The following is a 57,671-nucleotide window of genomic DNA, read 5'->3' as shown; positions in this document are numbered from 1 at the left end:
TTCCTGACATTCACACGTTGTCAGGGCCGACGCCTTCGCGGGCAAGCCCGGCTCCTACAGGGTTGTGTTCACACCACGACCGGGGGCGCGCCCCAACCACCAGGCACCACCATGAACCAGAAACTCTACCTCGGCATCGACTGCGGCACCCAAGGCACCAAGGCCCTTGTCCTCGACAGCGTCAGCGGCCAGGTGCTGGGCCAGGGCTCGGCCCCCCACGACCTGATCAGCGGCGCCAACGGCCGCCGCGAGCAGGACACCGGGCAATGGCTGGAGGCGTTCATCCAAGCCACCCACCAGGCCCTGCAAGCCGCACAAATCGATGGCCACGCCATCCGTGGCCTCGGCGTTTCCGGGCAGCAGCACGGGCTGGTGCTGCTCGACGAACAGGGCCAGGCCCTGCGCCCGGCGAAACTCTGGTGTGACACCGAAAGCACCCCGCAAAACCAGCGCCTGCTCGACTACCTGGGCGGCGAAGCGGGCTCGCTGGCGCGCCTGGGCCTGGTGATCGCCCCCGGCTACACCGTGTCCAAGCTGCTCTGGACCCGGGAGCAGCACCCGGACCTGTTCGCCCGCATCGCCCACGTCCTGCTGCCCCACGACTACCTCAACCACTGGCTCACCGGCCGGGCCTGCGCCGAGTATGGCGATGCCTCCGGCAGCGGCTATTTCGACGTGCGCCGACGTGACTGGGACCGGCCGCTGCTCCAGCACATCGACCCCAGCGGCCGCCTGCAGGCGGCCCTGCCGGAACTGATCGAGGCCCACCAGCCAGTCGGCCGGATACAGCCCGCCATCGCCCGGCGGCTGGGCATCAACCCCCGGGCCGTGGTCGCCAGCGGTGGTGGCGACAACATGATGGGCGCCATCGGCACCGGCAATATCCAGCCCGGCGTGATCACCATGAGCCTGGGCTCCTCCGGCACGGTCTACGCCTATGCCGAGCAGCCGCTGATCAGCCCGGATGCCGCAGTGGCGGCGTTCTGCTCCTCCAGCGGCGGCTGGCTGCCGCTGATCTGCACCATGAACCTGACCAACGCCACCGGCGCGGTGCGCGAACTGTTCAGGCTCGGGCTCGACGAGTTCAACGCCCTGGTGGCCCAGGCCCCCATCGGCGCCGAGGGCGTCAGCATGCTGCCGTTCCTCAACGGCGAGCGGGTGCCGGCCCTGCCCCGGGCCAGCGGCAGCCTGCTGGGCCTGACCCTGACCAACCTGAACCCGGCCAACCTGTGCCGCGCCGTGGTCGAGGGCACAACCTTCGGCCTGCGCTATGGCCTCGACCTGCTGCGCGGCAACGGCCTGCAGGGCCAGAGCATCCGCCTGATCGGCGGCGGCGCGAAAAGCCCGGTCTGGCGGCAGATGGTCGCCGACATCATGAATACTCCGGTCATCTGCACCGAACAGAGCGAGGCCGCCGCCCTCGGTGCGGCGATCCAGGCGGCCTGGTGCGAGTCCGGAGCGCTTCACGGCCTCGCCGAACTGTGCGAGCGTTGCGTCAGCCTCGATACCGGCAGCGAGACCCGGCCGATCCCGGCCCATGTCAGCGCCTATCAACCGATTTATCACCGCTACCGCCAACAGGTCGCGGCCCTTCAAGAGCAAGAGTGAGCATCCATGTATCTGGTCTGTGGTGAAGCGCTGTTCGATTTCTTCAGCGAGCCCGACGCGAGCGGGCAAACCTCGAAAGTGAATTTCAAGGCGATTGCCGGCGGTTCGCCGTTCAACGTCGCGGTGGGCCTGCGCCGCCTGGGCGTGGAGGCGGCGCTGCTGGCCGGGCTGTCCAACGACTACCTGGGGCGCCGCCTGCAACAGGTTCTCCAGGAGGAAGGCGTGCGAGCCGACTACCTGCGGGATTTCGACGCGCCCACCACCCTGGCGATGGTTGCCGTCGGTGCCGATGGCTCGCCCCAGTACAGCTTTCGTGGCGAGGGCTGTGCCGACCGCCAGTTGCTGCCGGAACACCTGCCGCCCCTGGACGACGCGGTGCGCGGCCTGCATATCGGCTCCTACTCGTTGGTGGTGCAGCCGATCGCCGATACCCTGCTGACGCTGGTCCGCCGGGAAAGCGGACGCCGGCTGATCACCCTCGACCCCAACGTACGCCTCAACCCGCAGCCGGACATCGGGCTGTGGCGCCAACGCATCGCCGTCCTGGCGGCCCACGCCGACCTGATCAAGGTCAGTGACGAGGACCTGCACCTGCTCTACCCCGATCGCGAACCGCAGGACGTCGCCCGGGAATGGCTGGAGCAGCGCTGCCAACTGCTATTCCTGACCCGTGGCCGCCAGGGTGCCAGCGTCTACAGTCGCCGCCACGGGCACTGGTCGGTGCCGGCCCGACAAGTCACCACGGCCGATACCGTGGGGGCTGGCGACACCTTCCAGGCGGCGCTGATCGCCTGGCTGACCGAGCAGCAACTGGATTCGGTGCAGGGCCTGGAACGCCTGGAAAAGACCCAGATCGAAGCCATGCTCGACTTCGCCGTCCGCGCGGCCGCGATCACCTGCAGCCGCATCGGGCCGGACCTGCCCTATCGCCACCAGGTGGTCTGACGGCAGGAAAACGACGGATGGTGCCTCGAACTGTCATTTCTGACAGGTGGCAAACGAGAGTCCGTAGCGTTAACTAGGCTGTGTACGAAATTGTTTGAAACGCAGGTTAGGCAAGGCAAAAACCGGCGAGGAAGCGCAGTTGACTGGTTGTCAATGAGCATTCCGAGCCGGTTTTTAACGCCGCATAACCAAGTTTCAAGCGATTTCGTACATAGCCTAAGCCCGTCACTTGTAGAAGGCCGTCACAGGTGAGCCAGAGAAACGTCTCATCAAGGATGGATCAAACATGGCAAGCCTTCTGAAAGCTCATGCAACCACGCTCATGACCTGTGGCGTCCTGTCCGTCGGACTCATCGCACCGCTCGCGCACGCCGCCACCTTTCAGCCCGTGGGGCCCACCAGCGCTACCGCCAGCAGCATCGCTCAATCGGTGAACAGCACCGGCAAGGTCGTCGGAGCCATCGGCTCCGATACACCGGGCGGCCCCGATCGGGCCTGGGTCGATCCGGGTGTCGCGCTGACCCCGCTGAACAGCGGTGACTCATGTCGCGCCAACAGCATCAGCAACGAACCATCGACGGGAAGTCCCAATCGCATACTCGGTGTCTGCACGGCACCCAGTGGCCTGGCACGTGTAACAACCTGGTCATCCGGACTCAACAACCCCACCGAGGACAAACCGCTGTCGCTGCTCGGCACCGGGCTGCTGCCCGACACCAGCGCCAAAGCCACCTCCCGCAGCCGCGTCACGGGGTTCACCGCCGGCCAGAGCCTGAACAGTGCCGGACAGGCCACCTCCGTTGTCTGGAACCAGGGCAACGCCGTCGCTCTGGCCCTGCTCGACGTACCGCTGGTGCGCGACAACTGCCTGCCTGTCGGGGTCAATAACCAGGCATTCAACAATCTCGCCATCGCGCTCAACTGCCCCGGCCCCGGTGGCACGGTAACGCCAAAGCTTGCCACCAACGGGCTGCTGGGCTTTACCGTGGTCAATCTGCAGGTGCCCACCAACAGCCATTGCGAACTCGTTGCCGTCAACACACAGCGCCAGGTTTTCGGTACCTGCCTGGACCCGGCAACCTCCAAGCCGACAGCCGCCTACTGGGAAACCCCGTCCAGTGCGCCGAAGTTGCTCAATATGTCCGGGCACCCGGCCAACCAGGCCAAATTCGCCAATGAACTCGGTTATGTGGCGGTCACCTATCAGCTGACATCGGGTGGCTTCGGGGCGGCGCTCTGGCAACCGGCAGCCAGCCGCATATGGTTCGTCACCCCACCGGCGAACATCACATCCCTCGCGATCGTCGCGCTGGCGAGCAGCAATCGCCTGCTGTTGGACCAGACCAATACGGCACAGATCGTCAACGGTGCCACCTGGACAGTTGAAAACGGTCTGCAGGCCTGGGGCAGCTATCAGGGGCAGCCGGTCCAGGGTATCGACATGGATAGCAGCGGCAGCTATGCCGCTGCCACAGCCACGGTCGCGGGGAAAGTCGTAGCGCTCAGAGCGATCCTGCCCTGAACCGATCCTCGGGAGCGCCGGGCAGCCCGCTCAACCCGGGCCGTCTTCGCCGTCCTCCACCAGGCCCCAGTCCTTCACATCCAGCTCCCGAGCCGCCACCGGCGGCGCGGGTGGTGTGCTCTGCGGGGCCAGAGCCCCGCCGTCCTGATGCAATTTCAGGCGCAGGCGCAGGTTGTTCACCGAGTCGGCGTTCTTCAGCGCCTCCTCCTCGTCGATCGCCCCCTCCACCACCAGGTTGAACAGCGCCGTGTCGAAGGTCAGCATGCCGCTGACCTCGGATTTCTCCATGATGCCCTTGAGTTCGGAGAACTCGTTGCGCTTGATGAAATCGCGGATCGTCGGCGTCCCCAGCATCACCTCGACCGCGGCCCGGCGCTTGCCATCGGTAGTGCGCACCAGACGCTGGGAGACGAAGGCCTGCAGGTTGTTGCCCAGGTCGTTGAGCAACTGCGGGCGACGGTCCTCGGGGAAGAAGTTGATGATCCGGTCCAGCGCCTGGTTGGCATTGTTGGCATGCAGGGTGGAAATCGCCAGGTGCCCGGTGTCGGCAAAGGCCAGGGCGTGCTCCATGGTTTCACGGTCGCGGATCTCGCCGATGAGGATCACGTCCGGGGCCTGGCGCAGGGTGTTTTTCAGCGCGGCATGGAAACTGCGGGTGTCGACCCCCACCTCGCGCTGGTTGATGATCGACTTCTTGTGCCGGTGAATATACTCCACCGGGTCCTCGATGGTGATGATGTGCCCGCTGCTATGCCGGTTGCGGTAGTCGATCAGCGCCGCCAGGGAGGTGGACTTGCCCGAGCCGGTGGCACCGACGAACAGCACCAGGCCACGCTTTTCCATGATGGTTTCAAGCAGGATCGGCGGCAGCTTGAGGTCTTCGAAACGGGGTATTTCCAGCTTGATGTTGCGGGCTACGATGGAAACCTCGTTGCGCTGCTTGAAGATATTGACCCGGAAGCGCCCGACACCCGGCAACGACAACGCCAGGTTCATTTCCAACTCCCGTTCGAACTGCTGGCGCTGTTCGGCGTCCATGATACCGTCGGCAATCAGCGCCACCTCGCCGGTCTTGAGCGCTTCGGTGCCCAGCGGCTTGAGTACGCCATTGAACTTGGCGCAGGGCGGCGCCCCGGTCGACAGGTACAGGTCCGAACCGTCCTGGGCGGCAAGGAGTTTCAACAAGGCGTGGATTTCCATGGCAACGATGTCCGCAATACATTCGAATGAGGTTGAAATGCTCAACCAGGCGTCATTTCAGATTGGCAACGCGCTACAGCTTGGCGGGATAATGGCCCGCCACGCAACCCAAAGCTTCATCTTCAAGGCAGGTTTATGAACGGATTGCCCCACGACAACGATGTCGCCACCCTGCTCGCTTGCCTGGACTGGTCGCAAACCGCCCTCGGCCCGCGTCAGGACTGGCCGCAGAGCCTGCGCACCGCTGTCGATATCGTCGTCCATTCCCCCATGCCGATGCTGCTGTTGTGGGGCACGGAGCGAGTGCAGATCTATAACGACCGTTTTTCCCGGCTCTGCGGCAACCAGCATCCCCAGGCCTTCGGGCAAGCGTTTGCACTGACCTGGCCGCAATACCTGGAGTTTAGCGCACCGCTGTTACAGGCCGTGGCCCAGGGCCGCAGCGTCGAGCTGGCGGAACAGCAGTTCATCCTGCAGCGCCCCGAAGGTGACACCGACCTCTGGCTGGACCTGACCTACAGCCCGGTGCGCGACGAGTCCGGCGAGGTGGCCGGCGTGCTGGCCACCGCCATCGAAGTCAACGAACGACGGCTGCGCGCCCAGGAACTGGAGCAACGCTCCGAGGCCAGCATCAAGGCCCAGCGCGACAGCGAGGAACGCCTGCAACTGGCGATGGCCGCCACCGGCACCCTCGGCACCTGGGACTGGGATATCGACCAGGACCGTTTCGTCACCGATGCCCGGTTTGCCCGGCTGCATGGCGTCGACCCGGCACTGGCGGCACAGACGCCCCTCAGCGTGTACATGGAAAGCGTGCACCCGGAAGACCGGGGCCTGGTCGCTCGCGGCATCAAGCACTGCCTGGAGAACAACACCGAGCACGCCGAGGAATACCGGGTACAGACCGACGGCCAGATCCGCTGGGTGTTCGCCCGCGGCCGCTGCTATCAGGGGCCCCATGGTCGCGCCCAACGCTTCGTCGGCGCCGCCCTCGACATCACCGAACGCAAGCAGAACGAACAGGCCCTGCGCCAGAGCCAGACCGAGCTGCAACTGGTGATCAACGCGGTGCCGGCGCTGATCGCCTACGTCGACCGCGAGGAGCGCTTTCGCCTGAACAACAGCGCCTATCTCGACTGGTTCGGCAAGACCCCACAGGAACTCTACGGCAAGACCCTGCGCGAAGTGCTCGGCGAACAGGCCTATGCCATGCGCGCCGAACATGTCGCCGGGGCCCTGGCGGGCAAGGCCTGCAGCTTCAGCCTCGACACGCCCTATCGCGACGGCAGCACGCGGCACGCCAACATGCGCTACCTGCCGCGCCACGGCCAGGATGGCGCGGTGAACGGCTTCTACATCTTCGTCAGCGATGAAACCGAGCGCAAACGCACCGAGGAAGCCTTGCGCAACCTCAACGAAACCCTTGAGGAGCGCGTCGCCCAGCGCACCCAGGCGCTGGCCGAGTCCAACCAGCGCCTGCAGAACGAGATGTTCGAGCGCGAGCGCGCCGAAGACGCCCTGCGCCATGCGCAGAAGATGGAGGCGGTCGGCCAGCTCACCGGTGGCATCGCCCATGACTTCAACAACATGCTCACCGGCATCATCGGCAGCCTGGACCTGATGCAACGCTACATCGCCGCCGGGCGCAGCGCCGAGATCGGCCGCTTTGCCGATGCCGCGGTCAACTCCGCCCAGCGCGCAGCCGCCCTGACCCACCGCCTGCTGGCATTCTCCCGCCGCCAGTCGCTGGACCGCCGACGCATCGAGCCGAACCAGCTGGTGCAATCGCTGGAGGACCTGTTCAGCCGCACCAAGGGCGCCCATATCGAGCTGCAGGTGCGCCTCGGCCAGGACGTCTGGCCGGTCAATACCGACACCGGACAACTGGAAAGCGCCCTGCTCAACCTGGTCATCAACGCCCGCGACGCCATGCCCCATGGCGGCACGCTGCTGATCGAGACGGCCAACAGCTACCTCGACGGCAGCGACATCAGCACGGTGGAACCGGTCAAGGCCGGCGACTACGTGATGATCGGCGTCAGCGACAACGGTACCGGCATGAGCCCGTCGGTGATGTCCAAGGCCTTCGACCCGTTCTTCACCACCAAGCCGATCGGCCAGGGCACGGGCCTGGGCCTGTCGATGATCTATGGTTTCGCCCAGCAATCCGGCGGCCATGTCACCCTGCACAGCAAACCCGGCGAAGGCACCTGCGTGCGTCTGTACCTGCCACGCTTTCACGCCCAGGCCGTCGAGGACGAGCCACCTGCGGACTGCCCGCAATCGCCGACCGCATCAGTCGATGAGTCGGTGATGGTGGTCGAGGACGACCCGGCGGTGCGCATGCTGGTGCTCAGCCTGCTGGACGAGCTCGGCTACACCGTTCATCCGGCCGCCGATGCCAGGACCGCCCTGCCGCTGCTGGAATCGGCGCTGCGCATCGACCTGCTGGTCACCGACGTGGGCCTGCCGGGCATGAACGGCCGGCAGTTGGCCGAGATCGCCCGCCAGCACCGCCCCGGGCTCAAGGTGCTGTTCATGACCGGTTATGCGGAGAAAGCCGCCGAACGCCAGGGTTTCCTCGAGGAAGGCATGGACCTGATCGCCAAACCCTTCACCCTGGACCTGCTGGCCAACCGGGTGCGCGACATGCTCGGCCATTGCAGCTGATTTCAGGCATAATCGCGCGCCCCAGCGTTTCAAGGTACCCGTCAATGAAAGCCCAAGCCCGTCATATCCTGGTCAGGACCGCCGAGGAGGCCGAACAGCTCAAGCAGCGCATCGCCAAGGGCGAGGCCTTCGACGTGCTGGCCAGGAAGCATTCCACCTGCCCCTCGGGCAAGCGCGGCGGCGACCTCGGCGAAATCCGCCCGGGGCAGATGGTGGGGGCCATCGACCAGGTGATCTTCAAGAAACCGCTGCGCACCGTGCACGGGCCGATCAAGAGCAAGTTCGGCTATCACCTGGTGCAGGTTTTTTACCGCGACTGAAGGCAGACCGCGTTATCGTGCTTCGCGGATAAATCCTGCTCCCAGGGTTCACTGGGCTGCACAAAACAGGTGGCCGACACCCCACTGCCGTGGGAGCAGGGTTCATTCGCGAAGAGGCCGGCAAGCCCCCTGAGGTCCGGATCAGTCCCGTGGGATCAGCGCACCACGCACCTGAATCACCCGGCTCGCCAGTCGATGCCCGGCCAGTGCCGCCGCCTGCGGATCGCCCCCCGTCAGCCGACTGGCCAGGTAGCCGGCACTGAACGAGTCCCCCGCCGCCGTGGTATCGACCACCGTCTCGACCTGCTGCGCCGGCACCTCGAACGCCTGGTCCGCGCAACGGATCAGGCAGCTTTCGGCTCCACGCTTGATCACCACCTCGGCAATACCGAACGCCTCGCCAGCACTGAACACCGCGCCGGCATCGGCATGCCCGAACAACGCCTGCTCGTCCTCCAGGGTCAGCAGCGCCGTGTCGACGTAGGGCAGCACCGAGCGATAGGCCGCCCGGGCCTGCTCGACACCTGTCCACAGCCGTGGCCGGTAGTTGTTGTCGAAGACCACCCGGGTATCGCCCTCACGCGCCTGACGCAGCACCGCGAGCAGCTTATCCCGGCCGGTTTCGCCGAGCACCGCCAGGGTGATGCCGCTGAAATACAGCACGTCGTAGTCCGGCAGCGCCGCCAGGACCGGCGCGGCCGTGGCGGCGGTGAAGCAATCGCGGACCGCCGCCTCGTTGCGCCAGTAGAGGAAGCGCCGCTCGCCGCGCTCATCGGTCTGGATGCAGTACAGCCCGGGCAAACGACCGGGCAGGCGCTGGACCAGGCCCAGGCCGATGCCCTCCTCGGCCCAGATCCGACACATGGCGTCGCTGAAGCTGTCGTCGCCCAGGGCCGTGACGTAATCCACCGAGCCGCGCCCGGCCAGTTCGCGGGAGAGGTACACCGCGGTGTTCAGGGTGTCGCCGCCGAAGCTTTGCCGCAGGCTGCCATCGGCGTGTTGTTGCAGTTCGATCATGCATTCGCCGATCAGGGCGATGCGCGGAGGAGGCAGGGTCAGGGTGCTCATGCTGGGAATCTCGTGGTGGTGTGTCGGGCCTGTTCGCGGGCAAGCCCGCGAAAGCGATCTCAGGCTAGAAACAGGTCTCGAAGGTTTCGATCACCCGCAACTGCTCATCGACAATGCACCCCACCCGCCACTTGTCGAAGGTCAGGCACGGGTGGGAGGTCCCGAAGGAGATGATGTCCCCCAGCCGCAACTCACAGCCCGGCGCCACGCTCATGAAAGCGTGCTGGTCCATCACCGCCGTGACCTTGCAGGCACTGACATCCTCGCCCAGCGCCGGCACCACCCCGGCCTGGTAGCGCCGCAACGGCATCGGCAACCCGGCATCGAACGCCACGTCGCGCTTGCCCAGGGCGATCACCGCAAAGCCCGGTTCCGGCATCGACTGCACATGGGCCCAGACCTCCATCGCCGGGCGCAGGCCTTCATCCAGATCGGCGCGGCGATGCAGTACGCAGCACTGCGCCTCCTTGTAGATGCCATGGTCATGGGCCACATAACTGCCGGGGCGCAGCACACTGAGAAAACGCCCATCGGCATTCTGCGCCTTGAACTCTTCGGCGATCAGGTCATACCAGGCCGAGCCCGAAGCGGTGATGATCGGCTTGGTGATGGCGAAGGCGCCGCTGTCCTGCAACTGCACCGCCAGGCGCACCAGGGAACCGGCAAAGGCACGGATGCCGCTGACGGCCTGGTCGCCGTGGATCACCCCTTCATAGCCTTCGATCCCGGTCAACGCCAGCGCCGGCTGGGCCCGGATCGCCCGGGCGAGGTCGAGCACCTCCTGCTCGCTGCGGCAGCCACAGCGGCCGCCGACCACGCCGTACTCGATCATCACGTTGAGTTTCAGGCCACGGCCGGCGAAGAACCCGCCCAGGGCGGCGACGTTGTCCGGGTGGTCGACCATGCAATGGAACTCGAACGCCGGGTCCGCCAGCAGCTCGGCGATCAGCGCCATGTTCGCCGTGCCCACCAGCTGGTTCGCCATCAATACCCGTCGTACGCCGGCGGCATAGCCGGCCCGGGTCTGCACCGCAGTGGCCAGGGTCAGGCCCCAGGCACCCTCGGCCAGTTGGCGCCGGAACAGCGCCGGAACCATGCTGGTCTTGCCGTGGGGGGCCAGTTCGGCGCCGCTGCGCTGCACGAAGTCCTGCATCCAGCGGATATTGTGTTCCAGCGCCTCACGGTGCAGCACCAGCGCCGGCAGGCTGACATCACTGACCAGTTGGGCGCCGATGGCGGCCGCGCCCTTTTCCACCGGGGGAAGGTTCACAGGCATGTCTCTGACTCCTCGAAACGCGGCCGCAGGCAGCCGCTGCTAATCGTTGATCCGACGCGCCAGGTTGTTCGCGCTGTCGATCAGCACCCGGCGATAGTCGTGGTAGTTGTTCTTCGCATCGGCCCTTGGGGCGACGATGCACAGGGTCGCAATGCAGATGCCGCGTTCATCCTTGACCGGCGCGGCGAAACAGTGGGTGAAAGTGTCGGCAACGCTGTCGAAGGAGAAGAACCCGTCGATTCCGGCCTGGCGGATTTCCTTGAGGAACACCTCCAGGGGCAGGCGCTGGCCGTCGGGCAGGATGAAGTCGTCGGGATCGATCAGGTCGACGATTTCCTGATCGCTCAGGTGCGCCAGCAGCAGACGACCGGAAGCGGTCCAGGGAATCGGCGCGTTCTCGCCGATATCCGAGGAGATGCGGAAATGCCGCTCGCCCTCCTTCATCAGCGCCACCGTGTACTTGCGCCCGTTGAGCAGGCACATCTGCGCGGTCTCGCGGGTCTGGCTGACGATCTCCTGCAAGGCGTGATCGGCCTCGCGGCTCAGGTCGAAGTGGCGCAGGTGGGCCTGGCCGAGAAAGTACAGCTGGCGACCGAGGTAGACATGCCCTTCCTTGCCGACCGGCTCCAGGATCCGACGCTCCAGCAACGACGCCACCAGCTCGTAGACCGTCGACTTGGGGCTGCCGATGCCACCGGCGATGTCGTTGGGACGCAATGGCTGGCCGACCTCCTTGAGGTAATCGAGGATATCGAACGCCCGGTCCAGTCCCTTTGCGCGGCGCTTGATGGTGTCTTCGGTCATGATCAGTGCAATCCCATTGAAAAATTGCCGGGGAGTTTACCCAGAGAGCCACGGTGATCGTTAGGACCTCTTCACGGGCAAGCCACGCTCCTACAGATCTGTGCTGTCTGTAGGAGCGCGGCTTGCCCGCGAACGGCGCCCCAGGCTCACTTCTTCCGGTAGGCGATACAGTCGATCTCGACCTTGCAGTCGACCATCATGCTCGCCTGCACGCAGGCCCGCGCCGGCGCATGCTCGGGCTTGAAGTACTCGGCGAACACCTTGTTGAAACTCCAGAAATCCCGCGGGTCCTCCAGCCAGACACCGGCCCGCACCACATCCTCCAGACCGTAGCCGGCCTCCTCGAGAATCGCGATCAGGTTCTTCATGGTCTGGTGCGTCTGTTCGACGATCCCGCCGCTGATGATCTCACCATCCACCGCCGGCACCTGGCCGGACACGTGCAGCCAGCCATCGGCTTCGACGGCCCGGGCGAAGGGACGCGGCTGCCCGCCACCCGCGGTGCTGCCAGTGCCGTAACGAGTAATGCTCATGATGTGCTCCTTGAGTGAAAGTTAAAAACGGGTGTTCCTGAGGAATTCCGCCAGACGCGGCGACTGCGGGCGCTCGAACAGTTCCTTGGGTGGTCCCTGTTCCTCTATGCGCCCCTGGTTCATGAAAACGATCTTGTCCGACACCTCGAAGGCGAAACGCATCTCGTGGGTGACCAGCAACATGGTCATGCCCTCCTCGGCCAACCCCTTGATCACCGCCAGCACTTCGCCGACCAGTTCCGGGTCCAGCGCCGAGGTCACTTCATCGAACAGCATCAGGCTCGGGTTCATGGCGATGGCCCGGGCGATCGCCACCCGCTGCTGCTGGCCGCCGGACAGTTGCCCCGGATAGTGATCGCGGCGCTGCAGCAGGCCGACCCGCTCCAGCCATTTCTCCGCCAGGGCCACCGCCTGGTCCCGGGGCAGCTTCTTGACCTTGAGCAGGCCCAGGGTGACGTTCTGCAACGCGGTCAGGTGCGGGAACAGGTTGAACTGCTGGAACGCCATCCCGGTCATGGCCCGGTGCTGGGCGATCACCTTCTCCGGATGACGGACGCGCTTGCCATCGACCTCGCTGTAGCCGATCGACTCGCCATCGAGGGTGATCTGCCCGCCCTGGAACTCTTCCAGCAGGTTCACGCAGCGCAGCAGCGTGGTCTTGCCCGATCCGCTGGAGCCGATCAGCGTGACCACGTTGCCGCGGTGCATGTCCAGGTCGACACCCTTGAGCACTTCGAGCTGACCGTATTGCTTGTGCAGCCCGCGAATGCTGAGCAGTGCTTGCTTGTCGTTTGTCGCAATCATGGCAACGCCACCCGCTTTTCAATATGCCGACCGAGCAGTTCGATGGCGTAGTTGATGATGAAGAACAAGAACCCGGCGAACAGGTAGAACTCCAGGGTCATGAAGGTCCGGGCGATCACCTGCTGGGTGCTGAGCAACAGCTCGGCAACGCCGATCACCGACAACAGGGTCGAGGCCTTGACGATCTCGGTGGACGAGTTGACCCAGGTCGGCAGGATCTGCCGCAGGGCCTGGGGCAACAGCACGTATCCGAGCGCCTGGAAGAAGGTCAGGCCGATGGCCTGGCTGGCTTCCATCTGCCCGCGGGGAATGGCCTGCAGCGAACCGCGGACGATTTCCGCGACATGGGAGCCGCAGAACAGCGTCAGGCCCAGGGCACCGGCCTGGAACGCACTGATCTGCCAGCCCAGGGCCGGGGCCATGTAGAAGCAGGCCAGCACCAGGACGAACACCGGCGTACCGCGGATCAGGTCGACGTACAGGCGAAATGGCAGGCGCATCCAGACATTGCCGTAGGTCAGCACCAGGCCGGCGACGATGCCGATCAGCGTGCCGCAGACAATCGCCAGGGCCGAACACTGCACGCTGGTCAGGAAGCCCTGCCACAACGGCTCGCGGGCGATCCACAACTCATGCAGCCAATGGGGGGATTCGTACATGACAGGCTCCTAGCGGCGGATCGCCAGACGCTGTTCGAGCTGACGCAGCATCAGGGCAATGAGGTAACAGGCGGCCACGTAGAGCGCGGTGGTGACCAGCCAGGTCTCGATCACCCGGTAGCTCTCCACGTTGATCTTGCGGGCGTAATAGGTCAGCTCCGGCACGGCGATGGCCGCCGCCAGGGAGGTGTCCTTGAACAGCGAGATGAAGTTGTTGGACAACGCCGGCAGCACGTTGCGCAGCATCACCGGCACCGTAATGTAGGCACGCACCTGCCATTCGCCCAGGCCGATCGCCAGCCCGGCCTCGCGCTGGCCCTTGGGGATGCTCAGCAGCCCGGCGCGGAACACCTCGGTCAGGTAGGCGCCGGCATACAGCGACAGGGTGATGATGAACGAAGGGATCTTGTCCAGCCGGATGCCCAGGCTCGGCATGGCGAAGTAGATCAACAGGATCAGCACCAGGATCGGCGTATTACGGATCACCGTGACGTACACCGAGGCCAGCGTGCGCAAGGTGCGGTGCTGGCTGAGCAGGGCGAACGCCATCATCAGGCCGATCGCGCAGCCGATGGCGATCGACACCAGTGCCAGCTCCAGGCCCAGGCCGAGCCCCGCCAGCAAGCTGGGGAAGTCGCGCCACACGGCAGCAAAATTCAACTGATAGTTCATGGTTCACAGTACCTTCGACAGGGCACCGCGCGCGGCGCCCTGCTCTGGAGAGATCACTTGAATTCGACGGGGAAACCGATTTCCGGAGTGGGCAGGTCGACACCGAACCACTTCTTGAAGGAGGCGGCGTAGGTCGGGAACTCGACCCCGGTCATCGACTCGTGCAGGGCGGTGTTGACGAAGTTCAGCCAGTCCTGGTCGCCGCGCTTGACCGCACAGGCATAGGTCTGCGGGCTCCAGGCGTAGGCCGGGCTGCGGTAGCGGCCGGGGTTCTGCACCATCAGGTACTTGACCGAGGACTGGTCGGTGGCGGCGGCGTCGGCGCGACCGGAGTTCACGGCCTGGTACATCAGGTCGACGCTGTCGTACTGGTCGACCTTGGCCTGGGGCAGCGCCTGGTGCACCAGCTCCTCGGCGTAGACGTTCTGCAGCACGGCCACGGTGACCTTGTCGCCGGCAGCCTTGAGATCGTCGATCTCCTTGTACTTGCTGTTGTTCGGCAGCAGCAGGCCGACCCCTTCGCGGTAATACGGCAGGGTGAACGCCACCTGCTGGGCACGACTGGCGGTGACGGTGATGAACTGGCAACTGATGTCGACCTTGTCGGTCAGCAGGTTGGGAATCCGCGCATCCGACGACTGCACCACGTATTCGACTTTGCTCGGATCATTGAACAGGCCCTTGGCGATCATGGCGCCGATGTCGATATCGAAGCCCTGCAACTTGCCGTCCGCCCCCTGGAAGTGCCAGGGCGCGTTGGTGCTACCGGTGCCGACGATCAGGTGACCGCGCTTGAGCACGCTGTCGAGCTTGCTGTCGGCGGCCTGGGCCGTCCCTACCGCAGCCGCCGTAGCGGCCAGAATGAAAGCACAGGCTTTGAACAAGGAAGGTACGCGTTGCATGACGTTGCACTCCGATGATGTGTATTCCGCTATAGCGGAACTTGGTATGTAACAACGGAATAGACAGCAGAAAGTGTGCCACAGGAAATCGCGGTCGTTAACCGGCTCGGTAAAGTTCAGGAAAATCAGAGAGATAGGTTTTTCTGCAGGAAACCGGTTACACAAGGTGCGCGTGGGCAAATGCTACGGAAGGCAACGATGGTGGGTGCCAAGGCCCCAAGGCGGTGCAGGAGCGAAGATCAGGCGCTTCGCGGACAAGCCCTGCTCCCATCGTTTTTTGCCGCATGCAAATCTTGTGTACGACATCACCCTGTAGGAGCAGGGCTTGCCCGCGAATGGGCCGCCAGGAGCAGCACGAAATCCGGACCAGCGCAGCGGCTTCTGCTTTGCGGCACCCAAGCAAACAGCTAGTATCCCGCCCTCTCTTCCCACCGCCCTTGCGGGCCTACATGGATGTCGCGATGCGTTCCCTGCTTCTGCTCTGTTTAGTTACCCTGATCACCGGCTGCAGCATCAGGCAGCAGGTCACCCCAGTCGATTTCGCCGCCAACCCCGCCGCACGGATCTGCGTGATCCCGGCTGATGGCGTGCGTGAGTCGTTTACCGAAGCCTATGGTAATGCCCTGAAGGCCAAGGGTTTTACCGTGGAAGTGCTGCCCAGCGTCAGCAACCCGCAGAACTGCCCCCTGAGCAGCACCCTGCTGGGGCGCTGGAGCTGGGACATGGCGCTGTATCTGTCGGAAGTGGATATCAGGGTCTACCAGTTCGGCCGGGAAGTCGGCTCGGCAACCTATAACTCAAGAAGCGGCTCATTGCGCATGGACAAGTTCATCAACGCCGAAAGCAAGATCAAGGAACTGACCGACCAGTTGTTCCCGATCGGCGTGCGCCCCCTGAGCGCCCAGCGCTGAGATCGCAACAGCCCAGGCAGGCGCGAGTGCCAGGCATCACCCTGGGGCTCGCGTGCGGGAACGCAACGGCACCCTGTTCGAGCTGTCTGGAAAGTGTCGCGGCCGCGCTCAGTGCAGCAGCATCACCACCGCCACGGCGAACGTCGCCATCACTGCCGTCATGCCGGTCATGTACAGTGCAAACCCCTTGGCCATGCTGATCCCCCGAAATAGGCTGTAGAAATCACCGTCGTTTTTTTGACCCTTCCAACAAACGGTCAAGGATTCTAGCAGCGAGTGATGTGTTTTTGACATTAACTTTCGCATGAATACTTTCGCCTCCCGATCGGTGGCGGCTGAACCATTTAATTAGCAGCCTAATAAAAAGCTCCGCACTTAATTCAGCGTTAATCGTGTGCAGGGAAAGTGAAGTCGACCGCGTCAGCGCAGATCTCCCCTGCCGCCTTGCGCGGCATGTCCAATGCCCTGGCGATTGGACCCTTGTTCAGCCTGATTCGGAGAAAGATCATGAAGTTTCGTACCTTACTGATGAGCGGTGCCCTGGCCCTGAGCGCCTTCGCCGGCGTGGCCCAGGCCGACACGGCTGCCACCGCCCAGGCCGTGCCCTATCACTACGGCATGCCCCTGAATATCGACAAGGTCATCTCGATGACCGAACAGCCCACCGCGGAGTGCAAGGTGGTCAAGGCCGACATGAAGTTCATCGACAAGGCCGGCAAGACCGAGGACGTCAGCTATCGCAAGCTGTCGGATGCCTGCAACTTCAACAACTGAGGCAGGGTTTCGAAGGCCCATTCGCGGGCAAGCCCGGCTCCTACAATTTTGTGTCGTTCACAATCTGGCGTACTCCCTCGAACCGTAGGAGCCGGGCTTGCCCGCGAATGGGCCCCAGAGCCCTGCCTACCCTAATGAAATCCCCCGCAAGCAGGCGCTGCCCCAGGCTCAGCGGCTGTCGAAAGCCTTGAGCATGGCCTTCTGCGTTGCCTGCAGCCGCTCCTTCACCGCCTCCCGAGCCCCTTCCAGGCGCGCCGACGGCGCCACCACGCACAACGCGTAGGCACTTTGCCCGGCCAACAGCTCGACGCCCATGGCGCTCACCCCCGGCATATGCCCGTCGGCATCGAAAGCCACCCCCGTGCGCCGCACCTCCGCCAGCTCCGCCAGCAGGTCCGGCCAATGGGTCTTGGTCATGGGCGTCAGGCTCTTGAGCTGCTTGCCCAGCAGTTGTACCACCGCCTCGTCGCTCATCCGCGCCAACAGCACCTTGCCGCCCGAAGTCGCATGCATGGTCAGGAACGAACTGGCATCCGGCACCACCCGCAACGGCTGGTTCGACACCGCCATCTGCAGAATCAGCAACTCGGCACCGCTGGCATGCAGCAGCACCGCGGTTTCACCGGTCTCGCGCGACAGCTGTTCCAGGTAGGGCCTGGCCTTTTGCGTCACATCGATATGGCTGTGGGACGCCAGGCGCATCAGCGCCGGCCCCAGGCGCACCCCGGCCGGCCCCTGGATTTCCAGTAACTGTTCCTGGGCCAGGGCATCCACCAGCCGCTGGACCGTCGAGCGCGGCAGATCGATGCGCTTGGCGATCGCCCCCAGGCTCAAGCCCCCCGGTTCGTCCTCCAGGCAGCGCAGAATGGCAGCCGCCCGGCTGATCACCTGGATACCCCCACGTTCGGTTTCAGGGACTGACATCGACATTGCTCCTTTGTACCGCTCACTGATACAGTGTACCGAAATATTGTTAGCGGTGACGTTTTCGCGCAACCGCCTTCCACAGGATTTGCGTGCATGCTGTCCCCACCCCCCGGGCCACCCGTGGCCGTTCCCTTCGACCGGCGGCTGATCATCGGACTGGTCGGCGTACTGATCGCCGCCCTGACCTCGGGCATCAACGACCGCGTCACCGAACTGGCACTGGCGGATGTGCTGGGGGCGTTCGGCATCGGCCATGACGAAGGCACCTGGATCAGCGCATTGTATGCAGCGGCGGAAGTCTCGGCGATGCTGATCGCACCCTGGCTGGCGGTGACCTTCTCGCTGCGGCGCTTCGCCATGGCCATGACCCTGGCCTTCGGCCTTTTCGGCGTGCTCTGCCCCCTGGCGCCGAACCTTGAGGCGCTGTTGCTGCTGCGGGTGTTGCAGGGCCTGGCCGGCGGCGCCCTGCCGCCTTTGCTGATGACCGTAGCCCTGCGTTTCCTGCCCTGGCACTACAAGCTCTACGGTTTGTCGGCCTATGCGCTCACCGCCACCTTCGGCCCGAACATTTCCCTGCCCCTGGCCGCCACCTGGACCGAAAACCTCGACTGGCGCCTGGTGTTCTGGCAGATCGCACCCTGCTGCCTGCTCGCCACCGCCTTCATCGCCTACGGCATCCCGCAGGATCCGCTGCGCCTGGAGCGTTTCAGGCAGGCCGACTGGCGCGGCGCGCTGCTCGGTTGCGGCGGCCTGGCCATGCTGGTGATCGGCCTGCTGCAGGGCGAACGCCTGGACTGGTTCGCCTCGCCGCTGATCGGCCTGCTGCTGGGTGGCGCGGCCCTCTGCCTGCCGCTGTTCCTGCTCAACGAGTGGTTCCACCCGCTGCCGCTGTTCAAGGTGCAACTGCTGGAACGGCGCAACTTCGCCTATGGCATCGCCACCCTGGCGCTGTTCGTCATGGTCTCGATGTCCGGCGTCGCCCTGCCCGCCAACTACCTGGCCCATATCCAGGGCTACCGCGCCGAGCAAAGCATGCCGCTGGCCCTGCTGATCGCCCTGCCGCAACTGCTGCTGGCGCCCCTGGTCGCCACGGTGATCAACCGCAACTGGGTCGACTCGCGCTACGTGATCGCCTGCGGCCTGCTGCTGATGACCCTGGCCTGCCTCGGTGGCTCGCAGTTGACCAGCGCCTGGGTCCGCGAAGATTTCTACCCGCTGCAACTGCTGCAGACCCTCGGCCAGCCGATGATCGTCGTACCGCTGCTGATGGTCGCCACCGGCGTGATCCAGCCCATCGAGGGCCCCTTCGCCTCGGCCATGGTCAATTCGCTGCGTGGCCTGTCCTCGGTGATCGGCGCGGTCCTGCTGGAGAATTTCATCACCACCCGCCAGCACCTGCATTCCAACACCCTGGTTGACCAATGGGCCGCCAACCAGCAGGCCCTGATTCCGCTGCTCGATGAACAGCCGCTGGCCGGCATGGCCGCGCGCCTGCGCGAACAGGCCTTCGTATTGAGTTTCAGCGATGCCTTCCTGGCCATGATCGGGCTGATGGCGATCCTGACGATTCTCCTGTTGACCCTGCCGACCCGCCCTTTCCCTCCCCAAGCGCCGAAAATGCCATGAAACCGAAACTCTCTCTCAGCCTGGTCGGGGGTGCCGTACTCCTGATCGTCGCTTACAGCGGCTATCACCTGCTGCGCAACGACGGCACGCAGAGCACCGACGACGCCCGCATCACCGCCGATTCGGTACTGATTGCCCCGCAGATCGCCGGCGTGGTGAGCAAGGTCGCGGTGGCCGACAATCAACCGGTCAAGGCCGGCCAACTGCTGCTGGAAATCGATGCCCGCGACTATCAGGCCGCGCAGGCGGCTGCCATCGCCGCGGTCAACGCGGCCCAGGCCCAGGTGAAGGACCTTGCGGCGGAGGTCGAACGCCAGGCGACGCTGATCACCCAGGCCGACGCCACCCTGCGCTCGACGGCGGCCTCACTGAAATTCGCCCAGGCCAATGCCCAGCGCTATCGCAACCTGTCCAGTTCCGGTGCCGGCACCCGCGAAGAACAGCAGAAAGCCGATGCCGAACTGGCCCGCTGGCAGGCCGTGCACGACCACGACGCGGCGGCCAGGCTGGAACAGCAGAAGAACCGGGAAGTGCTCAAGGCCCGCCTGGAGATGGCCCACGCAGCAGTGGAACAGGCCCGCGCCGCGCTGCTCAAGGCCGATCTGGAGGTGTCCTATACCCGGATCGTCGCGCCCCACGATGGCGTGGTCGGCCAACGCAGCGTCCGCGTCGGCGCCTATGTCGCGCCGGGCAAGGCAGTCATGGCCGTGGTCCCGGTCAGCGATGCCTACGTCGTCGCCAACTTCCGCGAGACCCAACTGGCCCACATGCAGCCGAACCAGGCCGTCGACATCAGCATCGACAGCTTCCCCGACCGCACCTACAACGGCCATGTCGACAGTCTCGCTCCCGCCACCGGCCTGAGCTTCTCCGCGATTGCCCCGGACAACGCCACCGGCAACTTCACCAAGGTGGTACAACGGATTCCGGTGAAAATCGTCTTCGACCATGACCAGCCCGGCCTGAACGACCTGCGGGTCGGCATGTCGGTGATTGCCCGGGTCATCACCCTGGAGAATCGATAGGATGCGTGGCTATTTTTACCTGCTGGCCTTTTTCGGACTCGGCGCCTGCAGCGTTGGCCCCGACTTCTCCAGGCCTGCCGCTCGACTGCCCGCCACCTGGGCCGCAGAACCCCGGGAGGTGCGCAGCAATGCCGCCACCCGGACCATCGACGCCCACTGGTGGCGGCAATTCAACGATCCGTTGCTGAGCGAACTGGTCGAACGCGCCGCCCAGGCCAACTTCGATGTGCGCACCGCCAATGAACGTCTGCTGCAGAGCCGGGCGGCCCGCCAGATCGCCGGTGCGGAGCAACTGCCCGGGGTGGCGGCCGACGGCAGCTACCAGCGCCAGCGCAACAGCGCCGTCGGTCTGATGGACGCCTCGGGCCACAGCGGCAAATCGCCTTTCGAGCTGTGGAACCTGGGCCTCGATGCCAGTTGGGAAGTCGACCTGTGGGGCCATGTACGACGCGGCCTGGAAGGCGCCGGGGCCGCGGTCGAGCTCAGCCGCGCCCAGCGCGACGGCGTGCTGCTCAGCGTCGCGGCGGAAACCGCCACTGACTACCTGCGCCTGCGTGGTACCCAGGCGCGCCTGGAAGTGGCGCGGCAGAACCTCGACATCGCCCGGCAGAGTCGAGACCTCACCCAGACCCGCTACGACAACGGCGTGACCACCCAGCTGGACACCGCCAATGCCGCCGCCCAGGTTGCCGATATCGAAGCCCGCCTGCCCTTGCTCGAGGCGCAGCAGGCCCATCTGATCAATGCCCTGAGCTATCTCCTCGGCGAACAGCCGGGCAGCCTGAGCGCACGGCTGTTGCCTCCGGCAGCGATTCCCCTGCCCCCGCTCCGGGTGCCGGTCGGCCTGCCTTCGGAACTGGCGCAACGGCGCCCTGACATCCAGCAGGCCGAAGCCGCCCTGCACCGCGCCACCGCCGCCATCGGCGTGGCCGAGGCCGACTTCTATCCACGGGTCAGCCTAGGCGGCGGCTTTGGTTTCCAGGCGCTGCAGGGTTCGGACATCGGCAGTTGGGGTTCGCGGCAATGGAGTTTCGGTCCCAGCCTGTACCTGCCGATCTTCCAGGGCGGCCGGTTGACCGGAACGCTCGAACTGCGCGAGCACCAGCAGCAGGAAGCGGCGTTGAACTACCAGCGTACGGTGCTCGCTGCCTGGCATGAGGTGGACAATGCGCTGACCGACTACAGCGCCGAACAGCGTCACCATGCGGCCCTGGAAGAAGCGGTGAAGCAGAACCGGATCGCCCTGGCCAATGCCCGGCAGCGCTACAAGGAGGGTGCGGTCGACTTCATCAACGTGCTGGGCGTACAGCGAGCGCTGATCGCCAACCAGAGCGAACTGGCCGACAGCGCGACCCGCGTGTCGACCAACCTGGTGCAGCTCTACAAGGCACTGGGCGGGGGCTGGCCACAGCCTGCCAAGGACAGTTGAAAACTCCCACAGGGTCTACCGCCCAACGCGCCCCAGGCGAAGCCGCGCCATGTTCAGCGTATCGGTCAACACCCCATCGCGAATCGCATAGGCGCGCATCACCCCCTCCTCCTCGAACCCGAACTTGCGGTACAGGGCCTGGGCCGCCTGGTTGTCGACATAGACGCTCAACTCGACCCGTTGCAGGTTCATCCAGTTGTCCGCCACCTCCAGCACCGCCGCCAGCAACTGCGAACCAATGCCCTTGCCCTGCCAGGCCGTCGCCACGCCCATGCCGATACTCCCGGCATGACTGCGCCGCACCCGCGCATACTGCTCCAGCGAGCAACTGCCGATCACCACGCCCTGATGCAACGCCACCAGCGACAGCTGGCGCTCGTTGCCCTGGTTCTGCAGCAACCGCTGACGCCACACCTCGGCTGACTGGAACGGCATCTGCAGGACCTGACGGCAGACCGCAGGCTCGTTGTACAGCGCGGTGACGCCGTCGATATGGGCTTCGCGGAAACGTTCGAGGGTGATGGCGGGAGTGTCGGCGGGCATCGTCTTTTTAATCCATGAAAAATGACAAGGCCGCCCAGTGTAGCGGCCTGTACGGTTACAGGCGAATCAGCCACACAGGCCGCCAGACCTACTCAAACCACTCCCGCCGCTCCCTGAAGGTGTTCAATATCAGCTCGACGATCATCTGCACCTCTTCCCTGCCCTCGGCCCCACGCCGGCTGGCCAGCCAGGCACGCCGCTGCATGCCCTCGTGGAACAGGCCGGGCAAGGCCGCCAGGCCACGGTCGAAGCGGGTGATGTAGCGCGGCAGCAGACCGATGCAGGCACCGCAGCGGATCATTTCCAGCATCAGCTCGTAGGAATGCACCTGCACCACGCCGGCCAGGCGCTGCTCCAGCACGTTGTTCCACGGCTGGAAACCTTCGACCTGGCGATCCTGCTGCCACTGCACCAGCATGTAGTCCTCCAGGTCCTGCAGCGAGTCCGGACGCACCGCCACCCGCGAGTAGCGCTTGGCGATGTGCGGCAGGTAATCCAGCCGCGCCAGGGGCTGCGGTGGGGTCGTGTCGAAACTCGGCCCGGGCAGTGGCGAGTCGCCATCCGACAGCCAGACCACCACCTCGGCACTCAACGCCTGCAACGACAGGACGCTGTCCACCGGGATGATTTCCAGGCGCACGCTGGCGTTGCGACGCAACAGGGCGATCAGGTCGCGACCGAGGATGTCGTGCAGGATCGACTCGGCAATCGCCAGCCTGACCAGTGGCTGCTCCATGACCGGCAGCCGCCGTTCGTGGGCCAGGGCCAACAGTTGCGCCTGCAGGTGCTGGCCTTCACGGCTCAGGGTCAGGGCGCTGCCCTGGTAAACGAACAATGGCCGATTGAGCTGGTCTTCAAGCGCCGCCAACTGCTTGCGCAACTGGGTCGACTTGATATTCAGGCTGCGCGCCGCCTGCATGAAGCAGCCACAGCGCGCACTGGCGAGAAAAAACTGTGCGGTTTCCGGCTCGATCCGTTCGGCCAGCGCCAACCAGCCCCCGTGCGTCTCGACGGGACCGTGATACTCCATGTCGCCCGTACGCTGGGCGGGTTCATTCAACGACATCATTCAGACTCCCTGTCGACGCCTCACGGCGCCCAACCATCCAATGGCAAGTTTCCCGTCAGTGTTTGTCTTCCAGTACCTGGTTGAGCACCGCGCCATCGATGCTCAGGGTCGCGGTGTTCAGCATGCCTTCCAGATAGGCCTTGGCAATCTGCTGCTGACGCTGGGCCCGCAGGGCTTCACGCAAGCGATCGCGCAACTCGTCGAGAGTGGCCGTGCGGGCCGGCTGCAGCTCGGTGAGCCTGACGATATGAAAGCCGGCCGGGCTCTGCACCGGATCGGCCACCTGGCCGACCTTCAGCCGCGACAATGCCCCGCGCACTTGCGGCATCAGTTGCTCCAGCGGTTGCAGTCCGGTATCGCCACCGCGGCTGGCGGTTTCGCGGTCCTGGGAATACTGGGTCGCCAGGGCGGCGAACTCGCCCGGTGCGGCCTGGGCCTTGCGGCTCAGGTCCACGGCCTGCCTGCGCACGCTTTCCAGCGATTGCTGATCGGGCACCGCCAGGAAGATCTGGCTGACCCGGTACAGCGCCGGCGTCTGCCACTGCGACTTGCCGCTGTCGTAGGCCTGCTGCAGCTCCTCGTCACTCGGGTAGTCGGCCGGCACCTGGCTGACCGAGGCCATGTAGTTGCGAAAGACGATCTGCTCGGTGGCCGCCCGGGTCTGCTGCTCGATTTCCGGGCGCTGGCGCCAGCCCTGGGCATCGGCCTGTTCGAGCACCGCCTTCTCCGCCAGGCGGGTGCGCAGCCAGCTTTCCAGGGCGCCGCGGTTGCTGCGCAACTGCTCGCGCGACGCCTGCGGCAACGCCGCGAACAGCGCCTTCAGCTCTTGCGGGGACACTTGCTGGTTGCCCAGCCGGGCCACCGCCGGCGCACTCGCGGTGGCTGGTACGGCGGCCGGTGCCGGCTGCACCGCCGCCACCGGATCGTTACCCGGACGCATGGCCAGGGCAACGGCCCCGACCAGCACGGCCAGCGCGCCCGCGCCGGCCAGCAGGTTGCCTCTGTTCACAGGGCGGCCTCCTCCTCACGGGTTTGCTCCGGCTCGGCCGCAGCCTGGGCCTTGGCCTGCAACTGCGCGGCCTGCTGGCTGTATTCGCGCAGGTAGACGATGAACTCCTGCAACAGGCGATCCCACAGCTCCAGGTTGGCCCGCAGGTAGTTGACGCTGACGCCCGCGGCGACCACCACGTCCATTTCCATCACCAGGAACTCGCCCTGCACCGACAAGCGGGCGAAACGCCGCGAAGCGTTCCACAACTCGGCCAGGCCGGCCGGCAGCTCGCCCTGCACACGCAGGGCGCAGCTGTAGGTGAAGTCGACATAACCGCCCTCCTGCGTGCCCGGGTTGCCGAAACGCACGGCATAGCCGATGCCCTGGCTGGCGCTGAGCAGTTGCACGATACCGTTCTGCTCGGTGCGGTTGACCCGGTAGCCGGCGCCTTGCAGCAGCTCGGTCAGGCTGTCGGGGGTAACTTGTTCGATCAGTTGCTCGCTCATGGAGGTTCTTCCTTGTGTCATGGGTTCAGGGATGCGTGGGTCGCATCGAACTGGTTCTTGTAGAGGTCATCGCCAAAGGCCTGGGCCATTTCCTCGAACTTGACCCGGGCGCTGCCGGCAAACGGCTGGCGGATCTTCATCACTTCGGCCACGTCGATCTTCTCGTAGGCGGCGAGGATGTCCTTGGCGATGCCGTACATCTGCTGATTCTTGGCTGAACATTGCTGCACTTGTGTGTCACGCTCGGTCAACTGGCCCTGCAACCTGGCCCGTTCGGCTTCCTTGGCCTTGGCCATCACCAGCAGGTCGTCATAGGCCTTCTTGTACTTGCCCAACTGCTCGTTGGCCGCCACGGAGAAGGCCTGGGCCTGGTTTTGCAGGGCCTGCTGCTGGCCAGCCAGTTGCTCGCTCAGGCCCTTGGCCCTGGCCAGCTCGGCCGTCAACTGCCGGATCTGATCCTGGGCCGCCCTGGCCTGGTTCTCGGCGGCAATCCGTGCCGCACTGGCCTGGGCCTGCTCGCTTTGCAGCGCCTGCAACTGCTGGGTGGTGCTGCGCAGCTGGGTCCGCAGGCGCTCTTCCATGCCTTCGGCGCTGGCGCCGTGGGCAGTGAAGAGACCAACGGTCAGCAGGCACAACGCTGCCGGGATTCGCCTGTTCATGGGGATTCTCCTTCGGGCTTAGAAGCGCGTGTTCAGCTCAAGTTGGAAGACATCGACCTGGAACGGGTCGCCGTAGACTTCCTCGGCGCTCAACCAGCGGGCCGAGGCGATGATGTTCTTGTCCAGGCTGTAATTGCCGCCGATGAAGTAACCCTTGGCGTTGGTGCCGCCCAGGTGGTAGGAGGAGTCGTTGAAACCGTCAGGCAAGGCGTCCGGCTGGATGTACTTGTAGCCGGCGTAGAGGTTCCAGTCGCCCTTCTTTTTCAGCTCGAGCGCGTTGCCGAGGGTGAATTGCATCATCAACGCGCTGCCACCGCTTTCGAACTCGCCGTTGCTGTTGATGTTGTTGACGATCTGGCCCTCGGAACGCTTGAGCATCTCGCCCTTGTCGTACGCCAGGTTATGAATGAAGTTGGCCTGGCTGCGCAGCTTGAAGTCTTCCGGCAGTTGCGTATCCCAGGCCAGGTTCAGGTCGAGCACGTTGAATTCCGAGGCCAGGCCCAGGTACTGCGGCTGCGGCGTCAGGTTCGGGTTGGTTGGGTTCGGCGTGATGTTGCGCAACAGAAACACGCTGTTGCCGTGCTGCATGAAGGCCAGGCGGGTGCCATCCGTGTCGCAACCCGGCTGGCCGTCCCACGGCTTACAAGGGCTGGAACGCTTGCCCTCGATATCGTTGAAGCTGTAGTAGGCCGCCGAGCCCTTGAGGCTGTTGTCGGCGTTGATCTTCCAGTTGGCGCCGATCTGCCCGCCGATCAGCCATTTGTTCTGGCTGTCGGCCTTGTCGATGCCGTTGCTGGTTTCCGAGTCCGAGGTGTATTCGACCGGGAATGCCCCGAGGGTACCGAACAGGCCCCATTCGCTGTTGAGCGTGTGATTGAACACCGCCGCCACGCCGTCGAAGTTCAGGTCGTTGGAGTACATCATGTCGGTGGAATAGAACGGGTTGGCGAAGCGCCCGCCGGTTACCGTCAGGTCCTGCGAAGGTTTCCAGCTGATATACCCCTGGTCGAGCCAGATGTCCTTCTTGGCAAAGCCGCCGCCGAGGGTCTGGGTGGTCGAGACCGGGTTGTTGTCGGAGCCGGTGCCGATGCGCACGCCGGCGACCCACTCGGGCGTCAGGACCGCCTTCATGCCCAGGCGGGCACGCAGGCGGAACAGGTTCTCGCGGTCCTCGCGGCTGTTGAGCAGCGGCGGATACTGGGTGTTGGTGCTCCGGTTCACGTCATAGGGCGAGCCGCTGTTGATCCTGGCGTAGTCGATCAGGGTGTTGCCGTTGCCACCTGAAAAGTAGCGGGACTCATTGCGCACGCGCAGGTCACCGTCGAAGCTGATGCGCGAGACCCAGTCCGGGAAAGTGTTGGGTTGCGCCCAGTTCTCCTGCCTGGCGGTCGCCATGACTTCGGCCTTGACCTGGTCGCGGATCTGCTCGCGAACAATCGCCGGCACGTACTGCACCCGCACCTCTCCCGGCGTGGCCGAAGGGGTCGCAGCTGCCACGGCGTTGGCCTGACGTGCCTGTACCGCCTCCTTCTCGGCCTGGGCGATCAGGCCCTCGGCCTGTTCCTGCTTGAGCACACCCTGCTGCACCAGCAGGCGGATCAGATTGATCGTGGCGTTCTGCGAAGGCGCGGCGGGCTGCGCCGCCACCGCCTGGCCGACCAAGGTCGCGATGACCATGCCGACCGCCAGGGTCAATCGATTCACGTTGGAAATCATTTGCACACAACTCCTGTTGAAAAGCGTGAAAGTGTTCGATCAGTCCGGGCGTCGGCCCTTGAGCGATACGCGAATGGGCAAGGTCAATGAAGCCGGTGTGCGCTCCCTGAAACGCGGTGCGTTCTGCAGGGACGCGATGATCCGCTCGTCAATCTTCGGCTCGCCGGTCCCCTTGACCATAGCCACCTTGAGCACATCGCCGTCCGCCGAAAGCCAGAAATCGACCTGCACCGAAAACGCCAGCCGACGCAGGTCCGGATCGTCACGCAGCAGCCGTTGCAGGGTCGCGGCCAGGTACTGCTTGTAGGTACCGGTGCCCAGCCCGCCCCCGCCGGAACCGGCCATGCCACCGCCCTTGCCCGCGCCGATGTTGAACGCGTCGCCGCCGGCCTGGGCGTCGCCGTCGATCTGCATCGGGTTGGCCAGGTCGTCCGCCGGTGACGGCGGTGCCTCTTCCTGAGGCTTGATGTCCTCGGGCTCGGGCGTCGGTTCGGGCACCTTCTCCTCCACCGGCGGTTCCGGCTCCTTGGGTTTCTCCGGCTCCGGAGGCGGCGGTGGTGGTGGAGGCGGCAACGGGATGATCATCGGCACCTTCGGCGCCTCACGCCGTACCCCGCTCATGTCATGCGCCCACTGCCACAGGAACCAGGCGGCAGCCGCCCCCAGCAGCAGCCCGGCGCCCCACTTGAACAGGCGCAGCGGCGACGGCTTCACGGGCTCGGGGCTGATCGGTAATTTCGCGGTCATGGTCAGCCCTGATTCGGTTTGCCGGTGACCAGCCCGACCTGGGACAGCTCCAGGCGCCGCAGCAGGTCGAGCACTTCGATGACTTTCTGGTACTGCACCGTGGCGTCGCCGCGCACGATGATCGGAAAGTCCGGGTTCTGCGCCTTCTCGATACGCAGGCGTTCCTCCAGCTCCGGCAGGGTCACCGGATAGGCATCGAGGAAGACCTGGCCACCGTCGTTGACCGAAATGGCCTTGGTCTTGGCCTCGGACAGCGACACCGAGGCACTGGCCTTGGGCAGGTGGATCTGGATCCCCGAGACCTGGGCCGTGGCGGTCAGGATGAACATCACCAGCACCACCATCAGCACGTCCACCAGGGGCGTGATGTTGATACTGTCGACGGCGGCATCGTCATCGTCGTCATGGGAGGCGTTTACGGAAGCCATGGCAGTTCCCTCCCCTCAGACCGACAGCAGGTCGACGGCATGCTGGCCGGCCTGGGCGGGCCTGGCACGATTGGCGTCATGGCTCTGCCCCTCACCGTGCATTTCCGCCAGGCGGGTGATGAACTCGTCGACGAACACCCGCATGTCGGCACTGACTTCCTTGTTGCGGGTGATCAGCCGGTTGTAGCCGAACAGCGCCGGGATCGCGACGAACAGGCCCATGGCGGTGGCCAGCAGGGCTGCGGCCATGCCCGGAGCGATGGCGTTGATGTTCACGTCACCGGCCATGGCCGTGCCGAGGAACACCACCATGATCCCCAGCACCGTACCGAGCAGGCCGATGTACGGGCCGCCGGCGATGGCGTTGGACAGCGTCGAGAGTTTCGAACCCAGTTGCTGGTTCTCCCGGGTGCGCACACCGTCCATGGAGCAGCGGATGGCCTCGATGGTGGCCGCCGAAACCGACGAGGTATCGGCGCCCTGGGCGCGACGGGTGCGAATCTCCTTGACCGCCACCAGATACAGGCGCCACAGCGAGGAATGCTCCAGGCGGCGGGCCAGGTCCTGGTCGTCGGCGAACATTTCCAGGCGCGTACCGACCTGGGCGAACTGCTCGCGGAACGCCTCGTTGGCGCGGCTGACACGGCTCAGGGCGCGGTTCTTGCGGACCATGATGACCCACGACTGCAGCATCATCAGCACCAGGATGGCGATGATCACCCAGGCATCCGCCGGCACCGACTTGAGCAGGAAGCCCAGGCTGCCGAAGCCGAAACCGGACTGTTCCTCATCGGCGCCATAGGCCACCAGCTTCGACTCGGCGCCTTGCGCGCCGGCATCGGCCAGCAGCACGGCGGCCGGCCGCACGACCTTGGACAAACGCAGCTCATCGATGGCGCCATGGAAGCCGGCGAAGGGGCTCGCCGCCGCCGCGGGGTCGGCAGCCGGCAGGTCGCCGCCCAGGGCGATCGGCGAATTGAACGCCGCGACTTCCTGGGCCAGGCTGGCACTCTCACGGCCGTTGACGAACATCGAGACCTTGCTGCCCTGGGCGGTCAGCGCCAGGTGCTGCCACTGGCCAGGGTTGAGCGGCTGGGTCGATACCGCGCGCTGACCGTTGACCTCCACAAAGGGCGTACCCTGGCTGGCCCCCAGCAGCAAGGCATGGCCACCTTCGCGCCGGGCCATCAGCAACTGCTCGCCCGAAGCCTGGTCCAGACGCACCCAGGCGCTCAGGGTGAAGGCCCCCCCGGGGTTGTATTGCAGCGACGGACTGGCCGGCAACAGCAGCGGCTGGCCACTGAACTGCAAGGCCGCGCCGATCACCCCGTCGATACGGCTGCCGGTGGCGTTCTGCGCGTGGTTGGAGAAGGCCGTGGCATCCTTCGCCGGCGTCCCCGGCGCGCCATCGAAGTGATAGACCGCGGTGTAGTTCGGTTCGAAGGCCAGTTGCCCATTGCTGGTGGCCGGGGCCTTCGGGTTGCCGTAATACATCCAGATGTCCTGGCGCTGGCCGCCTTCGACCTTGGGCACATCGACCCAGATCAGCGCCATGCCCATCAGCGGGTCGAAGCTTTCGATCTGATAATTGAGCACGGTCTTGTCGTCGGCCGCGATGAAGCGCAGGTCCGAACCGTCTTCCTTGACCCCGTCGAAGGTGAAGTTGCCGGTGTGCAGGCGCACCAGCAGGCTGGTGCGACCCAGGGCCTCGCTGATGGCCGCGCCCTGGGGCGTGGTGTCGACGCTGATCTGCTTGCGGTAATGCCAGTCGTCCTGCCACCAGGCCTGGGCGGTGGCCGGGAGCACGAAGCCCAGGCAGATCAACAGGGACACGATTAAGCGTGACATGCGGTGGTTCTCCGTCAGTAAAAGGGTCAGAAAGTCGCCTGCACACTGAAGTGCAGACGTGAGTCGTATTTGCGGGTGTTCGGGCCGTCGAGCAGCGGGTAGCCCCAATCCAGGCTGCCGGACAGCCATTTGCTCAGGCTGGCGCGTGTCCCCAGGCCGACGCTGGCCAGGCTGTATTCGTCTTCCTGCTCGGGCAGGGCCTTTTCCAGGGTCAGCCGCGCGCCTTCGGCGAAGGCGTAGAAGCGCCACTCCTTGACGTAGCTGCCGACAAACCTGGCCAGCGATGGCGTGCGCAGTTCCTGGGAGAACAGCATCCCGCTGTCACCCGAGCGCTCGGCCGCCAGGTAGCCACGCACCGAAGTGGCGCCCCCGGCGGAAAACTGTTCGTTGGACACCAGCGGGCCGGACGCCAGCTGGAAGGCTGCCTTGGACGCCGACTGCCAGTCGCGGGTGAAGGTGTAGGTGTAATTCAGGTCGCCCTTGAGCACGGTGAAGCTGGGGCTGGCACGGTAGCGCTTGTAGTCGAACTCGTCGGAATCGCTGCCATAGCCGAAGAAGCTGCGGGTCGCCGCCACCAGGTTCAGGCCCAGGCCGAGCTGGGCGCTTTCGGTATAGCGGTAGCCGTTGTAGCCAAAGGTCAGCGGGGCGTACTTGAGCGGAATCTGGTCGCTGCTGCTGCCGAACTTCAGCTCTTCCTCGAAATCCTTGAAGTCCACGCCGATGGAGAACGAGTTGGCCCAGGCCCCGCTGGAAGGCAAGGTGTAGATACCCGAGACGCCATAGGAATGGCCCTTGCCCAGTACGTTGCTGCCGCCGATGGTGGCGACATTGCTGTCGGACTGGTAACCGGAGAACTGCAGGGTCCAGCGCTCGCTCAGCGGTGCGCTGTAGGAACCGGACCAGACCTTGGCGTTGCTCTGGTCCTCGGGGGCGGTGAAGTAGGTCAGCGAGACGCTGTGCCCCAGTTGCCAGAGGTTGTCGTAACCCAGGGAGGCGACTGCTCGCAGCTCCTTGGTGTCGGCACTGTAGTCGTTGTTCAGCCCAAGGCTGGCGTGCCACGGATTCTGGTCCTCGACCTGCAGGTCAACGTCCATGGTCCCGGGCCGTTGGCCTTCGCGCACCAGCGGCATGACCTGGCGACCGGCACCCTTGTTGAGCGCCGCCAACTCGCTCTGGACCTTGGCAAAATCCGGTACCTCGCCCTCTTTCAGGGCCGGCACGTCTTCGCGGATCTCCACCGGCGAATAGTGTTTGGCACCCACCACGCGCACCCGGCCAACCTTGGTTTCGCTGACCTGCAGGAAGACGATGCCACCCTCGACCTTTTGCTCGGGCAGTTCGACGAACACCGACTGATACCCCTTGGCCTGGTAGACCTTCTGCAGGGCATCGCGGGCGCCTTCGATATCGGCCAGGGCCTTCTGCGGACCGAGGAACGGGTAGACCGCTTCCTCGATGTCCCGGGCCTGCAACACGGTGTTGCCGCGCACGACGTACTCGTTGACGTCCACCAGACGGGCCACCGGAGCCTCCTCGGCGACCGATGGCCCGGCCAGCAGGGCCAGCACCAGGCCCGCGCCGGCCGGCCAGGCGCGTCGTGCCCCTGTCGGTCGCGCCGTCTCTTTGAAGAACAGATGCTCCACACCGCCCCCTTGATTCAAGAAATGGCCCCGAGCGTTGTCGAGGCCGCATGGCCGGGGCTGTCGCCCCTGGCGCCTCATTGGTTGTTCGTGATCGCCAGCGATGGATGCCGTGCCAGCCAGGTGTGCAACAAGGCGAAGTTCAGCGAGAACTCCGGCATCTGCAGCAGGGCGCCACAGAACAGTTCACCGACGATTTTCTGGATCAGCAGCACGGCCTGCGGGTTGTCCAGCAGCGTGGCGATGTCCTTGCTCAGGACGTTGAAGCTCCAGACCTTCTGGTTCAGGTCCAGGCCGACGAACCAGCGGAACAGCAGGTTGTAGTTGAGCTGCTCGTACAACTGCTGTTCGCCGGGCACCGAATACAGCAGTTGCAGCAGAAGGATGTGCATCACCGTCTGCGGGGCGATCAGCATCTTCGCGTTGGCCCCCGCCGCCAGCAGGACGTCGCGATGCTCGTCGAGCAGGTCGTCGATCTGTGGCCGCAGCAGCACCAGCGAGTGACCGGGCGGGATGTAGCTGGAGACCTCCTTCAAGGCGCCCTGCCAATCTTCCTGGGACACGATCCAGACCCACGGTGCACCGTAGCGATAGACCGACACCGGCTTCTTGCGCGCCGCCTCGACGATCTTCGACAGGCGCTGGTCCAGCTCCTGCATGCCCACTTTCGAGTAGCGTTCCATAGTCCCCATACCCTCCCCTCCAGCGTTCCCTGCAACCTTGGAAAACGGGGCCTGACGCCTCCGTGCCCGTTCTACATATCCAAGACGGGGCTGGCCTTGTGCTACCGAACTTTTGTCACAAAAGCTTCATTCCTGGCGCTTTCCGGCCAGCAAATGCGGCCTGAAAAATCCATGCCCGTAGGCGCCGGTGGGGCCCATGGAAGTGGGATTGCCCGCCACAGGACGGCTGGGCAAAAAAAGGCGGCCATCAAGGCCGCCAGAGAGGAGAAAGAACCCGCGTTTACAAGGTCAGGTTGCCCCGTTCCTCTTCGGTCAGGCGTAGCCTGGCCTGCTCGCTCAAGGGGCCCGCACCGAGGACCTGGACCGGGCTGTCGGGGTTATAGGCTGGCGTGTGGCTGGCACTGTCGCGACTCGGGGTCACCGGTTCGCTGCCGAAACCGAGCACCTCGACGGTGAAGACCGACGGCCGATCCTGCTTCGCCGCCTGTTGCTGCTGCCGCGCGGCGTCTTCGGCCGCCTGGGAGGCCGCAGCGCCGGCGGAGCTGGCGGCGGTCATGGCCCCGGTGTTGATCGACGCGGTCATCGGCACCCCCGAGGACTTGCCCTGGGTCTGGATGTTGGCCGCGTTGACCACCTGCAAGGCCGCGATGTTGACGTTGCCCGACACCCGAATTCCCGCCTCGCCGGCATCGATGGTGCCCAGCGGCGCGATCAGGTCGATGTCGCCCGGCGCGATCTCCGGAATCGGGTTGAGCGTCGCGATCCCCGCCCCGGTGCTCGGTACCGAGGGCGACAGGGTGACATTGCCCCAGTTGTCGTAGACCCGCTTGGGCGGCGTATAGACCACGGTGGTCTTCGAACCGCGCCCGGCGTTGATATCACCGGCCGCCGACCAGGCCATGATCGAACCGCCGAAGGTGGTCATGATGCGGCTCTGCCCCAGCAGGATGCTGTCCAGGGAATAAAGCTGGATATCGCCGGCACCCTGGGTGATCACGCCGGCCGTGGACGGTGGCGCCACGCCCTCGATACCGAACACCTGGCCTCCGCCCGGCGTGAGCATCTGGATGTTGCCACCGAAGTCGGTGTGTACCCCGGCGCCACCGAACAAGGTGATGTCGCCCTGGTAGGTGATCGGATTGCCCGCCACGTCGGTCTGCGGGAAGAGCAAGGCGATGGCCTCGCGACCGCGCAGGTAGCTGCCCTGGCGTGGTCCGCCAACCTGGTTGTACTCGCGTCCCGCTGCTTTCAGCTCGGCGAAGTAGACCTCGCGGGCGAAGATCCGCTGTTGCTCGGGCGACAGGGCCGCGTAGTCGGCACGCGCCTGATCGGCAGTGCCACTGAAGCCGTACCGCTCGGCCAGCCAGGCGACCAGTTCGGTCCCGTAGGTCTTGGCCACCTTGCCGCCGCTCAACGACTGGCCGGCCTGTGCCAGGTTCTCCGGGTTCAGGTAGGTCTGGACGAAACGCAGGTAGTCCGCGCCATTCGTGCCGAAACCGGCCTGCATGACGATGCTGGCACCCGGGCGGCTGTCGCCGGGGACCACGGCACCGATGCTGGTGATGCTGGCCTTGTCTTCCATCAGGATATTGCGTCCTGCCGTCAGCTCCAGGGTACCGGGACCGGCCACCGTGAAGTTGCTGTAGAGAATGTCGCGGCCGGCGGAAACGATGGAAACGTCGTTCGGGTCGTTGTGCACGAACAGGTTGCCCGTGCTGGTGTATTTGTTGATATCAGTCATGCCCGAATCACTGCTGCCCAGTGCGGTACCGCTGCTGACGATATCGCGACCAGCCATCATCCAGACCGGGCCGGCACCTTCGTACCAGGTCTGGCCAAAGCGTGGAGTGCCAGTCCCCTGGAAGCTGATGATTCGGCCGCTGGTGACGCCCAGCAGGTCGCCGTTGAGCGCGTAGAAGCGCGAAGGGAGACGGCTGGCGGCAATGGTGTCGGAGGCGGTGGCGGAGCCAAAGGCGAACAGGGGCAATACCGCCGGTACCTGGGCCGTGTTGCCATCCGTCGACAGGTTGTTGCCGTTGGTCACCATACTGCCGTTGATCAAGCCCGCGAATGCCGGACGCCAGGGGGTCGCCATCGTTTCAGCGGCCGCGCCGGAACGACTGACGCTGAACCCACTGGCGTAAATGGAGTCGCCGGCCAGGAACTGCAGTTCGCCGGTCACTGAAGGTGCCAACAGTAACGGTGCCTTGTATTCGGGGTCTCTCAATTGGCTGGTGGCAGCCTTGCCATAGTAGAAACTGCCGCTGGCCGCGACCGCCCGCAGGATGGAGGGGTAGACCACCGCCGCATCGGTGACGGTACCCAGGGTATAGGGGGTGAGGTTGCCACCGGCCGAGAACAGATCGATCGCCGTATGCCCGGTCCACAGGGTGAACCAGCTCTGGCCCGCACCATTGACGCCGCCGCTGACAAAAGGCGTGGCGTTCATCAGGGCGACCCTACCCGGATCCTGCACGTTCTGTACGACCAGATCGCCCAGCGTAGACAGATTGAACGTGGCATCCCCCGGAACCAGCGTCATGCCGCCGGCCGAGAGGGCGCGAGTGGCGATCGTCGGATCATAGGCCCTGACCTCGCCAGGTGCCTGGTCCGTGGCCTGGTTGCCGTAGTGCAAGGCCACGCTGCCCATCGATGCGCCATTGAGTTGCACATGCCCGCGCAGGTCGACCAGCAAACCGTTCTGCTGTCCCTGGGTGAGATCGCTGGCCGGGTTCAGCGCGCCCCCTACCCGCAGGTTCAGATCGCCACCGCCGGTCATCTGCACGCTGCCATCGGCCGCTACCCGCCCTGTGCTGCCAACGGCAAGCACCAGGCCCTGGCTGCGCGGGTTGATCGACGTTGCAAACGCCGCCCCGGACAGGGGGGCCAGGATGCCCGCATCCCCCGCCACCTGGACATCGACATTACCGCCGCCCAGGGTGCCGAACCCGGTGAAACCGACCATCTGGTCGGCGCCACTGCCGCCCAGTGCGGCAGTGTTGGTGTAGGTGCCGAAGTTGATCCACCAGGCGGTTGGCTGTGCCTGTCCCCCTGTGTCGACGCTGCCGCTGCCCTGGCGCCAGAGCCAGTTGCCGACACCGGCGGTGTCATGGCCCAGGTCCGCCGAGTTGGGCCGTCCCAGGCCAGTCGAGACACGGTCCATGATATTGCCGGTGAGATCGCCGCCCACCTTGAGGGTCAGGTTGCCACCGGCGTCCGGGTACCAGGCACGGTAAACGCTGGTGGCACTGCCATTGACCAGCTCCTCGTAGCCACCGAAGGCATCGCCAAGGACTGTTCCGCCGGTCCCCCGCGCCCGGGCCTGGTTGTAGGGATCATTGGCGGAGGTGGCTGTCGATGAGTTGCCGGCGGTGTAGACGCCGTAGAGCGAGTCCATCTTCAGATCGCCACCGGCCAGCAATTCAAGGTCTGCCGTACCGGTACGAACCACGCTGAAGCGCTGGCTACCGGCAACCAACTGAGACTGACCGACCGCCTTGCAGAACGTCGGGTTGTCGGTACATAGCTCAGGGTAACCAATGGCATCGAAATCGATGGGTTGGCCAACCAGGCTGGTATCGCCGGCCCAGTTCAGCGACCCCTCCTCGGTCCAGACATAGCTGGTGGCTGCCTTGCAGAACGTCGGGTTGTCGGTGCACAGATCCGGGTAGCCAATGGCATCGAAGTCGATGGGTTGGCCGACCAGGCTGGTATCGCCGGCCCAGTTCAGCGAACCTTCTTCGGTCCAGACATAGCCACCCGGCTTGGCCTTGCCGAACATGCCGTAATGGGTATCCGCCAGATGCAGGTCACCGCTGACAGGGTACGGCTGGACGATACGGCTGTCGGCCGCTTCGGTGTCGGCTCCCGCCACCAGGCGCAGCGACCAGGACTGCGAACCTTCAGCCAGCATCGGCGCAACGGCCCAGATCTGCCCCTGGCGGCCGGCAACCTCAGGACGCAACTGGATGGACTCCACGCCCGCCAGCAGTTTTACATCGGTACCCGAAGGAATCAGAGCGCCCCGGGACAGAACCTGGTTCCCATTCAGGACCACGGTCTGCGTCGTACCGGCAACGCCCGGCAACGGCACGCCCCTGGGCCAGGTCAGGGCCTTGAAGTTGGCCGCCACCGGAAGCAGGCTGCCGGCATCCAGCTGGGTGCCCGCCGCCAGGGTCTGGGACTGACTCAACAACGTACCGGCGGCAAATAGAATATTGCCGGAGGCGTCGCGTACCGCTGCCGCCAACACGGTCCCCGCCGGCAGCGACAGCGCCTGGTCGAGTGTCGCCGATATCGGCAGGCGGGTTCCAGGCGCCAGTTGCAAGCCCTTTATCGGCAAGTCGTAGTTGAGAGTGACGCCGCCGGGGAAGGTCGTGCCATCGGCCAACGTCACCCCGGCCCCCGGTACCACGGTATCGCCACCATTGATGTCGATCCCTGGCAGCAAGATCCAGCCCTTGTCGTCCTGGGTCGCCGGCGGTGGCGCGAACCCGTCGCTGATACTGCCGTAGATATTCAGGTCGCCACCGGCCCGCAAGGTCAGGCTGCCGACTTCGCCGGAACCGTAGACCCCGGTCTTCCGGGTGTTCGGGTTCACACTGGCATAACGATAACCCGACAGATCGATATCGCCTTGCACCACCAGGTCGCCGTCCGGCGTCGCGCTGACAATCTCCACGCCGGGACGCAGATGGAAGGCATCGGCATAGGTGGCGTTGTTCAAGCCCGCCAGCTTGCCTTGCATCAGGCTGGCATTGGCCAGGGCAGCATTGATGAACGCGGTACTCTGCAAATGCTTGGCGTCCAGGTAGGCCTGGTCGATGATCTGGTAGGGACGGCCGCTGGCCGCCGGATCGGTGCCGTAGGCCGCATCGTCATAGCGCCAGGTCCCGTTGACGGCGATCGAACGCGCCCCCTGGATGGTCAGCGGACCGCTGGCATCGATGGCAATGTCGCCGCCGGTGGCGCCGCCCAGGCGCGGCGCATTCAACGCCAGGGTACCGCGGGCCCGACCATCGCTATGCCCCGGCAGATTGCCCAGCGCCCCATCGGTGCCGTGGCGCAGGTCGATGCGTGCACCGCTGCCCAGGGTCAACTGACCATTGCCCGAGTTGAGTTCGACGATCGCCCGGTTCGGCGAATCGATGATCTTGCCGTAGCTGTCGACCCGCAGGCGCGTACCATGGGCATCGAGTACGGCGCTGCCGTCCAGGGTCAGGCCGTTTTTCGCCGACAGGCGAATACTGCCCACCCGCTCGCCGCTCGCATCGACGGTACCGCTCACCCGCAGGCTGCCGTTGTCGATGGAGACAGTCACGTCACCGGCCTTGAGACCCTCGCCAATGGTCAGGTCGCCCTGCTTGAGCTGGAAGCTGCGCGAACCGGTAACCTGCCCCTCGTTGATCCGCTGGTTGAGGGCGGCGAACTGCTCATCGAGCGTTCCCGTCGCCCCCAGCCGTTGGGCCTGGATCTCAACACCCCCCGCCGTGTACGGCATCAGGGTGCCGCCCGCATCGTAATAACCGCTGCTGGAGCCGAGAATACGCCCCTGCAGGTCAACGATACCGGCCGCTGCATCCAGCGCCACGGCGCTCAAGGTCCCGGCCTGGTTGTACCTGGCCGACAGGTCGATACGCGAGCCCGCCGCCTGGTGGATATTACCGTTGCGGCTCTCCAGCCTGACGCTGCCGCCCCAGCCGTACTTGGTCACGTCGTTGAAGACAATGGCCCGCCCGGCCACATCGAGCCGGGCATCATCGGTGAGCAGCACGTCACCGGTCGCCCCCAGAGTGACCTTGCCGCTGGGCAGGACCACGGCGCTGGCCAGTCGGATACTGCTGCCCTGCAGGGCCAGTTCGGCGCCCTGCCCGTTCACCTCACCCACAGCGGCGCCCAACGACGAAACGTCAATCGTGCCACCAGCGGTGATGCGGTTCACCGAGCCAGCCTCACCGGTCATCAGCGGGGTCAGGACGTTCAGGTTGCCGCCGCTGTACTGGAAGCCCTTGCCGGCCTCGTAGGCACCCTGGCTCCGGTAGACCGAGAGGCTGCCCTTGTGGTTGGCGGTGATGCGTTCGCTGGCGTTGAGATTGACGTTGGCGAAACCAAGCACCAGGCGATCGAAGCTCTTGACCGTATTGGGCTGGGCGAAGTCGCCATAACCGAACTCGATGCGTTGGGCCTTGATATCCAGGCGCCCGCTGCCGGTTCCCGCGCCACCAGCGATCACCGAACCGGCCGGCTTGTCCGAGCCCAGCCAGATCAGGTTGGCGGTATGGATCGTGGCCACGTCGCCAGCGCCACCGGCACCGTAGATCGCCGGAGTGGACAACATCAGGTTGCTCAGGCGCGACTTGCCGGTCTGTACGTCATAGGTATCGAGCGTCGTGGTGCCATGGAAGTTGAACGCATCACGCGCCGACAGTTGCAAGGTCTCCAGGGCCGGCGCACCGGACTGGGTGTCACCTTGCAGCAGGCGATCGATCAGTTGCTGGTTGAGCGTCAGGCCGGCCGGCAGCCGATTGCCGGCCACCGCATCGGCCAGCGCTTCTGGCGTACCGACGTTGATATTGTTCAGGGCCAGGGTCAGGTGACGAGTGCCGTAACGCACCTTGTCATCGAGCTGGAACGCTGTCGGCGTGACAGCGGCGATGCTGCCGTTGGAATACAGCGAAGTCTGGCCGGTGCACGGGACAAGGGCACAGGTACCCACCTTGATCCCGCCCGTCACCGCCGTTTGGCCCTCAGGCAGGTTGACGACATTGAGCAGACCGTTGGAGACGGCGAGCAGGTTGCCAACCTGATAGATAAAGCCGTTCCGGGCATCGTAGGCGGCGTTGCCGTAACCCAGCGTGTTGATCGAGGCGCCCTGCTCCAGCACGATGTCCCCGGAACCGGTGGCCAGGAACACCTCCGGTGCTCCCAGGGTCGCGCCGTCGCGCATGACGATGCTGCTCGACAGTTTCGACAGGGTGATGTAGTTGCCGCCCTGTCCATAGGTCAGCGTCGGCAACCCGCCAATCACCATGCGCCCCGCCCCCAGGGCACTCAGGCTTTGTGCATCCAGGGTCACACCGTCAAATTGCGCCGTGGCCTGGCGCCCGGCGCCGACGATTTCCAACGCGGAGCCGTTACTGCCCAACACCGCGACCGTACCGGCATAACCCCCTTCGGCGGCGTCGAATTTGCCGATCCCCGCAAAGGTGAAGGCTTTCTCCCCGGCGCCCTTTTCCAACTCCAGCTTGAGCGTCCGGGCGTCCTTCGGCAGCAGGGCCCGGGGCACGCCGAGGCGGGCCGCGTCCGCAATCGCGAACTGTGCATAGCTGGTTTCGTTGTACTGCGAGTAGCGACGCAAGACGTCGCCGTAGGTCAGGATGATCTGGTTGGCGATACCGTTGCGGATACCGGTGTTGGCAATGGACAACTGGCCCGAGGTTGACCACGATCCGTTGCGCATCCGTTGCGTACCACCCGCCGTGCCGCCGGTTGCCAAACCATTCAGTTCGACCCGGAAGGCACCGGGCAACAGGGCGTAGGTCGAAGGCATCAAGGTGTAGGTGCCAGCCGGCAGCCCGGGAATCCCTGCACCGAGAGTGATCTGCTGGCCGATCATCGGGTCGACCGCGCCCCCTTCCGGTGATACCGGCGCATAACCCGGCTGCACGCCGGGCACGATGGCATAGATCGGGTTGGTCGCCAGGCCCGGCAACAGGAAGCTGCCATCGGAGCCGAACTGGACCAATGGATTGAAGCGCGCATCAGTGGAACCGCCACGCCCGGAAATGAAACCGGCACCGAGCAGGTCGCCACCGCCGGACAGGTCCAGGGTGGCGTCGGGCAGGACCGACACCGACTTGCCACCCAATGCGATACCCACCTGCAATCCGCGGTTGGCGGTGGGTGTACCGCCCTGCCCGAGGAATTCCACGGCCTTGCCGTTGTAGTAATAGGTCTGGCCATCGAAGGTACCACCATACGGAAGCACCAGGCCCTTGCCGCTGACGGAGGTGATACTGCCGGGAAGCAGTTCCACTTTCTCCACGCCTGGGGTGCCCAGGCCGCTGCCGATTTCGATCAGCCCCAGGGGCGCTCGGACCACGCCACCCTGTTTGATGACCGCCGCCCCGAGCCGCAAGCGACCAAAAGCCGAATAGGGAATCGGCGCACTGGCATCGCCCACGGGACCGATGGTCAAGGTTCGCGTCGGATCGAAACCGCTACCACTGCCTCCGGAACCCGCCATGATGGCGGCACTGGTCTGTGTGGTCGGGTACAGCTGGGCCGCGCGCAGAGTCATGTCACCGGCAGTGTACAGACCTGTCTTGGGACCTGTCGTCGGATCGGTATCGCTGGAAACCGCCAGCAAGCGCAAGTCGCCCTGGCTGGTCAGCTCCACCTGGTCGAAACCTCGACGCTCGATGGCCACCGCCGGTTGGCCCAGGTACGCGACGGAGCTCTTGACCCCGAAGGTAACGTCACCGCGCACATCAATCAGCTTGGCATCCGCAGAGAACACACCATGGCCCAGCGGGGTTGGCGAACGACCGTTCAGGCCGGGAACGACATAGCTCTCTTTCCCCAATGACTCGAGCATCCCACCCAACAGCAGATAGGCGCTGGAAAGACGAACCCGAGCCTGATCCGCGGCGTTGCCCGTCAATCCAAGGTAGCTGGAATAGAGTTGCAGGCTTTGGCGGGTCGATAGCGTCACATCGCCATCAACGCTCAACAGGCCACTGCTGAACAAGGTCAGGTTGTCAAAACCTCCAGCCTCGAACTGGTCGACGCCGAACCGGCCCTGCCCGTAGGTCAGCACACCCGCCGCGTCCTCGGCCGTGGTCGGTAGCGTATTGGCCTGACGGTTCTGGCTGAGCACCAACTCGCGGTAGTTCAGCACTCGATCGGTGGCAAACGCCTTCAAGTACGCCTGGCTTTGCAGGGCCACCGTCAGCGTGCCGCCAGCAGCGCCCTCTGCACCGGCGCGGGCATTGAAACGGCCATCCAGGTACAGGCCGTTGTTCGAGGCCAGGGTGATGCTGCCGCCATTGCTGGCGACCAGCGTGCGCCCCTGCCCCGGGACGTCGAGCATCGCCTGTGTGCCGGAGGCTTCCAGTCGTGCACCTTCACGAACCACCAGGAACAGGTCGGCCGCCTTGACCTTGCCCGTCGCGGCGTCGAACGTGCCACCCAGGCTGATACTGCCGCCGTTGGCCACCCGGCCGTAGACGCGACCACTGGCATCCGTCGCCGTCACGGCCCTGGCCGCCACATCGATCAGGGCGTGCTCGCCTACCCAGATGGAGCGGCCATGGCCGATGGCATTGACCTGATCCGAACTCCCTGTGGTGATCGCCCCCAGGCTGACCTTGCCACCCCAGGCGCTCAACGTGCCATCCAGCGTCAGCTGGCCGATGCTGTTCAGGGCGATGGCCTGACCGGGGTCGACATGGATGAGCGCACCGCGGCCGACACTCAGTGCGGTGCTGGCCATGTCGGCAGCACTGGATGTATTCGTCCCCGCGTTAAGGCTCAGGCTGGCGCCGCTACGCTGTGTCAGCACCCCCTTGGCGGCATCGTTCTGGTAGAGATCGGGCGTCCAGCGTTCCAGCAGTGTCGATGGCGATCCCCCCGACGGTATGTCGCCGGCCTGCTCCCCGACCCGATAGACCGGCATGCTTACGTCGACCTGAGTACCGTCGGTGACGGTCAGCCCCTGGTTTCCGGTGATGTCGTAGGCCGAGAACCCCTTGTTGAAGAAATCGCCCGCCAGTTGAAGGGTACCGGAAGCTGCCGGTGTCGAACTGTCGCCGATCTGTACCTTGCCGGCCTGCAGCTTCAGGGTGCCGCCACCGTTGACGCCGTAGCCACGCAGTTCACCAGCAAGCGTCAGATCAGCTGCCGCCGTGGAGTTACCCACGTTGACAGCAAGGGTGATGTCGCCCCCTTTGCCACCGCTGAGCTTGCGATTATTGAGCAGGGCAGCCCCCGAAGAGACATCGACCAGGCTTCCCGTCCCAAGCGTCACATCACCGGTACTGCGTAGCGAAACCGCCCCCCCGTTGATATAGGGCAACCGGCTGTTATCGCCATCCAGCGCCAGGTTGCTCCATAGGCCAGTGGTATCGAGTTTCACCCCAGCCACGATGTCGACCACGGCCTTCTGGCCAGCCGCCGGCTGGATGATCTGGTCGATGACGCCCTGGGTCGGGTTGGCGGAGTTCACCTGATTGAGCACGTTGCCCAGATGCAGGCTACCGGAGTGAGCGGTCAGGTTGGCATTGACCCGAACCTGCGGCCCGTACAGGGTGATATCACCGCCCTTGCCCACGCTCAGGTCGCCATTGACCTGGACCTGCTGCCTGGCCGCCACCTTGATGGCGCCGAGCTGGAAACCATTGAGTTGATCGCTGTCCAGGTACAGGGTGCCCTGGCGATCGGCTGGCAACGCGGTGCCCAGGTCCAGTCCGGCTGCAATCTGCTCGACCCCGTCGCCGATCTGCACCTGGTCCGCAACCGCGTCCAGGCTGTAGCGCAGGGTGCCGGTCTTCTTGTCATGGATCGGCGTGTACTTGCCGAAAATCAGCTGCGCCCGCTGGGCGACAGCGTTGCGCGATTGCTGGTAGCCATCGAGATTGAGGTTCGGCGCCTGGTTCTGCCGGTCGCCCTTGAACACCTCACTGACGATCTGGCCTTCCAGCACCGCGTTGCTGGTACCGATCACCAGCTTGCCAGCATCACGGCCCACGGTGTAACCCGATTCATAGCGTTGCTGCTGCGCGATCATCGGGTTGTAGAAATACTCGGTCTGGCCCCAGCGGGCACTGCTGGACTCGAAGCCCTTGTAGATCCCCGAATAGAGAATGTCTCCGGGGGCCCGGGACAATTCGTAAAGGCGACCGTCGGGCCCCTTGAGCCAGGTCTGCCGGATGTAGCCGGACTGTACGTCGACGGTGCCGCCGGACAGGTTGAGCTGTGCGCCCTGCTGAGTCACCACCTCCTTGCCGGTGAAGGTCAGCGTGCCGCCCTGGGCCATCCATTCGCCGATGTTGTGGCCCTGGGTACCGAGATACCCGCCGACTTCCAACAGACCGCCCGCCGTGTACCAGCGATCGGTGGCATAGCCGTTGGTGCCGGCGGGGACGAACACCAGCTCGCGCAGGTCGACCCAGACGTCGTTGTTGATCAGCTTGCCACCGTCACGGTTGACCGGTGCGTCGCGCTGTTCGTTACCTTGCACGTTGATCTTGATGTTGTTGGACTCCATCGAGACCTTCACGCCGACCGCGCCGGAAACGTCGATCACCGCGCCATCACGCACCAGGCTGCGCTGGGCGGCACTGACGGCCACCTGGCCGCCGGTGGCGAGGGTGATGGAACCCTTCTGGAAGTCGACGTTGCCCCCACTGACGATCTCGATGCGCGACTGGTCGGTGCGATCGCTGACCGTGCTCAGGTTGTTGAAGAACCCGGTGATCAGGGTGTTTGGCAAACCGTCGAGACCGGTCAGGCCGTTGTTGCGCTGGCTGTCAAGAGCAGTAGCATCGGTGTTTTCCAGCAGGATCGCGGTGGTACTGCCCTGCCCCAGGGTCACGCTACCGGTGGTGTCGGTAGCCGAGTTGAGCAGGTGAATGGTGCCACGGGTGTCGACCGAGGTGCTCGCCAGCGCCACACCGTTCTGCTGTACCTGGTGCCCGGTCAGGGTGACATCGCCGGTGGAGGCCAGGATCAGACCGCTGTTGCTCACCTTGCCGGCGGTACTGCCGGCTTTCAGCGAAGTCGCCACTTCGTTGCCACGGGTGGTCGAACGCTGGTTGCTGCTGGTACCGACACCGCGACGAATGTAGAAGTTGTCACCCGCGGCCAGGGTGGTCTGGCCTTTGGCAGTAGCGATGGTCCCGGCGTTTTCCACCTCGGAACCGAGCAATAGCGCATAACCGCCGGCCTCGGTCGACGAGGTGGGCGCCAGGGTCTGGATGATCGCACCACGCTGAACCTCGACCTTGCCCGCCGCATCGGTGAAGGTCGGCTGGGTGCCATTGGTGTCGACGTAGATGCCCCGCTGGATGAACTGATCGTCGCTGATGGTTGCCGCAGCGGCCACCAGGTTGCGCACGTTGACCTGGCTGGAACCGCTGAAAACCACACCGTTGCGGTTCATGATCATCACGGTGCCATTGCCCTTGACCTGGCCCTGGATTTCACTCGGACGCGCCAGCGGGTCGTTGACACGGTTGAGCACCGCCCAGTTCGACTGCTGCTGGAAATCCACCGTGGTGTTGCGCCCGACGTTGAAGGTTTCCCAGTTGAGAATCGCCTTGTCGGCGGTCTGTTCGATGGTCACGGTGGTCTTGCCACCAGCTTGGGTCTGGGTCGGTGCCTTGGCATTGAGCCAGCCCTGGGTCAGGCTGTTGTCGACCTGCAGGCCGCCCTTGCCCAGGCCATCGGGAATATTGCTCAACTGGCCGAGCGCGGCCTGGCGACCGGCCGCCTGGGCTGCCTGCTGGGCGGCGATGGCGGCCACGGTGCTGTTGAGGTTGCCCAGCGAGCGCTGCAACTGCTGGTTGGCCCGGCTCTGCTCCACCAGGGTCGGGATGCCTGGAATCTGTCCGCTGTTGTTGCGCGCCGCGGTGGCCGACAGGTTGGCCCCCTTGTTGGTGAACCAGGCCGAACTGAACGCCGTTTCCGCCTGGGCGCTGCCCGCCACCATCCACAGGGCGATGGCCTGGGCCAGGGGCTTGAGCCGCAGGATCGAGGGGGCGTCGTCGTGACGCCGGGCGTTGAGTCTTGCCGAGGGTTTGCAGCGCAGCATCACTCCATCCTTTTCAGATCGTGCCAAGGGCGGCAACGCATGACCCGATCGGTGACGGGGCGTTGCTCATTACCGGATAGGCGGTTACGGAAGGTCGCGACCGAACTTCTGTCATGGAAAATTCATCTGCCGGGAACCGTGCTCCCAGACGCAAGAAATCAGCAACGGCAGGACCGTTGCTGATCGGGTATTGCCAGTCGTTGAAGCCAGGGTTACAGCGGACGGCCGATGGTGTTGCAGACGCTGGTGTTGCCGATGTACTGGGCGCTGGTCGCGGTCAGGAAGCTGCTGCGAACAGCCACTTTCCAGGCAGCAGGCAGCGGCACGAAGCGGTTGGCGGTGATGGCGGCGTCGTTGTTGCTGGCAGCGTTGGCACCGTAGTGACGGGTGAAGAAGTCACGCACCTGAGAGGTCTGGGTCGCATCGGCGTAGCACTGGCTGAACACCAGGTTGGTGAAGCCCAGGATCGGGTAACCCGAGGATGGGTAGGCTACGACGCTTGGGTCGGTGGAGCTGGCAGTAGCAGCGAAAACAGGTACCCAGGCGTTGGGGTTGGCACGGTTGGCGGCAGCTGGAACCGGTACGGCAGCGATGGCGGCCGAAACGTTGGCAGGGGCTGGCGACAGGCCGTTGATCTTGGCCACTTTGGTGGCGTCGTCCAGACCGGCCAGGGTGGTCGCGGCGAAGTCGGGGCTCATGTAGGTCACACGGCCTTCTACAGCGTTGACAGCCGCCATCACACCGGCGCTGGTATCAGGTTGAGCGGGCGAAGCCTGATCGGCGCTGATGGCCCCGGCTGGCAGACCACCCGAGAAGCTGGTGCCGAAGGTGGTGGTGACAGCGAAGGTGCCGCCTTCAGTTGCAGCCGAGCACTTGGCGTTCAGGAAGCGGGTGAACAGCTCGGTGGTACCGCTGCTGGCTTTGCGGTAAACGATCTGGATGTTCTTGTTGACGCCTGGAACGATGGTGCTCCAGTTGGAGATACGGCCGGAGAACACGCCGCAGAGTTGGTCAACGGTCAGGTTGACGCTATTGCCGCCCGACAGGTTGAAAGGAACGGCAACCGAAGTGGCAACCGATGGCACCTGGATCAGCGGGCCCCAGGCGGCACCGTGAGCGGAGACGTAGCCATCCAGTTCAGCCTGGGTCAGTTTCGAGTCGCTGCCGGCCCAGTGCACGTTCTTGCCAGTGGTACCGGCCACGAACTTGGTGTAGTCGTTGTTCAGGAAAGCTGCTTTACCTGCACCGCTGCCTACGCCGATGTAGGGAGCAAAACCGGCAGTCAGTACGCCGGAAGTCTGGTACAGCGGTTGTGGCAGGGTGGCACCGCCGCCGTTGAGGTCAGCCATTGCAGCCTGTGCGGTGCACAGGGCGGCGAGAGCCAGGGAAACTGCCAGAGCGTTGCGCTTAAACATGAAGAATCTCCTTTCGTCGTGTTCGTACGTTGAGGTTGCTCGTTCGTGACGCCATGGCGCTCGATGCGTCGCCTTCGTTCCAGACGACTTGTGGGCTGAGGCCATGACGCAGAAGTTCTCAACTTCCGGTGACAGATAAAGGAAAAAACCTCGGGTGAAAGCGATTGATTTTCAAATTATTTATCGGGTGATTTCGCCGTTTTTACTGCAAGTTCGTGGTGTTTTTTCGGGAGTGGCAAAGAGCCCTGCGCTACAGGCGACAGGAACCGCGACACCCTTTTGCGGATATGACAGAACAGGGAACCCGAGTTCTGAAGTGACAGTTCCTGCTAAGGTGCAGGAAATCTGAGAAAAACCTGCAGGCTCCCCTTCATGCCCCACCTTGCCCGAACCCATCCCCGCCTGACCATCGCCACCCTGCTCGGCCTGGCCGCTGGCGTACTGGTGCCGATCAGCCCGGTACTGACCAAGATCCTTGTTGGCTGGAACAGTGCCGTCTGGTCCTACCTGGCCATGATGCTGTGGCTGACCGTGCGGTCCCGGCCGGAGGATGTGCAGCGGTTCGTCGAACGCGAGGACGAGAATGCCGGGACGGTGTTGCTGATCGTGTCGATCGCGGCGATTGCCAGCCTGGCGGCGATCACTGTCGAGCTGGCCGGCGGCAAGGATCTGGAGGCGCATGCCCGGGCCTGGCACTACGCCTTTACCGGGTTGACGGTGCTGGGTTCATGGCTGCTGATCGGAGTGATCTTCAGTGTGCACTATGCGCGGCAGTTCTATCTGTCGGATGAGGATGAGCCGCCGTTGCGTTTTGCCGATGGTGAAAAGCATCCGGATTACTGGGACTTCCTGTACTTCTCTTTCACCATTGGCGTGGCGGTGCAGACGTCGGATGTCGGTGTGGCGACCCGAGCGATGCGCAGGGTGGTACTGGCGCAATCGTTGATCGGGTTTCTGTTCAATACGGCGATACTGGGCTTTTCGATCAATATCGCGGCGGGCTTGTTTGGCTGAAAGGCTGGCTTACACCAGACTGTAGGAGCTTGGCTTGCCAGCGAAGACGGCCTTGAAGGCCCTAAAAGCTTCGCGGGCAAGCCCTGCTCCTACAGGGCCGGAAACATCCGGAAGAACCGGATATGTCCGGCAGGAGCAAATGGCAGGATTACTCGGTGGTCAGCACACCACGGCGAATCTGGTCACGCTCGATGGATTCGAACAGCGCCTTGAAGTTGCCCTCGCCGAAACCATCGTCGCCCTTGCGCTGGATGAACTCGAAGAACACCGGGCCCATGAGAGTTTCCGAGAAGATCTGCAGCAGCAGGCGCTTGTCACCCTCCTGCGAGGCGCCGTCCAGCAGGATGCCGCGCGATTGCAGTTCCTGGACCGGCTCGCCGTGGTTCGGCAGGCGGCCTTCGAGCATCTCGTAGTAGGTGTCCGGCGGCGCGGTCATGAAGCGCATGCCGATCTTCTTCAGCGCATCCCAGGTCTTGACCAGGTCGTCGGTGAGGAAAGCCACGTGCTGGATGCCTTCGCCGTTGAACTGCATCAGGAACTCTTCGATCTGCCCCGAGCCCTTGGACGACTCCTCGTTGAGCGGGATACGGATCATGCCGTCCGGCGCGGTCATCGCCTTGGAGGTCAGGCCGGTGTACTCGCCCTTGATGTCGAAGTAACGGATCTCGCGGAAGTTGAACAGCTTCTCGTAGAAGTTCGCCCAGTAGGCCATGCGCCCACGATAGACGTTGTGGGTCAGGTGGTCGATGATCTTCAGGCCCGCCCCTTTCGGGTGGCGGTCGACGCCTTCGAGGTAGACGAAGTCGATATCATAGATCGAGCTGCCCTCGCCGAAACGGTCGATCAGGTACAGCGGCGCGCCGCCGATGCCCTTGATCGCCGGCAGGTTCAGTTCCATCGGGCCGGTGGCGATGTGGATCGGCTGGGCACCCAGCTCCAGGGCACGGGAATAGGCCTTCTGCGCGTTCTTCACACGGAAGGCCATGCCACAGACGGACGGGCCGTGCTCGGCGGCGAAGTACGAGGCTTCGCTGTGGGGCTCGTTGTTGAGGATCAGGTTGATCGCGCCCTGGCGATACAGGTGCACGTTCTTCGAGCGGTGGGTCGCGACCTTGGTAAAGCCCATGATCTCGAAGATCGGCTCCAGGGTGTTCGGGGTCGGCGATGCGAATTCGATGAACTCAAAGCCCATCAGGCCCATCGGGTTTTCAAAGATATCTGCCATGGTGGCGCCTCATCATATCAATCAAGTAACGGTCGGTTAGTTGCTGTCGATGCGGACGCTGGAGGGTGGCGCGCAGGAAATCCCCCGCACGCTGCGGGCAAGGAAGTCGCCGTAGATCAGTTTGAACCCGAGTATCTTCATTGCAACCCAGTCTCTCAGGGCGAGGCTTCTGTCGCCAGAAGACATTATTCTTATATGCGTAAGCAGATTCTACATGGCGTAAAACGTTTTGTCCGTATCACTTTTCACTTCCGGTTGGGCAACGGCGATGCCAGCCGGTTGCACAGGTAGATGCCGACCAGGATCAGCACACCGCCCAGGCACATGATCATCGTCAGTTGCTCGCCCAGCAACAGCGCGCCGCAGATCACCGCGGTCAGTGGGTTGAGGCCGATGAACACCCCGGCGCGGGTCGCGCCGATGCGCTGGATGCCATCGTAGTACCAGATGTAGGCCAGCGCCGAACCCAGGCCGCCAAGATAGACCAGGCTCAGCAACTGCTGCGGTGTCAGGGCGCGGATCACCTCGACACTCGCCTCCCCGCGCAGCCAGGTCGCCAGCCACAGCATCGCCGTGCCGAGCCAGATGGAATAGGTCACGGTGGCCAAGGGCCCCAGCGCGCGGGTCAGGTTGCGGGAGAACAGCGAGTAGATCGCCCACGACAGCACGCAGCCAAAGATCAGCAGGTCACCGATCCAGGCCTGGCTCGCCCCCGCGAACAGCGAATGGTTGCCACTGACGATCACCAGCCCCGCGCCGCCCATGCACACCAGGATACCGAGGACCTTCACGGCACCGAGGCGCTCCTTGAAGAACAGCCAGGAGGCCAGCCCGAACACCGCCGGGTTGAGCACCACGATCAGCGAGGCCCGCGAGGCGTCGATATAGTGCAGGCCGTAAAAGAAGCACAGGTTGTAGAAGAAGATGCCGAAGAAGCCGAGCACCAGCAGTTGGGCGAACTGTTTCCGGTCAGGCAGCACCAGCGGGATCCGCGCCAGCAGGATAAAACCCAGCAGGATCAGGCTGGCCAGCAGGAACCGTAGGCTGGCCAGCAACCACGGGGCGATGTCGGCGCTCAGGAAACGCCCGGCGACAAAGGTGCCGCCCCAGATCATCGAAACCCCGGCAAGCTTGAGATAGACCCACGGTTCGTCGCTGTGGCTGAAGGTGCCGGCCTGGGTGTGCATGATTTCTCCTGGGCACGCGGCCCGATGGGTTGCTAATCTGCGCGCATTATTTTTCTTATTCGCAATCATCGTAAAATGAGTAAAAACTCATGACCCTGACCCAACTGGAAGTGTTTTCCCTGGTGGCCGAACTGCAGGGTTTCACCAGCGCCGCGCATCGCCTGGGGATCAGCCAGTCGGCGGTGTCCCATGCCCTCAAGGGCCTGGAACAGGAGCTGGGAGTCGAGCTGTTGCGCCGTCATCAGCATCGGGTGGAACTGACCGATATCGGTGCGCAGTTACTGCAGCGAACCCGGGCCATGCTCGGGCTGGCCGAGACCCTGAAGCAGGAGGCCGCCGACGCCAGGGGCATGAAAAGCGGGACCCTGCGGATCGGCTCCTTCGGTCCGACCGCTTCCAGCAAACTGCTGCCGGCGCTGCTGGAACGCTACCGGCGCGAGCATCCCGGTATCCAGGTGCATGTCGATGAAGGGCCGGACCGCCAGGTCGTGCAATGGCTGGAAGAACGGCGCATCGACATCGGTTTCGTGGTGCTGCCCGAAGAACGCTTCGACACCATCCCCCTGGTGCAGGACCAGATGATCGCCGTGCTTCCGGTCGGCCACGCCTTGAGCCACAAGGCGGCGGTCGAACTCCGGGAGCTCTGCCAGGAGCCGTTCATCCTCACCGGTGCCGGCTCCGGCGAACTGGTTTCCAGGCTGTTCGCCGCCCAGCGCCTGGTGCCCGATGTGCGTTACCGCACCACCCAGTTGCTCAGCATCCTCGCGGCGGTGGCCCGTGGCGAAGGGCTGACGGTGATTGCCGAGCAGTCGCTGCCCGACCACCCGGCCCCGGGTTATGTCAGCCGCCCCCTGTCGCCGCCGGTCACGCGCCAGATCGGCCTGGCCGTACTCGACCGCCGCGCGGTTTCCCCCGCGACCGAGGCGTTCCTCGACCTGGCCACACGCGGCAATCATCGTTGAACGTGCGAATGCATCAGCCCCGACTATCCTGCCAGGAGCCGTGCCACCCACCGCTTCCCCTGCCCAAACAGGTCTTCCCATGCCACTGACTGTCAAAGGCCGCCCCTGGCCTGCCCGCTACGGGCTGAATCTGCTGATCGGCCTGCTGCCCGTCGTTTCGGGTATCGCCATCCTGCACTGGCAGGCCGACCGGGCGCTGAACGCCAATACCCGGGAAACCGCCCAGGATGCCCTGAAGCAGTTCGAGCTGATGCTCGACAACGCCGAACGGGCCGCCCACGCCATCGTGCCACTGGCCGGGCGCCCCTGCGCTCAGGTGGAACTGGCCCTGCGCGAGCAGGTCACCCGCCGCCCGTTCGTGCGCGCCGCCAACCTGGCCTGGGACAACAACCTGTATTGCACATCGTTGTTCGGCCCCTACCAGGAAGTCATCGATCCGGCCAACTATGTCGCCGGCAGTCTCTGGCTGATGAAGGGCAACACGGTGACGCCCGGCTCATCGCTGCTGGCCTATCGGCTGGCGCAGGGCAACGGTGCGGCGATCGTCAGTATCGACGGCTATCACCTGAGCAACCTGCTGCACCTGATGGGGCGCGAGACCGGCCTGGTGTTGCAGGTCGGCAACGCCTGGACCTCCGGCCAGGGCCAGATCATGGATGGCAAGGCCCCGGCCTTCGCCGTGGCCCGTACCACACTGCGCTCCACCCGCTTCCCGTTCAGCGTCAGTGCGGGCTTTGCCGAGGGCGAGACCTGGCGCTACCTCGTCCGGGAGTATCGGGAACTGCTGGCGCTGCTGCTGATCCTCGGCCTGCTGGCGGGGATCACCACCCGCTGGCTGCAGAAGCGCTCGGGCGCGCCGAGCAACGAACTGCGGCGGGCACTCGAGGCCAGGGAGTTCATCCCGTATTTCCAGCCGGTGGTGCGCAGCGGCACGCTGCAATGGTCCGGTCTCGAGGTGCTGATGCGCTGGAACCACCCCCGCGAAGGCCTGGTGCGCCCCGACCTGTTCATTCCCTTCGCCGAGCACTGCGGGCTGATCGTACCAATGACCCGCTCGCTGCTGCAGCAGACCGCCGCCCTCCTCGCGCCCCATTCGGCGTCGCTGGAGCCGGGGTTTCATGTCGGTGTGAATATCACCGCCCAGCACTGCCACGACCTGCAACTGGTGCAGGATTGCCGGGATTTCCTGGCGGCCTTCGCTCCGGGCCAGATCCGGCTGGTGCTGGAGCTGACCGAACGCGAGCTGATCGAACCCGGCGAGGTCACCCACCAACTGTTCGAACAATTGCACGACCTGGGCGTGATGGTTGCCATCGATGATTTCGGCACCGGCCATTCCAGCCTGAGTTACTTGCGCAAGTTCAACGTCGACTATTTGAAGATCGACCAGAGTTTCGTCGCCATGATCGGTGCCGATGTGTTGTCGCGGCATATCCTCGATAGCATTATCGAACTGAGCGTCAAACTGGAACTGGGCATCGTCGCCGAAGGGGTGGAAACAACCGAGCAACGCGATTATCTGGCCGCCCGCGGCGTGGATTTCCTGCAGGGTTATCTGTTTGGAAAGCCGTTGCCGGCGGCAGACTTCCTCAATAGCCTGAAACGCCAGGCCAGTGAATATCGTGAATAGTGTCCGGCGGCGAAGATAACGGTTCAATCCCGGTAACATCTGCCGCCCCGGACATATGATTTACTCTTGGACAAATAACTACTACACTTTTCCTGCCTGCAGTAAATCGACGGGAAAGCCTCTGGCTTATCAATAATGATCCGCGGCATTCCGGGCGTTACCGACAACGCCTTATCGGATCGACTGCAAGCGCCGGCTTGCCTCTCTCGTTACAGGTTGCCCGCAACCCAATAGACCACTGGAGTAAAAACCTTGTCCAAACTCGCTGAGTTCCGTGCCGCAGAAAAAGCCCTTCAAGAACAACTCGCCCAGCTGGAAGCATTGAAGAACGATGCCGGGCTCAAGAAGGAAATCGAGTTCGAGAAGAAGCTTAATGACCTGATGACGAACTACGGCAAAAGCCTGCGGGACATCATCGCCATCCTCGACCCGCACGCCAGCTTCGGCAAGGCCGCCCAGGCACCGAAACAGCGCCGTGCCCGCGTGGTCAAGGTCTATCAGAACCCGCACACCGGCGAACTGATCGAAACCAAGGGCGGCAATCACCGTGGTCTCAAGGCCTGGAAAGAACAGTACGGTGCCGCGACTGTCGATTCCTGGGTTCGCAGCTAACTGCCCGGTCGGTCGATAAAGAACAAACCCTGCACATGCAGGGTTTTTTCATGGATATAACCTTGCCCGCCGAGTGTGACAGTTGTATGCCACTGCAATCGCCAGCCTACTGGCAGCGCAAGCAGGCGCCAGATATTTCAGCGCCCGACAGGCATAGTTCAAAAGAGTTCAACCCGTTCGAAACTTTCATCCGGATCGGTTAATGACAGTTTGCCAGTAGGCTATGGACTACTGCCATCAAACCTGATCCGCTTGTAAAAAATCCCCCACACTCCTGAGTGAACAGTCGTACCTCTTTGCGTCGGTCGGATAAAAAACGCCGCCTTGCATCTTTCACATTTTTTTCACATCAACTCTTACAGGATGAAGGCTGCTAAAGGACTAGCGCCCCAATGCCCGCTTCGGCGGGCTTCTTTATGCCTTCGATATTTACCCGTCGCCTCTGCATATAACGCCCCAAGCCAGTGAAGTAGCCGGCTATTACCTTTCGCCTTGAACAGCGCTCCAGAATGCGGGTCGAGCGGATTTGGAGCTTGAGTCCGCTTTCCGTATCATCCCTTTCCCACAAGGTCCAATGAGCGACCGCCGTTCCATCACCTTCGCGGAGGGCTTATGAGCCTGCACGACCTGAACACCTTCCCTGGCGTAACCGCCCAACCCGACAGCGCCACCCGGGGCTTCGTGTTCAACCACACCATGCTGCGCGTCAAGGACATCACCAAGTCCCTGGATTTCTACACCCGGGTACTGGGTTTCTCCCTGGTGGAGAAGCGTGATTTCCCCGAAGCCGAATTCAGCCTGTACTTCCTGGCCCTGGTCGACAAGGCACAGATTCCGGCCGATGCGGCCGAGCGTACACAATGGATGAAGTCGATTCCCGGCATCCTGGAACTGACCCACAACCACGGCACCGAAAACGACCCGGACTTTGCCTACCACAACGGCAACACCGATCCGCGCGGCTTCGGCCACATCTGCGTCTCGGTACCGGACATCCGTGCCGCCTGCGAGCGCTTCGAAGCCCTGGGCGTCGAATTCCAGAAACGCCTGAGCGACGGCCGCATGAAACACCTGGCCTTCGTCAAAGACCCGGATGCCTACTGGGTTGAAATCATCCAGCCAGCACCGCTGACAGACGCCGAATAAGGCGCTGCCACGCAAAAGCCCCATGGACCAAGGATCCATGGGGCTTTTTTACACCATCACCCTGTTGGAGGGCGATCAGGCCGGAGCCGAAGTCCGGATCAGGTGATCAAAGGCACTCAGCGAAGCCTTGGCCCCCTCGCCCACCGCAATCACGATCTGCTTGTACGGCACCGTGGTCACGTCACCGGCCGCGAAAATCCCCGGCAGCGAAGTTTCGCCCCGCGCATCGACGATGATCTCGCCCCGTGGCGACAGCTCGATGGTGCCCTTGAGCCAGTCGGTGTTCGGCAGCAGACCGATCTGCACGAAGATCCCTTCCAGATCGACGGTGTGGAACTCACCCGAATCGCGGTCCTTGTAGACCAGGCCGGTGACCTTCTGGCCGTCGCCCTTCACTTCACTGGTCAGCGCACTGGTGATCACCTTGACGTTCGGCAGGCTGTGCAGCTTGCGTTGCAGTACGGCGTCGGCGCGCAGCTTGCCGTCGAACTCCAGCAGGGTCACGTGGCTGACGATACCGGCCAGGTCGATGGCCGCCTCGACACCGGAGTTGCCCCCGCCGATCACCGCGACGCGCTTGCCCTTGAACAGCGGGCCATCGCAATGCGGGCAGAAGCACACGCCCTTGGCCTTGTATTCCTGCTCGCCCGGCACACCCATTTCGCGCCAGCGGGCGCCGGTAGCAAGGATCACGGTCTTGGCCTTGAGGCTGGCACCGCTCTCGAAGCGCACTTCGTGCAGGTCGCCGGCATGCTTCGCCGGAATCAGCGCACTGGCACGCTGCAGGTTCATGATATCGACGTCATACTGGCGTACGTGCTCTTCCAGGGCCCGGGCCAGCTTCGGCCCTTCGGTTTCCTGGACCGAGATGAAGTTCTCGATCGCCATGGTGTCCAGCACCTGGCCACCGAAACGCTCGGCCGCAACACCGGTGCGGATGCCTTTACGCGCAGCGTAGATTGCCGCCGAGGCACCGGCTGGGCCACCCCCGACCACGAGGACCTCGAAGGCCTCCTTGGCGTTGAGTTTTTCCGCCTGCTTCGAGGCGGCACCGGTGTCGAGCTTGCCAAGGATCTCTTCCAGGCCCATGCGGCCCTGGCCGAAGTTCTCGCCGTTGAGGTAGATGCTCGGTACAGCCATGACCTTACGATCGTTGACTTCATCCTGGAACAGCGCACCGTCGATGGCGACGTGACGGATGTTCGGGTTCAGCACCGCCATCAGGTTCAGCGCCTGGACCACGTCCGGGCAGTTCTGGCAGGACAGCGAGAAATAGGTCTCGAAGTGGTACTCGCCCTCGAGCGAGCGGATCTGTTCGATCACTTCGACACTGGCCTTCGATGGGTGACCGCCGACCTGCAGCAGGGCCAGCACCAGCGAAGTGAATTCATGCCCCATGGGCAGGCCGGCAAAACGCAGGCTGATATCGCCACCGGGGCGGTTCAGCGAGAACGATGGCTTGCGCGCATCGCTGCCGTTTTCCAGCAGGGTGATATGAGTCGAAAGGCTGGCGACGTCTTTGAGCAGCGCGAGCATTTCCTGAGATTTCGCGCCGTCATCGAGGGAGGCGACGATCTCGATCGGTTGCGTAACCCGTTCCAGGTACGACTTCAACTGGGCTTTAAGATTGGCGTCCAACATGAGGGCGATTTCCCTTTTTCAATACGGTAGAAATAACAACGCCCAGGTGGATACCACCCGGGCGTCATGGGGCGGTGCGGCTGACTTATGAAGTGCGGATGACCGCCCTCGACTGGAGCATGGACTTAGATCTTGCCGACCAGGTCCAGGGAAGGCGCCAGGGTGGCCTCGCCTTCTTTCCACTTGGCTGGGCAGACTTCGCCTGGGTGGGCAGCGACGTACTGGGCAGCCTTGATCTTGCGCAGCAGCTCGGAAGCGTCACGGCCTACGCCGCCATCGTTGATTTCAACGATCTTGATCTGGCCTTCAGGGTTGATCACGAAGGTACCGCGGTCAGCCAGGCCGGCTTCTTCGATCAGCACGTCGAAGTTGCGGGAGATGGCCAGGGTCGGGTCGCCGATCATGGTGTACTTGATCTTGCCGATGGCTGGCGAAGTGTTGTGCCAGGCAGCATGGGCGAAGTGGGTGTCGGTCGAAACGCTGTAGATCTCGACGCCCAGCTTCTGGAATTCGGCATAGTTGTCAGCCAGGTCTTCCAGTTCGGTCGGGCAGACGAAGGTGAAGTCGGCTGGGTAGAAGAACACGACAGACCACTTGCCTTTCAGGTCAGCGTCCGACACTTCGACGAATTCACCGTTTTTGAAGGCGGTTGCTTTGAAGGGCTTAACTTGGCTGTTGATGATAGGCATCGTTGACTCTCCGTCAGTGGTTGTGAACTTGATGGGAGAATCCTAGCCATTCTTTTGCGATCTGGCTCATTGGCAAAGCTGATGCTCGCGATTGGTTTTCGCTATAAGCCCTACGTATTAATAGAAGAAATTTTATCAGCCCGGCCCCACCGACTTCTCGACGGCCAGGCTCATGCCCTCGAACGGGCTGGCCTCGACGTAACGCATGGCGGATTTCAGGTCCTTCCAGCCGACATAACTCATCAGTGACTTCAGATCCCAGCCGCTGCGATGGGCCCAGGTGGCAAAACCCCGGCGCAGCGAGTGGCTGGTGTAGTGCTCGGCGGCAATCCCGGCGCGCGCCAAAGCCTGGCGCAACAGCGGGATGATGCTGTTGGCGTGCAGCCCCGCCTCGCCCAGGTTGCCCCAGCGGTCGATGCCGCGAAACACCGGCCCACGGACTAGTGCCGCACAGTTGATCCATTCGATATAGGCCTGCACCGGGCAAAGCCTTTGCAACGCCGGCGTTTGATAGGTACGCCCGAGGTTGTCGCGATCACTCTTGCTGCGCGGCAGATAGAGCGTGATGCCGGCGCCGGCCTGGGCCACCACATGCTCAACCTCCAGCCGGCACAACTCATCGCTACGAAAACCGCGCCAGAACCCCAGCAGGATCAGCGCCAGGTCGCGCCGCGCCCGCAGCAGTCGTGACCGATCCTCCAGCGCCAATGCCGCCTGCACTTCCTGTTCCAGTGACTCGACCACCCGCTCCAGGTGCTGTAACTGCAGCGGCTGGGCCTGCTTCTCCTGCACCGGATGCAGCGCGCGGATGCCCTTGAACACCTGGCGCACCAC

Annotated in this window: 45 protein-coding genes (1 of these 45 cut by a window edge); 16 read left to right on the top strand and 29 right to left on the bottom strand. The window is 64.2% G+C overall.

The annotated features are described in order from the left end of the window. Positions 1-111 precede the first annotated feature (111 nt). From xylB to ACMGT0_RS15020, 3 genes are all read left to right on the top strand, one after another. Positions 112-1,608, top strand: a complete 1,497-nt coding sequence (xylB, locus tag ACMGT0_RS15030) for a xylulokinase (protein ID WP_054062304.1) — start codon at positions 112-114, stop codon at positions 1,606-1,608. 6 nt (positions 1,609-1,614) lie between these two features. Continuing rightward, positions 1,615-2,553: a carbohydrate kinase family protein gene (locus tag ACMGT0_RS15025; RefSeq protein ID WP_054062305.1), complete on the top strand. Its 939-nt coding sequence runs from the start codon at positions 1,615-1,617 to the stop codon at positions 2,551-2,553. Positions 2,554-2,839: 286 nt separating this feature from the next. Beyond that, entirely contained in the window at positions 2,840-4,075 is a 1,236-nt protein-coding gene (locus ACMGT0_RS15020; protein ID WP_152974402.1) for a hypothetical protein, read from the top strand. A gap of 30 nt (positions 4,076-4,105) precedes the next feature. On the opposite strand, the gene ACMGT0_RS15015 is transcribed toward ACMGT0_RS15020, so the two are convergent. Further along, positions 4,106-5,275, bottom strand: a complete 1,170-nt coding sequence (locus ACMGT0_RS15015) for a PilT/PilU family type 4a pilus ATPase (RefSeq protein WP_054059740.1) — start codon at positions 5,273-5,275, stop codon at positions 4,106-4,108. A 135-nt stretch (positions 5,276-5,410) separates the two neighbouring features. Between ACMGT0_RS15015 and ACMGT0_RS15010 the strand changes: the two genes are divergently transcribed. After that, positions 5,411-7,945 carry a PAS domain-containing sensor histidine kinase gene (locus ACMGT0_RS15010; protein ID WP_054062307.1) on the top strand — a complete coding sequence of 845 codons (2,535 nt, stop codon included), beginning with the start codon at positions 5,411-5,413 and terminating at the stop codon, positions 7,943-7,945. Between the two features lie 44 nt (positions 7,946-7,989). Then, the gene (locus ACMGT0_RS15005; RefSeq protein WP_054059738.1) at positions 7,990-8,265 is read left to right on the top strand and encodes a peptidylprolyl isomerase; all 276 of its coding nucleotides are present in this window, start codon (positions 7,990-7,992) and stop codon (positions 8,263-8,265) included. A 141-nt stretch (positions 8,266-8,406) separates the two neighbouring features. On the opposite strand, the gene ACMGT0_RS15000 is transcribed toward ACMGT0_RS15005, so the two are convergent. The 8 genes from ACMGT0_RS15000 to ACMGT0_RS14965 all read right to left on the bottom strand — a co-directional run bounded on the left by ACMGT0_RS15000 (position 8,407) and on the right by ACMGT0_RS14965 (position 14,983). Continuing rightward, entirely contained in the window at positions 8,407-9,333 is a 927-nt protein-coding gene (locus tag ACMGT0_RS15000; protein WP_416773254.1) for a sugar kinase, read from the bottom strand. 64 nt (positions 9,334-9,397) lie between these two features. Then, the gene (locus ACMGT0_RS14995; RefSeq protein WP_416773253.1) at positions 9,398-10,609 is read right to left on the bottom strand and encodes an amino acid deaminase; all 1,212 of its coding nucleotides are present in this window, start codon (positions 10,607-10,609) and stop codon (positions 9,398-9,400) included. 39 nt (positions 10,610-10,648) lie between these two features. Next, complete coding sequence (locus ACMGT0_RS14990) at positions 10,649-11,413, bottom strand: IclR family transcriptional regulator (RefSeq protein WP_054059736.1); 765 nt, start codon at positions 11,411-11,413, stop codon at positions 10,649-10,651. Between the two features lie 146 nt (positions 11,414-11,559). Then, positions 11,560-11,946, bottom strand: a complete 387-nt coding sequence (locus ACMGT0_RS14985) for a RidA family protein (protein WP_054059735.1) — start codon at positions 11,944-11,946, stop codon at positions 11,560-11,562. A 21-nt stretch (positions 11,947-11,967) separates the two neighbouring features. Continuing rightward, the gene (locus tag ACMGT0_RS14980) at positions 11,968-12,750 is read right to left on the bottom strand and encodes an amino acid ABC transporter ATP-binding protein (protein ID WP_054059734.1); all 783 of its coding nucleotides are present in this window, start codon (positions 12,748-12,750) and stop codon (positions 11,968-11,970) included. Then, positions 12,747-13,409 carry an amino acid ABC transporter permease gene (locus ACMGT0_RS14975; protein ID WP_054059733.1) on the bottom strand — a complete coding sequence of 221 codons (663 nt, stop codon included), beginning with the start codon at positions 13,407-13,409 and terminating at the stop codon, positions 12,747-12,749. Before ACMGT0_RS14975 ends, ACMGT0_RS14980 begins: the two co-directional genes overlap by 4 nt. 9 nt (positions 13,410-13,418) lie before the next feature. After that, positions 13,419-14,081 (bottom strand): amino acid ABC transporter permease, encoded by a 663-nt coding sequence (locus ACMGT0_RS14970; protein WP_054059732.1) that lies wholly within the window; start codon positions 14,079-14,081, stop codon positions 13,419-13,421. Between the two features lie 53 nt (positions 14,082-14,134). Next, a complete protein-coding gene (locus ACMGT0_RS14965; RefSeq protein WP_054059731.1) occupies positions 14,135-14,983 on the bottom strand; it encodes a transporter substrate-binding domain-containing protein in 849 nt (282 codons plus the stop codon). Positions 14,984-15,444: 461 nt separating this feature from the next. Here ACMGT0_RS14965 and ACMGT0_RS14960 point away from each other — a divergent pair, with 461 nt between their 5' ends. Then, positions 15,445-15,894 (top strand): Sbal_3080 family lipoprotein, encoded by a 450-nt coding sequence (locus ACMGT0_RS14960; protein WP_054059730.1) that lies wholly within the window; start codon positions 15,445-15,447, stop codon positions 15,892-15,894. A 108-nt stretch (positions 15,895-16,002) separates the two neighbouring features. Here ACMGT0_RS14960 and ACMGT0_RS14955 read toward each other — a convergent pair whose 3' ends face one another. Beyond that, positions 16,003-16,200, bottom strand: coding sequence for a hypothetical protein (locus ACMGT0_RS14955; protein ID WP_054059729.1), 198 nt, complete (start codon positions 16,198-16,200; stop codon positions 16,003-16,005). A gap of 201 nt (positions 16,201-16,401) precedes the next feature. On the opposite strand from ACMGT0_RS14955, the gene ACMGT0_RS14950 reads away from it, so the two are divergent. Beyond that, positions 16,402-16,668 (top strand): DUF2790 domain-containing protein, encoded by a 267-nt coding sequence (locus tag ACMGT0_RS14950; RefSeq protein ID WP_054059728.1) that lies wholly within the window; start codon positions 16,402-16,404, stop codon positions 16,666-16,668. Positions 16,669-16,836: 168 nt separating this feature from the next. Here ACMGT0_RS14950 and ACMGT0_RS14945 read toward each other — a convergent pair whose 3' ends face one another. Further along, positions 16,837-17,592, bottom strand: coding sequence for an IclR family transcriptional regulator (locus tag ACMGT0_RS14945; protein ID WP_416773248.1), 756 nt, complete (start codon positions 17,590-17,592; stop codon positions 16,837-16,839). Between the two features lie 96 nt (positions 17,593-17,688). Here ACMGT0_RS14945 and ACMGT0_RS14940 point away from each other — a divergent pair, with 96 nt between their 5' ends. Genes ACMGT0_RS14940 through ACMGT0_RS14930 form a run of 3 tightly spaced genes read left to right on the top strand, consistent with a single transcriptional unit; the run spans position 17,689 to position 21,675 of the window. Beyond that, the gene (locus tag ACMGT0_RS14940; RefSeq protein ID WP_416773246.1) at positions 17,689-19,221 is read left to right on the top strand and encodes an MFS transporter; all 1,533 of its coding nucleotides are present in this window, start codon (positions 17,689-17,691) and stop codon (positions 19,219-19,221) included. Beyond that, complete coding sequence (locus ACMGT0_RS14935) at positions 19,218-20,246, top strand: HlyD family secretion protein (protein WP_416773243.1); 1,029 nt, start codon at positions 19,218-19,220, stop codon at positions 20,244-20,246. The genes ACMGT0_RS14940 and ACMGT0_RS14935 overlap by 4 nt, the downstream gene beginning before the upstream one ends. A gap of 1 nt (position 20,247) precedes the next feature. Then, a complete protein-coding gene (locus tag ACMGT0_RS14930) occupies positions 20,248-21,675 on the top strand; it encodes an efflux transporter outer membrane subunit (protein WP_416773241.1) in 1,428 nt (475 codons plus the stop codon). A gap of 15 nt (positions 21,676-21,690) precedes the next feature. On the opposite strand, the gene ACMGT0_RS14925 is transcribed toward ACMGT0_RS14930, so the two are convergent. The 13 genes from ACMGT0_RS14925 to ACMGT0_RS14865 all read right to left on the bottom strand — a co-directional run bounded on the left by ACMGT0_RS14925 (position 21,691) and on the right by ACMGT0_RS14865 (position 46,731). Next, positions 21,691-22,218: a GNAT family N-acetyltransferase gene (locus ACMGT0_RS14925; RefSeq protein WP_054061491.1), complete on the bottom strand. Its 528-nt coding sequence runs from the start codon at positions 22,216-22,218 to the stop codon at positions 21,691-21,693. Between the two features lie 88 nt (positions 22,219-22,306). Continuing rightward, positions 22,307-23,284, bottom strand: coding sequence for a LysR family transcriptional regulator (locus ACMGT0_RS14920; protein WP_273824050.1), 978 nt, complete (start codon positions 23,282-23,284; stop codon positions 22,307-22,309). Positions 23,285-23,342: 58 nt separating this feature from the next. Next, positions 23,343-24,227 (bottom strand): peptidylprolyl isomerase, encoded by an 885-nt coding sequence (locus ACMGT0_RS14915; protein WP_416773484.1) that lies wholly within the window; start codon positions 24,225-24,227, stop codon positions 23,343-23,345. Between the two features lie 65 nt (positions 24,228-24,292). After that, entirely contained in the window at positions 24,293-24,784 is a 492-nt protein-coding gene (locus tag ACMGT0_RS14910; RefSeq protein ID WP_054057515.1) for a YbjN domain-containing protein, read from the bottom strand. Positions 24,785-24,801: 17 nt separating this feature from the next. Next, positions 24,802-25,443 (bottom strand): hypothetical protein, encoded by a 642-nt coding sequence (locus ACMGT0_RS14905; protein WP_054062317.1) that lies wholly within the window; start codon positions 25,441-25,443, stop codon positions 24,802-24,804. A gap of 18 nt (positions 25,444-25,461) precedes the next feature. Further along, entirely contained in the window at positions 25,462-27,159 is a 1,698-nt protein-coding gene (locus ACMGT0_RS14900) for a putative porin (protein ID WP_416773237.1), read from the bottom strand. Between the two features lie 39 nt (positions 27,160-27,198). After that, positions 27,199-27,906: an energy transducer TonB gene (locus ACMGT0_RS14895; protein WP_054057512.1), complete on the bottom strand. Its 708-nt coding sequence runs from the start codon at positions 27,904-27,906 to the stop codon at positions 27,199-27,201. A gap of 2 nt (positions 27,907-27,908) precedes the next feature. Beyond that, the gene (locus ACMGT0_RS14890; protein WP_054057511.1) at positions 27,909-28,334 is read right to left on the bottom strand and encodes an ExbD/TolR family protein; all 426 of its coding nucleotides are present in this window, start codon (positions 28,332-28,334) and stop codon (positions 27,909-27,911) included. Between the two features lie 15 nt (positions 28,335-28,349). Then, a complete protein-coding gene (locus ACMGT0_RS14885; protein WP_416773235.1) occupies positions 28,350-30,182 on the bottom strand; it encodes a DUF2341 domain-containing protein in 1,833 nt (610 codons plus the stop codon). Between the two features lie 26 nt (positions 30,183-30,208). Further along, positions 30,209-31,903, bottom strand: a complete 1,695-nt coding sequence (locus ACMGT0_RS14880; protein ID WP_416773233.1) for a ShlB/FhaC/HecB family hemolysin secretion/activation protein — start codon at positions 31,901-31,903, stop codon at positions 30,209-30,211. Then, complete coding sequence (locus tag ACMGT0_RS14875) at positions 31,900-32,505, bottom strand: transposase (RefSeq protein WP_054057509.1); 606 nt, start codon at positions 32,503-32,505, stop codon at positions 31,900-31,902. Before ACMGT0_RS14875 ends, ACMGT0_RS14880 begins: the two co-directional genes overlap by 4 nt. Before the next feature lie 280 nt (positions 32,506-32,785). After that, on the bottom strand, positions 32,786-45,316 hold the full coding sequence (locus ACMGT0_RS14870) for a filamentous haemagglutinin family protein (RefSeq protein WP_416773231.1): 12,531 nt from the start codon (positions 45,314-45,316) through the stop codon (positions 32,786-32,788). A 212-nt stretch (positions 45,317-45,528) separates the two neighbouring features. Next, positions 45,529-46,731, bottom strand: coding sequence for a substrate-binding domain-containing protein (locus tag ACMGT0_RS14865; RefSeq protein WP_416773229.1), 1,203 nt, complete (start codon positions 46,729-46,731; stop codon positions 45,529-45,531). Between the two features lie 154 nt (positions 46,732-46,885). Here ACMGT0_RS14865 and ACMGT0_RS14860 point away from each other — a divergent pair, with 154 nt between their 5' ends. Together ACMGT0_RS14860 and ACMGT0_RS14855 are read left to right on the top strand one after the other, a co-directional pair. After that, positions 46,886-47,080, top strand: coding sequence for a hypothetical protein (locus ACMGT0_RS14860; RefSeq protein WP_416773228.1), 195 nt, complete (start codon positions 46,886-46,888; stop codon positions 47,078-47,080). A 23-nt stretch (positions 47,081-47,103) separates the two neighbouring features. Beyond that, a complete protein-coding gene (locus tag ACMGT0_RS14855) occupies positions 47,104-47,745 on the top strand; it encodes a DUF1345 domain-containing protein (protein WP_273824057.1) in 642 nt (213 codons plus the stop codon). A gap of 148 nt (positions 47,746-47,893) precedes the next feature. On the opposite strand, the gene hppD is transcribed toward ACMGT0_RS14855, so the two are convergent. Then, positions 47,894-48,970, bottom strand: a complete 1,077-nt coding sequence (gene hppD, locus ACMGT0_RS14850) for a 4-hydroxyphenylpyruvate dioxygenase (protein WP_054057505.1) — start codon at positions 48,968-48,970, stop codon at positions 47,894-47,896. Positions 48,971-49,215: 245 nt separating this feature from the next. Beyond that, positions 49,216-50,157, bottom strand: a complete 942-nt coding sequence (locus ACMGT0_RS14845) for a DMT family transporter (RefSeq protein WP_416773227.1) — start codon at positions 50,155-50,157, stop codon at positions 49,216-49,218. Positions 50,158-50,246: 89 nt separating this feature from the next. Here ACMGT0_RS14845 and ACMGT0_RS14840 point away from each other — a divergent pair, with 89 nt between their 5' ends. The 4 genes from ACMGT0_RS14840 (at position 50,247) to gloA (ending at position 54,507) form a co-directional block, all read left to right on the top strand. Beyond that, positions 50,247-51,119, top strand: coding sequence for a LysR family transcriptional regulator (locus ACMGT0_RS14840; protein WP_416773225.1), 873 nt, complete (start codon positions 50,247-50,249; stop codon positions 51,117-51,119). A gap of 79 nt (positions 51,120-51,198) precedes the next feature. Then, positions 51,199-52,749, top strand: coding sequence for an EAL domain-containing protein (locus tag ACMGT0_RS14835; RefSeq protein WP_416773223.1), 1,551 nt, complete (start codon positions 51,199-51,201; stop codon positions 52,747-52,749). Between the two features lie 252 nt (positions 52,750-53,001). Then, positions 53,002-53,361: a histone-like nucleoid-structuring protein, MvaT/MvaU family gene (locus ACMGT0_RS14830; protein WP_054057502.1), complete on the top strand. Its 360-nt coding sequence runs from the start codon at positions 53,002-53,004 to the stop codon at positions 53,359-53,361. 612 nt (positions 53,362-53,973) lie between these two features. Continuing rightward, on the top strand, positions 53,974-54,507 hold the full coding sequence (gene gloA, locus ACMGT0_RS14825; RefSeq protein ID WP_054057501.1) for a lactoylglutathione lyase: 534 nt from the start codon (positions 53,974-53,976) through the stop codon (positions 54,505-54,507). Between the two features lie 75 nt (positions 54,508-54,582). On the opposite strand, the gene ahpF is transcribed toward gloA, so the two are convergent. From ahpF to ACMGT0_RS14810, 3 genes are all read right to left on the bottom strand, one after another. Further along, positions 54,583-56,148: an alkyl hydroperoxide reductase subunit F gene (gene ahpF / locus ACMGT0_RS14820; RefSeq protein ID WP_054057500.1), complete on the bottom strand. Its 1,566-nt coding sequence runs from the start codon at positions 56,146-56,148 to the stop codon at positions 54,583-54,585. Between the two features lie 125 nt (positions 56,149-56,273). Further along, positions 56,274-56,837, bottom strand: a complete 564-nt coding sequence (gene ahpC / locus ACMGT0_RS14815) for an alkyl hydroperoxide reductase subunit C (RefSeq protein ID WP_017907017.1) — start codon at positions 56,835-56,837, stop codon at positions 56,274-56,276. 135 nt (positions 56,838-56,972) lie between these two features. Further along, on the bottom strand, positions 56,973-57,671 hold the 3' portion of the coding sequence (locus tag ACMGT0_RS14810; protein WP_054057499.1) for a site-specific integrase. The gene runs 243 nt beyond the window's last position; only the last 699 of its 942 coding nucleotides appear in the window; the start codon falls outside the window, past its right edge; the stop codon is at positions 56,973-56,975.

Source organism: Pseudomonas sp. RHF3.3-3 (genome assembly GCF_048069595.1).
Taxonomy (GTDB): Bacteria; Pseudomonadota; Gammaproteobacteria; order Pseudomonadales; family Pseudomonadaceae; genus Aquipseudomonas; species Aquipseudomonas fuscovaginae_B.
The sequence above is the reverse complement of the archived record's forward strand: the minus strand, read 5'-3'. Positions and strand labels throughout refer to the sequence as shown.

Bases quoted from the DNA above. Each gene is read 5' to 3' on its own strand.
- ACMGT0_RS15015 (WP_054059740.1), bottom strand. From the start codon at position 5,275: ATGGAAATCCACGCCTTGTTGAAACTCCTTGCCGCCCAGGACGGTTCG.
- ahpC (WP_017907017.1), bottom strand. From the start codon at position 56,837: ATGCCTATCATCAACAGCCAAGTTAAGCCCTTCAAAGCAACCGCCTTC.
- ACMGT0_RS14880 (WP_416773233.1), bottom strand. From the start codon at position 31,903: ATGAGGCGCCAGGGGCGACAGCCCCGGCCATGCGGCCTCGACAACGCT.
- ACMGT0_RS14965 (WP_054059731.1), bottom strand. From the start codon at position 14,983: ATGCAACGCGTACCTTCCTTGTTCAAAGCCTGTGCTTTCATTCTGGCC.
- ACMGT0_RS15025 (WP_054062305.1), top strand. From the start codon at position 1,615: ATGTATCTGGTCTGTGGTGAAGCGCTGTTCGATTTCTTCAGCGAGCCC.
- ACMGT0_RS14955 (WP_054059729.1), bottom strand. From the start codon at position 16,200: ATGCGAAAGTTAATGTCAAAAACACATCACTCGCTGCTAGAATCCTTG.
- ACMGT0_RS14855 (WP_273824057.1), top strand. From the start codon at position 47,104: ATGCCCCACCTTGCCCGAACCCATCCCCGCCTGACCATCGCCACCCTG.
- ACMGT0_RS14915 (WP_416773484.1), bottom strand. From the start codon at position 24,227: ATGCGTCCGGGTAACGATCCGGTGGCGGCGGTGCAGCCGGCACCGGCC.
- ACMGT0_RS14840 (WP_416773225.1), top strand. From the start codon at position 50,247: ATGACCCTGACCCAACTGGAAGTGTTTTCCCTGGTGGCCGAACTGCAG.
- ACMGT0_RS14935 (WP_416773243.1), top strand. From the start codon at position 19,218: ATGAAACCGAAACTCTCTCTCAGCCTGGTCGGGGGTGCCGTACTCCTG.
- ACMGT0_RS15020 (WP_152974402.1), top strand. From the start codon at position 2,840: ATGGCAAGCCTTCTGAAAGCTCATGCAACCACGCTCATGACCTGTGGC.
- ACMGT0_RS14910 (WP_054057515.1), bottom strand. From the start codon at position 24,784: ATGAGCGAGCAACTGATCGAACAAGTTACCCCCGACAGCCTGACCGAG.
- ACMGT0_RS14845 (WP_416773227.1), bottom strand. From the start codon at position 50,157: ATGCACACCCAGGCCGGCACCTTCAGCCACAGCGACGAACCGTGGGTC.
- ACMGT0_RS14930 (WP_416773241.1), top strand. From the start codon at position 20,248: ATGCGTGGCTATTTTTACCTGCTGGCCTTTTTCGGACTCGGCGCCTGC.
- ACMGT0_RS14890 (WP_054057511.1), bottom strand. From the start codon at position 28,334: ATGGCTTCCGTAAACGCCTCCCATGACGACGATGACGATGCCGCCGTC.
- ACMGT0_RS14885 (WP_416773235.1), bottom strand. From the start codon at position 30,182: ATGTCACGCTTAATCGTGTCCCTGTTGATCTGCCTGGGCTTCGTGCTC.
- xylB (WP_054062304.1), top strand. From the start codon at position 112: ATGAACCAGAAACTCTACCTCGGCATCGACTGCGGCACCCAAGGCACC.
- ACMGT0_RS14950 (WP_054059728.1), top strand. From the start codon at position 16,402: ATGAAGTTTCGTACCTTACTGATGAGCGGTGCCCTGGCCCTGAGCGCC.
- ACMGT0_RS14945 (WP_416773248.1), bottom strand. From the start codon at position 17,592: ATGTCAGTCCCTGAAACCGAACGTGGGGGTATCCAGGTGATCAGCCGG.
- ACMGT0_RS14985 (WP_054059735.1), bottom strand. From the start codon at position 11,946: ATGAGCATTACTCGTTACGGCACTGGCAGCACCGCGGGTGGCGGGCAG.
- ACMGT0_RS14875 (WP_054057509.1), bottom strand. From the start codon at position 32,505: ATGGAACGCTACTCGAAAGTGGGCATGCAGGAGCTGGACCAGCGCCTG.
- ACMGT0_RS14900 (WP_416773237.1), bottom strand. From the start codon at position 27,159: ATGATTTCCAACGTGAATCGATTGACCCTGGCGGTCGGCATGGTCATC.
- ACMGT0_RS14980 (WP_054059734.1), bottom strand. From the start codon at position 12,750: ATGATTGCGACAAACGACAAGCAAGCACTGCTCAGCATTCGCGGGCTG.
- gloA (WP_054057501.1), top strand. From the start codon at position 53,974: ATGAGCCTGCACGACCTGAACACCTTCCCTGGCGTAACCGCCCAACCC.
- ACMGT0_RS14960 (WP_054059730.1), top strand. From the start codon at position 15,445: ATGCGTTCCCTGCTTCTGCTCTGTTTAGTTACCCTGATCACCGGCTGC.
- ACMGT0_RS14870 (WP_416773231.1), bottom strand. From the start codon at position 45,316: ATGCTGCGCTGCAAACCCTCGGCAAGACTCAACGCCCGGCGTCACGAC.
- ACMGT0_RS14905 (WP_054062317.1), bottom strand. From the start codon at position 25,443: ATGAACAGGCGAATCCCGGCAGCGTTGTGCCTGCTGACCGTTGGTCTC.
- ACMGT0_RS14925 (WP_054061491.1), bottom strand. From the start codon at position 22,218: ATGCCCGCCGACACTCCCGCCATCACCCTCGAACGTTTCCGCGAAGCC.
- ACMGT0_RS15005 (WP_054059738.1), top strand. From the start codon at position 7,990: ATGAAAGCCCAAGCCCGTCATATCCTGGTCAGGACCGCCGAGGAGGCC.
- ACMGT0_RS14975 (WP_054059733.1), bottom strand. From the start codon at position 13,409: ATGTACGAATCCCCCCATTGGCTGCATGAGTTGTGGATCGCCCGCGAG.
- ACMGT0_RS14995 (WP_416773253.1), bottom strand. From the start codon at position 10,609: ATGCCTGTGAACCTTCCCCCGGTGGAAAAGGGCGCGGCCGCCATCGGC.
- ACMGT0_RS14940 (WP_416773246.1), top strand. From the start codon at position 17,689: ATGCTGTCCCCACCCCCCGGGCCACCCGTGGCCGTTCCCTTCGACCGG.
- ahpF (WP_054057500.1), bottom strand. From the start codon at position 56,148: ATGTTGGACGCCAATCTTAAAGCCCAGTTGAAGTCGTACCTGGAACGG.
- ACMGT0_RS14920 (WP_273824050.1), bottom strand. From the start codon at position 23,284: ATGTCGTTGAATGAACCCGCCCAGCGTACGGGCGACATGGAGTATCAC.
- ACMGT0_RS14835 (WP_416773223.1), top strand. From the start codon at position 51,199: ATGCCACTGACTGTCAAAGGCCGCCCCTGGCCTGCCCGCTACGGGCTG.
- ACMGT0_RS14895 (WP_054057512.1), bottom strand. From the start codon at position 27,906: ATGACCGCGAAATTACCGATCAGCCCCGAGCCCGTGAAGCCGTCGCCG.
- ACMGT0_RS15010 (WP_054062307.1), top strand. From the start codon at position 5,411: ATGAACGGATTGCCCCACGACAACGATGTCGCCACCCTGCTCGCTTGC.
- ACMGT0_RS14865 (WP_416773229.1), bottom strand. From the start codon at position 46,731: ATGTTTAAGCGCAACGCTCTGGCAGTTTCCCTGGCTCTCGCCGCCCTG.
- hppD (WP_054057505.1), bottom strand. From the start codon at position 48,970: ATGGCAGATATCTTTGAAAACCCGATGGGCCTGATGGGCTTTGAGTTC.
- ACMGT0_RS15000 (WP_416773254.1), bottom strand. From the start codon at position 9,333: ATGAGCACCCTGACCCTGCCTCCTCCGCGCATCGCCCTGATCGGCGAA.
- ACMGT0_RS14990 (WP_054059736.1), bottom strand. From the start codon at position 11,413: ATGACCGAAGACACCATCAAGCGCCGCGCAAAGGGACTGGACCGGGCG.
- ACMGT0_RS14970 (WP_054059732.1), bottom strand. From the start codon at position 14,081: ATGAACTATCAGTTGAATTTTGCTGCCGTGTGGCGCGACTTCCCCAGC.